At 68.0% G+C, this 46614-nt stretch carries 47 protein-coding genes, 1 tRNA gene and 1 pseudogene; 26 read left to right on the top strand and 23 right to left on the bottom strand.

From position 1 onward, the window contains the following. Positions 1–23 precede the first annotated feature (23 nt). From JWQ81_RS08730 to JWQ81_RS08740, 3 genes are all read right to left on the bottom strand, one after another. Positions 24–392: a septum formation initiator family protein gene (locus tag JWQ81_RS08730; protein ID WP_297539449.1), complete on the bottom strand. Its 369-nt coding sequence runs from the start codon at positions 390–392 to the stop codon at positions 24–26. A gap of 190 nt (positions 393–582) precedes the next feature. Continuing rightward, on the bottom strand, positions 583–1869 hold the full coding sequence (gene eno, locus JWQ81_RS08735; RefSeq protein ID WP_297539499.1) for a phosphopyruvate hydratase: 1287 nt from the start codon (positions 1867–1869) through the stop codon (positions 583–585). A gap of 151 nt (positions 1870–2020) precedes the next feature. Then, positions 2021–2491, bottom strand: a complete 471-nt coding sequence (locus JWQ81_RS08740) for a VOC family protein (RefSeq protein WP_297539451.1) — start codon at positions 2489–2491, stop codon at positions 2021–2023. A 71-nt stretch (positions 2492–2562) separates the two neighbouring features. On the opposite strand from JWQ81_RS08740, the gene JWQ81_RS08745 reads away from it, so the two are divergent. Continuing rightward, positions 2563–2964 (top strand): tetratricopeptide repeat protein, encoded by a 402-nt coding sequence (locus tag JWQ81_RS08745; protein ID WP_297539453.1) that lies wholly within the window; start codon positions 2563–2565, stop codon positions 2962–2964. 32 nt (positions 2965–2996) lie between these two features. After that, positions 2997–3209, top strand: coding sequence for a DUF2283 domain-containing protein (locus JWQ81_RS08750; RefSeq protein WP_297539455.1), 213 nt, complete (start codon positions 2997–2999; stop codon positions 3207–3209). Between the two features lie 738 nt (positions 3210–3947). Here the strand turns inward: JWQ81_RS08750 and JWQ81_RS08755 are convergent. Next, positions 3948–4787: a murein transglycosylase gene (locus tag JWQ81_RS08755; protein ID WP_366942273.1), complete on the bottom strand. Its 840-nt coding sequence runs from the start codon at positions 4785–4787 to the stop codon at positions 3948–3950. 246 nt (positions 4788–5033) lie between these two features. Between JWQ81_RS08755 and efeU the strand changes: the two genes are divergently transcribed. From efeU to efeB, 3 genes are read left to right on the top strand one after another with little or no spacing between them, the layout of a single operon-like run. Continuing rightward, entirely contained in the window at positions 5034–5879 is an 846-nt protein-coding gene (gene efeU, locus JWQ81_RS08760; RefSeq protein WP_297539457.1) for an iron uptake transporter permease EfeU, read from the top strand. A gap of 2 nt (positions 5880–5881) precedes the next feature. Continuing rightward, a complete protein-coding gene (gene efeO / locus JWQ81_RS08765) occupies positions 5882–7021 on the top strand; it encodes an iron uptake system protein EfeO (RefSeq protein WP_297539460.1) in 1140 nt (379 codons plus the stop codon). Further along, positions 7018–8280: an iron uptake transporter deferrochelatase/peroxidase subunit gene (gene efeB / locus JWQ81_RS08770; protein ID WP_297539461.1), complete on the top strand. Its 1263-nt coding sequence runs from the start codon at positions 7018–7020 to the stop codon at positions 8278–8280. Before efeO ends, efeB begins: the two co-directional genes overlap by 4 nt. Before the next feature lie 98 nt (positions 8281–8378). Here efeB and JWQ81_RS08775 read toward each other — a convergent pair whose 3' ends face one another. The 5 genes from JWQ81_RS08775 to JWQ81_RS08795 are packed head-to-tail and all read right to left on the bottom strand — an operon-like array spanning position 8379 to position 12538. After that, on the bottom strand, positions 8379–8954 hold the full coding sequence (locus JWQ81_RS08775) for a hypothetical protein (RefSeq protein ID WP_297539462.1): 576 nt from the start codon (positions 8952–8954) through the stop codon (positions 8379–8381). Beyond that, positions 8951–10345, bottom strand: coding sequence for a hypothetical protein (locus tag JWQ81_RS08780; RefSeq protein WP_297539463.1), 1395 nt, complete (start codon positions 10343–10345; stop codon positions 8951–8953). Before JWQ81_RS08780 ends, JWQ81_RS08775 begins: the two co-directional genes overlap by 4 nt. Continuing rightward, positions 10339–11142: an ABC transporter ATP-binding protein gene (locus tag JWQ81_RS08785; RefSeq protein WP_297539503.1), complete on the bottom strand. Its 804-nt coding sequence runs from the start codon at positions 11140–11142 to the stop codon at positions 10339–10341. The genes JWQ81_RS08780 and JWQ81_RS08785 overlap by 7 nt, the downstream gene beginning before the upstream one ends. A 26-nt stretch (positions 11143–11168) precedes the next feature. Beyond that, the gene (locus tag JWQ81_RS08790) at positions 11169–11981 is read right to left on the bottom strand and encodes a zf-HC2 domain-containing protein (protein WP_297539464.1); all 813 of its coding nucleotides are present in this window, start codon (positions 11979–11981) and stop codon (positions 11169–11171) included. Beyond that, positions 11978–12538: an RNA polymerase sigma factor gene (locus JWQ81_RS08795; protein WP_297539465.1), complete on the bottom strand. Its 561-nt coding sequence runs from the start codon at positions 12536–12538 to the stop codon at positions 11978–11980. The genes JWQ81_RS08790 and JWQ81_RS08795 overlap by 4 nt, the downstream gene beginning before the upstream one ends. A 107-nt stretch (positions 12539–12645) precedes the next feature. On the opposite strand from JWQ81_RS08795, the gene JWQ81_RS08800 reads away from it, so the two are divergent. Continuing rightward, positions 12646–13458, top strand: a complete 813-nt coding sequence (locus tag JWQ81_RS08800; RefSeq protein WP_297539466.1) for a methyltransferase domain-containing protein — start codon at positions 12646–12648, stop codon at positions 13456–13458. Here the strand turns inward: JWQ81_RS08800 and JWQ81_RS08805 are convergent. Continuing rightward, entirely contained in the window at positions 13455–14402 is a 948-nt protein-coding gene (locus tag JWQ81_RS08805) for a MazG family protein (protein WP_297539467.1), read from the bottom strand. The two genes, JWQ81_RS08800 and JWQ81_RS08805, sit on opposite strands and share 4 nt — an antisense overlap. Beyond that, positions 14399–15337, bottom strand: a complete 939-nt coding sequence (locus JWQ81_RS08810) for a hypothetical protein (protein ID WP_297539468.1) — start codon at positions 15335–15337, stop codon at positions 14399–14401. Before JWQ81_RS08810 ends, JWQ81_RS08805 begins: the two co-directional genes overlap by 4 nt. 218 nt (positions 15338–15555) lie before the next feature. Between JWQ81_RS08810 and JWQ81_RS08815 the strand changes: the two genes are divergently transcribed. Continuing rightward, positions 15556–15891: a hypothetical protein gene (locus tag JWQ81_RS08815; RefSeq protein ID WP_297539469.1), complete on the top strand. Its 336-nt coding sequence runs from the start codon at positions 15556–15558 to the stop codon at positions 15889–15891. Between the two features lie 13 nt (positions 15892–15904). On the opposite strand, the gene JWQ81_RS08820 is transcribed toward JWQ81_RS08815, so the two are convergent. Both JWQ81_RS08820 and JWQ81_RS08825 read right to left on the bottom strand, forming a co-directional pair. Then, the gene (locus JWQ81_RS08820) at positions 15905–16459 is read right to left on the bottom strand and encodes a DUF5753 domain-containing protein (protein WP_297539470.1); all 555 of its coding nucleotides are present in this window, start codon (positions 16457–16459) and stop codon (positions 15905–15907) included. A gap of 69 nt (positions 16460–16528) precedes the next feature. Further along, positions 16529–16684: pseudogene (locus tag JWQ81_RS08825) on the bottom strand (helix-turn-helix transcriptional regulator); the annotation flags it as partial. 184 nt (positions 16685–16868) lie between these two features. On the opposite strand from JWQ81_RS08825, the gene JWQ81_RS08830 reads away from it, so the two are divergent. From JWQ81_RS08830 to JWQ81_RS08845, 4 genes are read left to right on the top strand one after another with little or no spacing between them, the layout of a single operon-like run. Further along, complete coding sequence (locus JWQ81_RS08830; protein WP_297539471.1) at positions 16869–17186, top strand: type VII secretion target; 318 nt, start codon at positions 16869–16871, stop codon at positions 17184–17186. A 44-nt stretch (positions 17187–17230) separates the two neighbouring features. Then, entirely contained in the window at positions 17231–18424 is a 1194-nt protein-coding gene (locus tag JWQ81_RS08835; RefSeq protein WP_297539472.1) for a hypothetical protein, read from the top strand. 5 nt (positions 18425–18429) lie between these two features. Beyond that, positions 18430–19116, top strand: a complete 687-nt coding sequence (locus JWQ81_RS08840) for a hypothetical protein (RefSeq protein ID WP_297539473.1) — start codon at positions 18430–18432, stop codon at positions 19114–19116. Positions 19117–19118: 2 nt separating this feature from the next. Continuing rightward, on the top strand, positions 19119–19751 hold the full coding sequence (locus JWQ81_RS08845) for a hypothetical protein (RefSeq protein WP_297539474.1): 633 nt from the start codon (positions 19119–19121) through the stop codon (positions 19749–19751). 41 nt (positions 19752–19792) lie between these two features. On the opposite strand, the gene mfd is transcribed toward JWQ81_RS08845, so the two are convergent. Together mfd and JWQ81_RS08855 are read right to left on the bottom strand one after the other, a co-directional pair. Next, entirely contained in the window at positions 19793–23350 is a 3558-nt protein-coding gene (gene mfd / locus JWQ81_RS08850; RefSeq protein WP_297539505.1) for a transcription-repair coupling factor, read from the bottom strand. Positions 23351–23448: 98 nt separating this feature from the next. Next, positions 23449–24381, bottom strand: a complete 933-nt coding sequence (locus JWQ81_RS08855; protein WP_297539475.1) for an LLM class flavin-dependent oxidoreductase — start codon at positions 24379–24381, stop codon at positions 23449–23451. 74 nt (positions 24382–24455) lie between these two features. Between JWQ81_RS08855 and JWQ81_RS08860 the strand changes: the two genes are divergently transcribed. From JWQ81_RS08860 to JWQ81_RS08870, 3 genes are read left to right on the top strand one after another with little or no spacing between them, the layout of a single operon-like run. Next, positions 24456–25229 carry a helix-turn-helix transcriptional regulator gene (locus JWQ81_RS08860; protein WP_297539476.1) on the top strand — a complete coding sequence of 258 codons (774 nt, stop codon included), beginning with the start codon at positions 24456–24458 and terminating at the stop codon, positions 25227–25229. A 15-nt stretch (positions 25230–25244) separates the two neighbouring features. Then, complete coding sequence (locus JWQ81_RS08865; RefSeq protein ID WP_297539477.1) at positions 25245–25445, top strand: hypothetical protein; 201 nt, start codon at positions 25245–25247, stop codon at positions 25443–25445. 10 nt (positions 25446–25455) lie between these two features. Then, positions 25456–26019: a kinase gene (locus JWQ81_RS08870; RefSeq protein ID WP_297539507.1), complete on the top strand. Its 564-nt coding sequence runs from the start codon at positions 25456–25458 to the stop codon at positions 26017–26019. A gap of 150 nt (positions 26020–26169) precedes the next feature. Here JWQ81_RS08870 and JWQ81_RS08875 read toward each other — a convergent pair whose 3' ends face one another. Then, positions 26170–26892, bottom strand: coding sequence for an alpha/beta hydrolase (locus JWQ81_RS08875; protein WP_297539478.1), 723 nt, complete (start codon positions 26890–26892; stop codon positions 26170–26172). 133 nt (positions 26893–27025) lie between these two features. Here JWQ81_RS08875 and JWQ81_RS08880 point away from each other — a divergent pair, with 133 nt between their 5' ends. Next, the gene (locus JWQ81_RS08880) at positions 27026–27640 is read left to right on the top strand and encodes a TetR/AcrR family transcriptional regulator (protein ID WP_297539480.1); all 615 of its coding nucleotides are present in this window, start codon (positions 27026–27028) and stop codon (positions 27638–27640) included. Positions 27641–27667: 27 nt separating this feature from the next. Continuing rightward, a complete protein-coding gene (locus tag JWQ81_RS08885; RefSeq protein ID WP_297539482.1) occupies positions 27668–28903 on the top strand; it encodes a sorbosone dehydrogenase family protein in 1236 nt (411 codons plus the stop codon). Between the two features lie 398 nt (positions 28904–29301). Here JWQ81_RS08885 and JWQ81_RS08890 read toward each other — a convergent pair whose 3' ends face one another. Beyond that, on the bottom strand, positions 29302–29895 hold the full coding sequence (locus JWQ81_RS08890) for a TetR/AcrR family transcriptional regulator (protein ID WP_297539509.1): 594 nt from the start codon (positions 29893–29895) through the stop codon (positions 29302–29304). Positions 29896–30053: 158 nt separating this feature from the next. Continuing rightward, a complete protein-coding gene (locus JWQ81_RS08895) occupies positions 30054–31019 on the bottom strand; it encodes an acyl-CoA desaturase (protein WP_297539483.1) in 966 nt (321 codons plus the stop codon). A 207-nt stretch (positions 31020–31226) separates the two neighbouring features. On the opposite strand from JWQ81_RS08895, the gene JWQ81_RS08900 reads away from it, so the two are divergent. The 5 genes from JWQ81_RS08900 (at position 31227) to JWQ81_RS08920 (ending at position 36529) form a co-directional block, all read left to right on the top strand. Then, positions 31227–31298: transfer RNA gene (locus tag JWQ81_RS08900), tRNA-Gln, on the top strand. 83 nt (positions 31299–31381) lie between these two features. Next, positions 31382–33076, top strand: coding sequence for a diguanylate cyclase (locus JWQ81_RS08905; RefSeq protein ID WP_297539511.1), 1695 nt, complete (start codon positions 31382–31384; stop codon positions 33074–33076). Between the two features lie 46 nt (positions 33077–33122). Continuing rightward, positions 33123–34601, top strand: coding sequence for a bifunctional UDP-N-acetylglucosamine diphosphorylase/glucosamine-1-phosphate N-acetyltransferase GlmU (gene glmU, locus JWQ81_RS08910; RefSeq protein WP_297539484.1), 1479 nt, complete (start codon positions 33123–33125; stop codon positions 34599–34601). Beyond that, on the top strand, positions 34598–35578 hold the full coding sequence (locus JWQ81_RS08915; RefSeq protein WP_297539485.1) for a ribose-phosphate diphosphokinase: 981 nt from the start codon (positions 34598–34600) through the stop codon (positions 35576–35578). The genes glmU and JWQ81_RS08915 overlap by 4 nt, the downstream gene beginning before the upstream one ends. Positions 35579–35647: 69 nt before the next feature. Next, positions 35648–36529 carry a TIGR03621 family F420-dependent LLM class oxidoreductase gene (locus JWQ81_RS08920; RefSeq protein ID WP_297539486.1) on the top strand — a complete coding sequence of 294 codons (882 nt, stop codon included), beginning with the start codon at positions 35648–35650 and terminating at the stop codon, positions 36527–36529. An 82-nt stretch (positions 36530–36611) separates the two neighbouring features. Here the strand turns inward: JWQ81_RS08920 and JWQ81_RS08925 are convergent, their stop codons facing one another. Continuing rightward, on the bottom strand, positions 36612–37259 hold the full coding sequence (locus tag JWQ81_RS08925) for an NAD(P)-dependent oxidoreductase (RefSeq protein WP_297539487.1): 648 nt from the start codon (positions 37257–37259) through the stop codon (positions 36612–36614). Positions 37260–37360: 101 nt separating this feature from the next. Next, complete coding sequence (locus JWQ81_RS08930; protein ID WP_297539488.1) at positions 37361–38482, bottom strand: hypothetical protein; 1122 nt, start codon at positions 38480–38482, stop codon at positions 37361–37363. A gap of 336 nt (positions 38483–38818) precedes the next feature. Between JWQ81_RS08930 and JWQ81_RS08935 the strand changes: the two genes are divergently transcribed. The 5 genes from JWQ81_RS08935 (at position 38819) to JWQ81_RS08955 (ending at position 41393) form a co-directional block, all read left to right on the top strand. Next, on the top strand, positions 38819–39415 hold the full coding sequence (locus JWQ81_RS08935; RefSeq protein WP_297539489.1) for a 50S ribosomal protein L25/general stress protein Ctc: 597 nt from the start codon (positions 38819–38821) through the stop codon (positions 39413–39415). Positions 39416–39425: 10 nt separating this feature from the next. Further along, entirely contained in the window at positions 39426–40019 is a 594-nt protein-coding gene (gene pth, locus JWQ81_RS08940) for an aminoacyl-tRNA hydrolase (protein WP_297539490.1), read from the top strand. Between the two features lie 188 nt (positions 40020–40207). Further along, on the top strand, positions 40208–40567 hold the full coding sequence (locus JWQ81_RS08945) for a DivIVA domain-containing protein (RefSeq protein ID WP_297539491.1): 360 nt from the start codon (positions 40208–40210) through the stop codon (positions 40565–40567). Then, complete coding sequence (locus JWQ81_RS08950; RefSeq protein ID WP_297539492.1) at positions 40567–40899, top strand: DivIVA domain-containing protein; 333 nt, start codon at positions 40567–40569, stop codon at positions 40897–40899. Before JWQ81_RS08945 ends, JWQ81_RS08950 begins: the two co-directional genes overlap by 1 nt. 230 nt (positions 40900–41129) lie before the next feature. Continuing rightward, the gene (locus tag JWQ81_RS08955) at positions 41130–41393 is read left to right on the top strand and encodes a DivIVA domain-containing protein (protein ID WP_297539493.1); all 264 of its coding nucleotides are present in this window, start codon (positions 41130–41132) and stop codon (positions 41391–41393) included. Here JWQ81_RS08955 and JWQ81_RS08960 read toward each other — a convergent pair. The 3 genes from JWQ81_RS08960 to JWQ81_RS08970 form a co-directional block, all read right to left on the bottom strand. Next, positions 41383–43086 (bottom strand): fatty acyl-AMP ligase, encoded by a 1704-nt coding sequence (locus tag JWQ81_RS08960; RefSeq protein ID WP_297539494.1) that lies wholly within the window; start codon positions 43084–43086, stop codon positions 41383–41385. The genes JWQ81_RS08955 and JWQ81_RS08960 overlap by 11 nt on opposite strands. 72 nt (positions 43087–43158) lie before the next feature. Further along, complete coding sequence (locus tag JWQ81_RS08965; protein ID WP_297539495.1) at positions 43159–44937, bottom strand: ABC-F family ATP-binding cassette domain-containing protein; 1779 nt, start codon at positions 44935–44937, stop codon at positions 43159–43161. 80 nt (positions 44938–45017) lie between these two features. Continuing rightward, complete coding sequence (locus JWQ81_RS08970; protein WP_297539496.1) at positions 45018–45983, bottom strand: 4-(cytidine 5'-diphospho)-2-C-methyl-D-erythritol kinase; 966 nt, start codon at positions 45981–45983, stop codon at positions 45018–45020. Positions 45984–46614: the final 631 nt, after the last annotated feature.

Raw genomic sequence — 46614 nt, forward strand, 5'->3', positions numbered from 1 at the left:
GAGGTCATTCTCGCAAACCAGGCTCAGCCGCCCGAGCCGGACACCTGGTCCCACAGTCGCGAGTACCACGGACCGTCCGGTGCGGCCGGCTGATCGGGGACCGAGCCCTGGTCGGCTGCCTTGTCCTCGGGCAGCTGGACCATGTACGGCGTTTCGCCCGGCATCACGAACCGCAGCCGACGCCGGGCCTCGGCCTCGACCTGCGCCGGATCGGCCAGCTCGGCCTTGCGGGCCTGGAGCTGGGCGACCTCGGCCTGCAGCGCGGCGTGCCGTGCCTGCTCGGTCGTGACGTCGGATCGCTGGCTGAGGTACGTCCGCAGCGGGACGGCGATGGTGAACGCGAGGGCGCAGACGACGATGGCGACCACGGCGGCGCGTCGCGTGTTGGACATGCCGAGCACCCGCGCCGCACCCGAAGCGCGCTTCGCGCTCAGGCCGCGGCGAAGGCGAGTTTTGGTCTGCCCGACCGATTCGCGGCGCGAACGCTCCGGGCGGCGGGCCCGGACAGGTCCGGCGCCCTCCGCCCGGCCGCCTCGGCGGCTACGCGCTCTCCCGCGGTCAGCCATCGTCTTCTGGTGTCTCTCAGGCTTCCGGCGTGAACCGCGGGAAGGCCAGCTCGCCGGCGTAGCGAGCCGCGTCGGCGAGGGTCTCCTCAATGCGCAGCAGCTGGTTGTACTTGGCGATGCGCTCGCCGCGGGCCGGGGCACCGGTCTTGATCTGGCCGACGCCGGTGGCGACCGCGAGGTCGGCGATGAAGGTGTCCTCGGTCTCGCCGGAACGGTGGCTCATCATCGACTTGTAGCCGAACGACGTCGCCAGCGAAATCGCGTCGAGGGTCTCCGACAGCGTGCCGATCTGGTTGACCTTCACCAGCAGCGCGTTCGCCGCGCGGCGGGTGATGCCCTCTTCGAGGCGATCCGGGTTGGTGACGAACAGGTCGTCACCGACGAGCTGGACCTTTTCGCCAAGCTGGGCGGTGAGGTCGACCCAGCCGTCCCAGTCGTTCTCGTCCAGCGCGTCCTCAATGGAGACCATCGGGTAGTCGCGGACGAGCTCGGTGTAGTACGCGATGAGCTGCTCGGCGCTCTTCTTGCTGCTTTCGAAGGTGTACGCGCCGTCGGTGTAGAACTCCGACGCTGCGACGTCGAGCGCGAGCGCGATGTCGCGGCCCGGCACGTAACCGGCCTTCTCGATCGCTACGAGGATCAGGTCGAGCGCTTCGCGGTTGCTCGGCAGGCTGGGCGCGAAGCCGCCTTCGTCGCCGAGCCCGGTGGCGAGGCCGCGGCCCTTGAGCACCGACTTCAGCGAGTGGTAGACCTCGGTGCCCCAGCGCAGGGCCTCGCGGAAGGTTTCGGCGCCGATCGGCGCGATCATGAACTCCTGGATGTCGACGTCGGTGTCCGCGTGCGAACCACCGTTGAGGATGTTCAGCATCGGCACCGGGAGGACGTGCGCGTTCGGGCCGCCGAGGTAGCGGAACAGCTCCAGCTCGGAGGACTCGGCGGCAGCCTTGGCCACGGCGAGCGAGACACCCAGGATCGCGTTGGCGCCCAGGCGGCCCTTGTCCGGCGTGCCGTCGAGGTCGACCAGCTTCTGATCGACGATGCGCTGGTCGACAGCCTCGACCCCGATGAGGTCCGGGCCGATCTCGTCGAGCACCGCGGCGACGGCGCGCTCGACGCCCTTGCCGTTGTAGCGGGCCATGTCGCCGTCACGGAGTTCGACGGCCTCGTGCTCACCGGTCGACGCCCCCGACGGAACGGCGGCACGCGCCAGTGTCCCGTCGTCGAGTGCCACCTCCACTTCCACCGTCGGGTTGCCACGCGAGTCCAGAATCTCGCGTGCGCCTACCTGCTCGATGACCGCCACGTCCATGCTCCTCATGCTCATCGGGTGTGTCAGTGAAGTGGGGTTTTACCGCCTCGACGGCACCCAGACTAGCCGTCGACGCAGTTCACCCGTTGGAGGCACGCACGGACGCCGTGTTGATCCCTGAGCTACCGCGGAGTTACCGGCGGGTTCAGGCTTCCGGCCGAATCTCACGCCAGCCCGACGGCAGCTCGACGACGTCGGTGACCTGCTGCCAGAACGTCCAGCTGTTGCCGCCGACGTCCGGCACGGTGAACACCCGCGCGCCGTACGGCTGGTCCTGCGGCTGGGGAACGTCGGCGTCTTCACCGAGCGCGGCCACGACGCGGGCGTACTGCGCGTCCGCGTCGTCGACGTACACGATGTTCAGCTGCCCGACCGGACCGTCGACGCCCTTCGCTTCCCAGTACTCGGGACCGACGCCGGCCAGCTGGAACTCGCCGTCGCCGACGGTGACCGAGGCTTGGAACACCACCCCGGCCGAATCGACGTACCGGACCTTCTCGCTGAAGCCGAAGACCCGGATCAGCCAGTCCAGCGCCTCTGTCGCGTCGGCGTAGTACAGGTACGGCGCGATGCCCAGGTAACCGGCGCTCGGTGCCTCCGTCTGCTCGCTGCTCATGGCCGAACAGTGCACCATGGCCGAATCTTCGGTCGAGAAAGACCCCGAAAATGGGTAAAGTCGGGGGAACCATGATGGACGAAGAAGCCGCACCGGACGACTCCGGAGAAGCCCGGTTTCTGGCCTTTCGTCACGCTGAGGCGCTGGTGGAACGACGGCGCCCGCTGGACGCGTTGAAGGCTTTGGAGCCCCTGCTCGACGCCGAATCCGACAAACCGAGCGTGCAGCTGCTCGCCGGTCGCGCGTACTTCCATTCGGCCCAGCTCAGACGCGCGGAGCGGGCACTCACCAGGGTCCTCGAGCTCGATCCCACCGACCACTACGCGCGGTTCTTGCTGGGCCGGACGCTACAACGGGTCGGCCGGTTCACCGAGGCGCTCGCGCAGCTCCGGATGGCGTCGGCGATGCACCCCGTGCCCGCGTACCTGGAAGCCATCAGCGAACTCCGCGCCCGGATCGCGCTGAGCGACTAGCACACCAACACAGAGGAGGGCGACAAGACCAGATGACCTACCCGGCGGTGCGATGGGACAAAACGGTCAACGCGGCGACGATAGCGCTGAGCTCGACGGCCGGAGAAAGGTCCTCACTCACAGTGAAGGACAAGCAGGGGGACGTCGTCGCTATCCTGGACTTCTCCGCCGGCGGCGAGCTGCTCGAGATAGAACTTCTGGTTGCCGATGAGCAGTTGCCGAGACCCCTGCGCGACCAGGGTTGACCGGACGACCATCCGGCGAAGGACTGCGGTGCGTGCCCGGCGACAACCGGGCACGCACCGGAACCGTGCAACTATCGGACGAACGCGGTCACCACGGATCCGTTCTCGTTGGCCGCGACTCCTATCCGCTAGCCAAGGTACAACCAGGTATTCTTCGGCGGCCCTTGCCAACTGGCGCTACCGCAGTTGTAATGCACCACACTCTCCACCTCGACTTGCGCATATTTACCATAGTCAATTCTCCTGCCTTATCTCTTCGACCGGTGATCAGCGCTCTTTGGTCACGCACACGGCCGGCATGCACCACCGTCGTGCTGGACGTATCCTTCGACCGTGACGCTGCCGTCCCTGCAGGACACCGTCCAATGAGCGTGCGAGTAGGTCGTTGACGGGTTGAGCGTGTCACCGCGGGAACCGCTGACATGCAGTGGCACCGACGAGTGAGGCACGGATTCGGCCGCGTTCGCAACCCCACCCAACGCGGCGGCCGCGAAGACTGCGGCAGCGCTGGCATAAATAAACCCTCCGGCAGACTCATTTCCGCACGAAATCAATTACCCGGAAGCCGCAGAACTTGCGCTACGAATTTTCGGGGCAGGCATTGCGGTACACGCGGAGATCAGGTGTGGCGTTGTTACGTGTCGTGAAGGCCACCTTCACGGCGTAAGGCGTACTCAACTTGGCCTTCACAACGTCCCTGCCCTGCCGAAACTGCCCTCAGGAGCCCCAACAGTCACATCACGAGGCCGGACCGGCAGCGGCGTAGGTGTCGGCGGCGGTGAAAACGTCCTGGGCGTACTCGACGGTCGGGTGGTAGACGCGCAGTGCCTTCCACCAGCCACCCGGGGTCGCCAGGTCGTCGTTGCCACCGCAGAGATCACGGGCGGCGATGAACGCGGAGTCGTCGACGCTCTGCGGGTCCGGCTTGCCGGGGTCACCGCTCGCCCGCTCCGCCCAGTGCGACCACACCGACGGCAGCAGCTGCATCGGGCCGATCGCGTGGTCCCACGTCGAGTCGCCGTCGAGGTTGCCGCCGTCGGTGTCAGGGACGGCGTCCACACCCCCACCGCCGTTGAGCGCGGGTCCGACGACCGGTTTCACCAGGTCGCCGTTCGCGGCGACCTCGGCGCCGGCGAAGTGCCCGCGCTCCGCCTCGACCGTGCCGATCCCGGCGAGCGTGGTCCAGGACAGGTGGCAGCCCGGCTTCTGCGACCGCATCCACATCTCGGCGCGGCCGTAGCCGGCCAGCAACCGAGCGGGCACCTTCGTCGTGGCCGACACCTTCACTGCCCACGCGTCGAGTTCCGGCTGGTCAGACACCTTGGGCCGGTCCACAGGCGCGGCGATCGCCGGGCGCGGTGCCGCGACACCCGGCTGCGGCCTCGGGTCGCGAACGGCGACAGCGGGCGTCGGCGCCGGCTGCGCGGCGGGCGCGACCTGGTCTTCCGGATGGATACCGATGGTGAGGATCAGCACGAGCCCGGTGACGATGAGCGCCCCGGCGAAAGCGACCGGACCGACGAACCGGCGCGGCGGTTGTTCCGGCGATTCGACAACCGGACGGGTGGGATCGACCACCCGATCAGGTTACGTGGCTCGACAAACCCGAAACGGCCCCTGCTGCCGCCAAAATCACAAAATTTGTTATCGAGCCGTGCACAACCTACTGACCTGCGGTTACCCTAACCTAACTAGGGTGAAATGACTGTTATGACCGGTTAGTCCCGAGGATCGGGGCTAGCCCGGGCTGGACTTACAGGTGAGCCTTACCTAAAACCGTCACGACGGGGTTCACCGCACGTTCACCGGACAAGGAGGCAAACCGTGCTTTTCTCGAGTGCGCTCATCGGCCTGCGCGAGGGTCTGGAGGCCGCGCTCGTGGTGAGCATCCTCGTCGCCTTCCTGGTCAAGACCGACCGCAAGAAGTCCCTGCGCTTCGTGTGGCCCGGCGTCGGCGCGGCGGTCGTGCTGTCGGTCGCCTTCGGCGCAATCCTGACCTTCACCACCGCCCAGCTCGACTTCGAACACCAAGAGCTGCTCGGCGGCGGGCTGTCCGTCATCGCCGTGTTCTTCGTGACCGCGATGATCTTCTGGATGCGCAAGGCGTCGCGCAGTATCGCCGCCGAACTCCGCGGCAAGATGGACCACGCGCTCGACGTCGGCCCGTGGGCGGTGCTCCTCCTGTCGTTCCTCGCCGTCGGCCGCGAAGGCCTCGAGACGGCCGTCTTCTTCTACTCCGCCGTGCAGACAGCGCAGAGCGGCACCACACAGCCGTTGATCGGCTTCGCCATCGGGATCGCGCTCGCCATCGTGCTGGCGTACCTGCTCTACAAGGGCGCGGTGCGGTTCAACATCAGCAAGTTCTTCATGGTCACCGGGGTACTGCTGGTGTTCGTCGCGGCCGGCGTCCTCGGTTACGGCCTGCACGACCTGCAGGAGGGCGCGTTCCTGCCCGGCCTGAACACGCTCGCCTTCGACGCCTCGAACTGGCTGCCCGAGACCTCCTGGTACGGCGCGCTCCTCAAGGGGATCTTGAACTACTCGCAGCAGACGACCGTGGTGCAGGCCGTCGCCTGGGTCGCCTACGTCGTCATCGTGCTGCCCCTTTTCCTCAAGCCCAGCAAGCAATCCGCCCGGCGGGAACCCGCCGTGGCGAGCACGAAGGAGTGACCGTGTCGAAGATCCGCCGAACCCCGCTGGCCGTGATCGCCAGTGTGAGCGCGTTGGCCGCGCTCACCGCTTGCGGCAGCAAGGACGCACCCGCGGGTGCCGCCGGCGGCCCGATCACGGTCGAAGCCTCCGACGCGTCGTGTGCTGTCTCCACCGGCACGGCCGCGGCCGGCAAGGTGACCTTCGAGGTGACCAACAAGGGTTCCAAGGTCACCGAGTTCTACGTCTACGCCGAGGGCGACCGCATCATGGGCGAGGTCGAGAACATCGCGCCCGGCCTCAACCGCCGGCTGATCGTCGACCTCAACAACGCCGGCAAGTACCAGACGGCTTGCAAGCCCGGCATGACGGGCGACGGCATCCGCTCGGCGTTCACCATCACCGGTGGCGCGCCGGCCCTGACCGACGAAGGCACGTTGAAGGCGCAGGCCACGAAGAGCTACGCGGACTACGTCACGAACAACGCCACCGCGCTCGAAGAGCAGACCGGCAAGTTCGTCGACCTGGTCAAGGCCAAGGACGTCGCCGGCGCCAAGGCCCAGTACGCCGCCACCCGCGTCTACTACGAGCGCATCGAGCCGGTGGCCGAGAAGTTCGGCGACCTCGACCCGCTCGTCGACGCGCGTGAGGCCGATCTGAAGGCTGGCGACAAGTTCACCGGTTTCCACCGGCTCGAGAAGGACCTCTGGGTCAGCGGCCTGCAGCCGGACAGCGCGGCGATCGCCGACCAGTTGCTCACGAACACCAAGGACCTGGTCGCCAAGTCCAAGGCGATCCAGCTGACCGCGTTGGACCTGGCCAACGGCGCCAAGGGCCTGCTCGACGAGGTCGCCACGGGCAAGATCACCGGCGAGGAGGAGACCTTCTCGCACACCGACCTGTGGGACTTCCAGGCGAACGTCGACGGCTCGCAGGCCGCGATCAACTCGCTGCGGCCGATCCTGCAGCAGGGCGACCCGACCCTGCTGTCCACTTTGGACAAGGAATTCGCGAACGTGGACGCGCTGCTGACCAAGCAGGTCTCCGGGGCCGGCTTCAAGCTCTACACCGACCTTTCGCAGGACCAGATCAAGGAATTCGCCTCGGCGGTCGACGGCCTGAGCGAGCCGCTGAGCAAGGTCGCGGAGGTCGTCTCCAAATGAGTGACGCAGAGCGGACACCGGTTTCCCGCCGTCGGCTGTTCGGCATGGCGGGAGCCGGTGCCGCTCTCGTCGGCGTCGGAGCGGCCGCGGGCATCGGTATCGACAAGGTCAACGACGGCAGCCCGGCGCAAGCCGCGACCACCACGGTCGACTTCCACGGGGTGCACCAGGCCGGGATCGTGACGCCGACCCAGCAGAACCTGCACTTCGCCGCGTTGGACGTCACCACGACGGACAAGGGCAAGCTCGTCCAGCTGCTTCGCGCGTGGACGGACGCGGCCCGGCGGATGACGGCGGGCCAGGAGGTCGTGCCGGGTGGCGCGGTCGACGGCGCGCCCACCGCGCCGCCCGGGGACACGGGCGAGGCGCTGGACCTGCCGGGGTCGGCGCTGACGCTGACCATCGGGTTCGGGACGTCGTTGTTCGACGACCGGTTCGGGCTCAAGGCGAAGCGGCCGGCCCAGCTCGTCGACCTGCCGCTGTTCCCGAAGGACAAGCTCGACCCCGAGCGCAGCGGCGGGGACCTGTGCATCCAGGCCTGTGCGAACGATCCGCAGGTCGCCGTGCACGCGGTGCGCAACCTGGTCCGGCTGGGCTTCGGGGTCACCGAGGTGCGCTGGTCGCAGCTCGGGTTCGGCCGCAGCTCGTCGACGTCGAGGGCGCAACTGACGCCGCGCAACCTGTTCGGGTTCAAGGACGGTACGAACAACATCAAGGCCGAGGACACCGACATCCTGCGCGACCAGGTGTGGGCGACCGCGGCCGACGGCCAGCCGTGGATGGCGGGTGGCTCGTACCTCATCGCGCGGCGCATCCGGATGCACATCGAGACGTGGGACCGCGAGACGCTCGACGGCCAGCAGCAGATCATCGGCCGCACCAAGGGAAGCGGCGCGGCGCTCGGGCAGACGGCCGAGTTCGACCCGATCGATCTGCATGTCCACGGTCAGGGCGGCGACCCGATCATCCCGGTCGACTCGCACGTGCGCCTGGCGTCGGACGAGACGTTGAACGGCGCGAAGATCCTGCGTCGCGGCTACAACTTCGTCGACGGCTCCGACGGCGTCGGGCATCTCGAGGCGGGGCTGTTCTTCCTCGCGTTCAACCGGGACACGCGCAAGCAGTACATCCCGATGCAGAACGCGCTGTCGTCGTCGGACGCGATGATGGAGTACGTGCAGCACACCGGCTCCGCGCACTTCGCCGTCCCTCCGGGCGTCAGCGACACCGGCTACTGGGGCGACGGCTTGTTCACGTAGGCGACAGTGGGCGGCTCTAGACCGTGGGTGGCTCGTGAGTGTTCCGGCCGGTTAGAACCTGGTTAGAAGCGGCCGGAACACTCACGAGCCACGCTGGGTCAGGCCCTACCCCCGCCGCCGAACACGGCGTAAACCCCGGTGCCGAGGACGGCGAGGGTGGTGGCGGTGACGGTCGCGACGGTGGTGCCGGGCGGTTGCATGAGCCAGGTCAACACCCCGGGGTCCGACTGCGGCGAGACGAGCGCAGTCATCGCGTACCACGTGATCGGCAGTGCCCACGCGTACTGACCGCCGAACGCCGTCGCGCCGAGTGCGGCCAGCCCCGCGAAGCCGAAGCTGTCGCGGATGACGAACCCGTTGGGCGACAACGATCCCCCGAGCGTCTGCACCCCAAGCAACAGCACTCCGATGACGACGGCGACACCCAGCACGTGCAACACCCGCCGTGGCAGCCACGCGATCGCGGCTGTGCGTTCCAGCGCGAAGTCGGTCGCGCCGAGGCCGACCCCGGCGATCGCGGCTCCGGCGGCCAGCGCGAGCGAGGCGAACACCGGGCTGGGGCCGGACGTGTCCCAGAGCCGGCTCAACCCCCACACCGCCACCATCGCCGCCAGCACCAGGCCGAGTGCCATCGGGACCTGCCGCGACCGCGCGTACAGCGTCAGCCACCTCATCGGGCGGGCTCCCCGGTCAGTACGGACAACAGTTCCGCACTGCACGACATCGCCGCGGCACGCATCGCCACGATCCGGTCCCGCTGGACGCCCGCGGGCAGCGCGCTCAACGTCCGCCAGGCGGACGCGGCCAGCGGATCGATTTCCTCCGCCTCGTACGCATGGGGTGTCAACGGCTTGAGCTCGCCGGCGGCCCAAGCCCCGGCCACGGTCCGAGCCGCCTGCTCCCGGACGTTCGTGTACGAAGATTCGGTGCACGCCCTGGTCCCCGCGCCGGCGATGACGTAGAGCCGCAACCGTTCGGGGTCAGTGGTCACGTTGCCATCGCGCATGAGGTCGTAGTCGTCGAAGTCGATGGGTACCACGCCCGGCGGTACGGGCGCCTTGCCGTCGAAAATCTGCGGACTCGGCAATTCCTCCACGGACGTCGGCCCACCAGGCACCTTCGCCAGCTGCGCCAGCGCGGTCCTGGCCGGAACCACCAGTGCTCCCAACATGTTCTCGTGCACCTTCGTCACGCACACCCGCGGCCCGTGGTCGTCGCAGACCAGCGCGACAGCCGTCGGCTCGAGCACGAAGTTCTGCGTGGCCACCGCCGGGAACATCGGCACCGCGATCGCCGCACCGACCAGCACGGGAAGCACCGCAAGCAGCCTGGTGCGCGTGTTCTTCGACGCCACCAGGAGGAAACCTGTCACCGTCAGACCCACAAACCACACCACCTGCCCGAGATCCACCCACCCCGCGACCGAGCCGAACGCGTTCCTCGTCCCTTCGATAACCGGCCCCAGCAGCGCGACCCGGTTCGGCAGTATCGGCGTCCCGCCGACGGCTGTGTCCGTGGCGAACATGAAGACCGCTCCGAGCACGAGGCCCACCACGGCGACCGCAGGCGGCATCAGCACCGACGGCACCAACCGGCCGAGTCCCAACCCCAGCAACGCGCTGCCGACCATCGCCAGCAGCCCCACGAGGAACGTCGGCAGCCAACTGAAGGTGAACACTCCGCCGTTCCCGATCACTTGCACCGCGCCGATGACGAAGACCACGACATACGCGGCGACCATCGCCAACACGAGCGCGGCGGTCTGCGGCACGGCTCGCGAGATGGCCGGTCGAGGTGCCGAGCCCAGCAGTTCGGACACTTTCGACCGGCTGTCGCGCAGCCCCAGCAAAGTCCCGCCGCCCAGCACCAACGGCCACCCGTAGGCGAGCATGTTGCGCTGCCACGTGGCGAGGCCATTCCACTGCAGGTCCCACGCCCCGCTGCCATGTGACCACGGGCCGCTCTGCAGAAGCAGGAAACTCAAGGTGAGGGCGGTGAACAACCCGGCGGCCGCCAGTGCGGACGACCTGCGGAGTTCGATCGTGAGCGGTCGCAGGTTCACCACGAACCCCTCCCCGGAGCGTTGTGCGAAAGCACCGTCGAATAGCCGCGTTCCATGGCGCTGTCGCCGGCCGCGCTCGGATCACCGGCGGCGACGAGGTCGTCGGGCGTGCCCTGGAACAGGGTTTTCCCCTGGTCGATGAGCACGACGTCGGTGCACGCGGTGGCGACGTCCTCGACCAGGTGCGTCGACACGAGGACACACGTGTCCGCCCCGAACTGCTGCAGCAGCGCGCGGAACTGCATGCGTTGCGCCGGGTCCAGCCCCGCGGTCGGCTCGTCGAGCAGCAGGATCCGGGGGTCGTTGACGATCGCCTGCGCGATCCCCGCGCGCCGCACCATGCCGCCGGACAACGTCTTCAGCTTGTCGTCGGCACGATCGGCGAGCCCGACCCGTTCGATCGCCCGCTGCACAGCCCCCGGGATGTCCTTTTTGGACATCTCCTTGAGCCACGCCATGTACTCGACGAACTCACGGACGGTGAACCGTTTGTAGTAGCCGAACTCCTGCGGCAGATAACCCAGCTGACGGCGTACCTGGCGAAGATCGATGCGTCCCCCGACGGACTCACCGAGCAACTCCAGATCGCCATCAGCCGGCCGCAGAACCGTTGCCAGTGAACGGATCAACGTCGTTTTGCCGGCGCCGTTCGGCCCCAGCAGCCCGTGCACCCCGATGCCGAGATTCAGGTCCAGCCCGTCGACGGCCATCCGCCGCCCGGCCCGGACCTTCAGTCCCTTGGCCTGTATTTCCCAGGCGTAGGTCGTCGGTGCGACCTCCGCCGCGCCCACCGCGCGAATCATGACTACTCCCCTTGGTTGTGAGTTCACAGTTGGCTGCCGAGCCGGGCGTACGCGCGCGAGCGCACCACCACGACCACGGCCGCGGCCACCAGCACCGCTCCCCAGACGGGCAGCGCCCGCGGGTCCATGACGATCGAAAGCCTTTCCTCGGCGACACTCGGCGCGACGACGAACGCCACCCAGAGCACGGCCAGCACCCCGGCCGCGCGCCCGATCCCGATGACCCCGCCGAGCGCCAACGTCCCGGCTGTGTAGCCAAGGCATGGAAGCAGCCACAGCTCCGGAGACGTGTGTGACAACGTGCCGATCACCAGAAGCAGCGGGATCACGACCGCCAACACGGCCAACGTGCGCCGCAGCACCAGATACAGCCCTGCCCGAGGCGTGGCCACCACCAGTTCGAAGGCGGGATCCAGCCCTCGTGCCCAGGACGCGGCCACACCCAGCAGCGGCAACACCGGCGCGAGCAGCAACACCACCGACGACCCGCTGGAGAAGGCCCACGTAAGCGCCCAGGCGAGAGCGACGACCAGCGCCGACATCCCCAGCCAAGGCACCACAGACGGCGACGCCCACGTCGTCAACCACCGCGACAACCGGTGCTCCGCAGGCATCTGCCCACTGGCCTTCGCCGCCGGTTCGAGCTCGGACCAGACGCTGTCGAGCAGCAAGCCGACCGAGGGCGCACGCTCGTCGACGACCTCGGCGAGTCGCCCGCGGCACACCGCGCATGTCTCCAGATGCGACTCGATCGAGAAGAGTTCGTCACCCGGAATGCCCAGGTCTCCGAGGGCATACCGGCTGATCAGCTGCATGGACGCGTGCTCGCCGCTCATGACAAGGCCTCCCGCATCGCGATTCGTGCCCGCCTCGCGCGGGTCTTCACTGTTCCTTCGGGAACGCCGAGCAGCACTGCGGTTTCCCGGACCGACAGCCCGTCGAGCACCATGGCTTGCAGCACCTGACGCAACTCCGGGGCCAGCAGCCGCAACGCGTCGCCGACGTCGTCACCGACCGTCCCCGCGAGCACTTCGTCCTCCGCGCCAGGCGTGACGCCGTCGTGCAGCGCGACGACCGGGGTCTGCGCGTGATGGGCCCGCCGCCGGAACGCGTCGACGAGCCGCCGCGCGGCGATAGTCCACAACCAGCCGACCGCGCTTCCGCCGGTCGCGGCGCCGGCGAACGAACTCGCCGCCCGCCAAACCGCCAGGTACGTCTCCTGCATGACCTCGGCAACCACCTGCTCGTCACCGCAGCGCCGACGCAACCGCACGGCCATCCACGGTGAAGTCCGCCGGTAGAGCTCTTCGAAGGCCGCCCTGTCGCCCTTGGCGACACGGCGCAGTAGCTGCTCCTCGTCGGGCGAGGTCAGCGCTGCTCGATTGGCTTCCACACCCGGCAAGACGCCTGCACCGGGCAAACGGTTCTCACTCGGACGTGTGCTGCATCACAATTGTGGCTTCTGCAATCCTGGGCGGCCGGCGCTGCCAGAATCGCACCATGACCGCACCGCAACGAGCGTTTTCCCACGTCGACGAGAGCACGGACGACGTCCGAGCGAAGGTCGTCCAGTACCTGGACGTCGCCGCGAGCCATCCCGAGATCCAGCGTGTGCGCGCGAACGCCCTCGAACTGTTCGCCCCGGCTGACGGCGAGAAGCTGCTCGACGCTGGCTGCGGGCTGGGCGAAATCGCCCGCCAACTGGGCACGATCGTCGGCTCGGCGGGCTCGGTGACGGCCCTCGATTACTCCGCGGAGGCGCTGGCCGTCGCGAAGTCGAGGGACAAGGAAGGCCTGGTCAGCTACACGACCGGTGACATCGCCAAGCTTGACTTCCCCGATGACCACTTCGACGGTGTGCGAGCGGAGCGGGTGCTTCAGCACGTCGACGACCCGACAGCGGCGCTGCGCGAGCTGGCCAGGGTGACCCGGCCGGGCGGCCGCGTGTGCGTGATCGACACCGACTGGGCCTCGCTCGTCGACGACGGCCTCGACAAGGGGCAGGAGATCCTGCAGTTCATCATCGGGGCCGGAGTGTTCAAAAACCCCGCCATCGGCCGGACGATCCGCGCCCGGATGATCGAAGCCGGCCTCGACGCTGTGACGACGTTGCCGGTGACACTGCGGTTCACCTGCCCGGAAGACGCGGGCAAGGTCATCCCGATCTTCAGCGAGGAAGGTGCCACGGCGCTGCCGGGCATGGTGCCCGCGGAGCTCTCGGACGCGTTCTTCCCCTCGGTGCAACGAGCGACCGAACAGGGCGTTTTCCTGGTCGCCTTCACGATGTGGATCACTGTCGGACAGGTCCGCTAGTCGGTCGGCGTCGGCCAGAACTTCCGCCAGCCATCGGCTTCGAGCGTGGTCGGCTCGATCCCGGTCGCCCTCGCGGCGGCCTCGGCGGCGCGGACGTCGAGGGCGAACTGCTTCGCCACCGCGCGAAGCTCTCCTTCGGGGTCGACGCCGCCGCGACGCGCTGTCGCCGCGATGCGGAACAGCTTCGCGGCCGGTTCGGAGCCGTCCGGAAACAGATCGAGCGGGATGCCCGCGCGCCCGCTGCGCTGGCCGAGCTTGCCCGCCAGCGCGACAGCGGGCTGCCCGAGCGCGACGCCGTCAACGATCGACAAGCGGCGCTTCTCGGCCTGCTTGAGCTCTTCCCACTTCACTTCTTGGTGCTCGGCGGTGTGCACCTTGTCCGCGTCGGCGAAGACGTGCGGATGCCGGCCGACCAGCTTCGCGACCAGGTCGTTCGCGACCTCGTCGATGCCGAACGGGTCCTCGGCGTGCTCCGCGGCGACCCGCGAATGGAACAGGACCTGCAAGAGGACGTCACCGAGCTCCTCACGCAGGGCCGCGCGATCGCCGTCCTCGATGGCGTCGAGCAGCTCGTACGTCTCTTCGACGAGGTACTGGCGCAACGACTCGTGCGTCTGGACGGCGTCCCAAGGGCAGCCGCCGGGCGAGCGCAGCGTGTCCATCACCGCGGCGGCCGCGACCAACGCCGGGACTTCGGCCTCGACGACCGCTGCGCCCGCGGCAATCAGCGCGGCAGCGACGGGCTCGGCTCGCGACGTCGTCAGCAGGACGACGGAGCCGTCGAAGGCGCCGCCCACGTGCGGCAGCGGGTCGACACCGAACGCCGCGGCATCGACACCGACGCCCGCGTAGACGACGTCAGCAGCGCGAAGCGCGGGCAACGCCTCGGCAGGGAGAGACCCGGGATTCGACGCCGGCAGGAGCACCACCGTCGAGGAGGTCACGAGGCTGAGGATTGCGGCGCGATGATCTTTCCAACAGTCGCGTTCTCGGCCGCGCTGCCGACGCTCATGCTGAACGCGTTCCACTCGCCGTAACGCGGGTTGACCTTGATGCCGAGGGCGTCCGCGCTCGGGCGGAGCAGGAACCTGCCGTACAGCAGCCGCTGTTGCCGGGTCAGCGTGCTCGGGTCGGGGTCGGGCGCGCCGGTCGACAGGTTGACCTGCTTGACCAGGGTGACCAGGTACAACGCCGTGCCCGACTGGCTTTGCGCTGCGGGGACGACCTGGTAGATCACCGAACCGGGCTCCGCGTACCACTGGATCGAGCTGGACGTGGTGCTGCTGACCTGCGCGTTCAGCGAGACCGCCCCGGCCGGGGCGCCGGACTGCTGGATCAGCTGGCCGGACTTGCTCGGGTCGGCGGCGATGCGGTTCGCGAGGGCGAGCGCCTGGTTGGGGTCGGTCAGCTGGACGGTGTCGGCCACCAGGTTGACGCGGCCGATGCGCTTGAGCGCCAGCTCGGAGATCAGCAGGTTGTGGCGGGCGACGTCCTGCGGGTCGAAGGCCTTGTCGACCGAGGCGTCGATCGCGGCGCCCGGATCGTCGGTGCCCTGCTGCTGCGCGGGGCTGGGCAGGAACGCGGAAACGTTCTTTTCGTCGAACGGGAGCTGCTCGCGCGTGGCCGCGTCGTCGACCAAGCGGTACAGGACCTCCCGGCTCACGATGGCGCGGGTGAGGTCGTCCAGTTTGTGCTGCTGTGCCTGGGTTTTGGCGTAGGTGTCGGTTTGGACGAGCGTGTTCAGCCTCGCCTGCACGTCGTCGAGGGAAGCGGTGTTCCCGCCGACGATGGCGGCCGCCCCGACCTGGCTGGGCCCGCCGCAGCCGGCGAGCAGGACACAACCGGCTACAACCGCTACCAGCGCGCGAGGGCGCCTCATGATCCGCATCACAGCACGTACCCTCTCACAACCCACCGACAAGAACGCAACACCCTTGGCCGTGGTCGGCTGTGTTGGCCCTGTTGGCTCTGTGGACGGGGTGATTTCGGGCGTACGCTCGCGGAACGGACTACTGGCTGTCCATCGAAGTCCTCGATGGGGAACGCCCGGCGAGCGAGTGGCGACGGGCCCACGGCGACGACCTCACCGAGGCCGCCGTGACGAATGGTGCCAGGCAGTGGGGCTGGCACGAACATTCCTGGGGCGTGGTGATCGAGCTTGAGTTCGCCAGCGACGAACAGCGCGACAGGTTCCGCAACCTCCCGGCCGTCAGCGCGGCCCTCGACGCCGTACCGGACCGAGCGAACGGCCTGCTCGTGTACCCCGGGCGCGGCGGCGGCTCCGGCGCACGCGTGCCGAGGCGCCCCAGGCCGAAACCGAGGTCCGACGCCGGAGCCCGGCCGGACCCGGTCGAAGAGGAGACGCTCCGCCTCGCGCGGTCAGCGCCACCGCCCGAGAGCCTCACCTCCCACAGCCACCTGGCGAAGCTCTAAAGCTGCCCCAGCCTCACGGTGAAGGCCGCCCAGCTGCTGCTGGTTGTCCCTCGTCGAGAGCAATGTCCGCTAGGCGGTTCAAAATGCTTCGGTAAGCCACGATCTCTGGTGCTTTCTCAAGAAACAGGCCGGACGTCTCACTGTCCATATACACAACAGGCTTGAACTCCGCGAACTCCATCAGCTCGAACTGACCGGCGATGGCTGGATGCCCGCCAACGCCGGCAGGCACTACGCGAATCGTGATGTAGGTCCGCACAGACATGCGCAACAGGTGATGCAACTGCTCAGACATCACTACAGGCCCGCCAACTGGCAGGCGTAGCGCAAACTCGTGGAGAAAGAACGTGAACTGCACAGCGGGCTTCCTGCTGAGCAGGCTCTGCCTAGCGAGGCGCGCAGCGACACGATCCTCGATCTCGTCTTCAGGAACATTGCCAGTTTCCACAATCAAGGCTCGCGCATAATCATCCGTCTGCAGCAACCCCGGAAAAATCACCGGTTGGAAGTCGCCAATAGCGACGCCCTTGTCCTCGTGGTCGATCCGGGTGGCGAGCTGCTTCGGCAAGCGGTCACCGTACTGCTCTAACCACCCCCGAGTCTGCGCCGCCCGACACAATTCCAACAACCGCTTACGTTCCACCCCAGTGACCTTGCAGACCGCGAGAAAACTCGCGAGGTCCACCTCCGGCACATCACGTTTCCCGTTCAACAACCGGGAAATCCGACTGTCCGGCCAGCCGAGCTCATGCGCCAGCGCCTTGCCGTTGAGGTTCGCCCGCGGGCGACGAATTCTGCCTCTGACTCCGGCTCAACTCGCGGGAACCACAGGCACGCGCGGTGCGTCACTGATAAGGTCGCCGCGACTACCGCGGGGGCGACCATCAGGCCATTCGCTGAGCTCACGGCGGCTTCGACGGACGGCGTGGGGGATCTGAGGGCCATCGGCCGGAGCGGCCGCGCGAGAAGGGGATGTCGTGGCGGATTTCTTTCAGGTGGACCTGGAGGCTTTGCAGCAGTTCGTCACGTCGCTGCAGCAGTCCGGGGAGCACATGGAGTCGGCGCTGGACGCGATGAAGTCCGTCGACAGCGGACAGATCGGTACGCGGGGACTCAATGACGCTGCGGGAGATTTTCAGCATCGGTGGCGATACGGCCTGGGGCAGCTGAAAGACAAGATCACTGACACCACTGATGGTGTCGACAAGGCACACAAGGCGTACCAGGAAACCGAGGACGGCTTGGCCAAGGCGCTCGACCAGCTTGCCCAGGCGATCTCCGGAGGACAGTCGTGACCGACCAGGAGTACCCGAACCTCGGATTCAACCCGGTGCCCGGCATGCCGGACGCGGTGGAGTCGCTGCACGGGAAGGTGGCCTCAACCGTCGATTCCATGGGCGAAGCCAACTCGCTGATGGGCCGGCTGCGCAATGCCAACGACTCGGTATGGCAAGGCGATGCGGGCGATACGTTCCGGCAGCATTTCAACTCGCAGCTCGCCGACGAGCTCGACCACGCGCACCAGTCGCTGACGAAAGCGGTCGGCGTGATCGCCGGCTGGCATACCGATCTGCTGAACTTCAAGGACACGGCCGGCAAGCTCGAGCGAGAGGCCGAGGCGGCCCATCAGGCGCAACAGCAGGCGGAAGCCACGCTACAGCAGGCAAAGGCGAATCCCGACTTCAAGCTGGCCGGTCAAGTCTTCCAGGACCAAGCCACGTTGCAACAGGCACAGGCCAAACTGGACACGGCCGAGTCCGCGGTCCGCTCGGCGGCCGGCAAAGCCGAGGGTGCGGCTGACAGTCTCCAAGACGTCATCCGGCGCGCGAAGGAACTTGAGTCCCAGCATGAAGATGTGGCGAAGAAGGCCGCTGAGGCGTTGAAAGACGCTACAGCGCACCTTGCGCCGCACAAGCCGGGCATGTTCAGCCGGATGTGTCACGCCTTCACCAGCGCTCTCAAGTCCGTCGGGGACTGGGTAAAAGACCATCTCAAGGACATTCACGCCGTGCTGTCCACGATCTCGGCGATCGCCGGTCTGGTCGCACTGGTGACACCGCCGCCGGTGGACGCCATCGCGCTGGGGGTGTCCGTGGCCGCCGGAGCCGGGGCGTTGGTCACCGATCTCGCCGATCCGCAGTTCCGACACGGCATGGGCCAGTTACTCACCGGGCATGTCAACAAGGAGTCGCTCGGGGCGTTGATGACCGGGGTGGGCGATGTCGCCAGCGTGATTCCCGGGGCCGGTGTCGGGTTCAAGGCGCTTAAAGGGACAGAGACCGCCGTGGAGGGCGCCTCCGGGGCCGCGAGCATCTCCGAACTTGCCAAGTTGGCCGCACATCAGCCGGGTCTGCTGGTCAAGGGACTGGCCAAGGGAGTCGGAGGCAAGATCGGTGAGGCCGCGACCTTCGCCGACAAGCTACTGAGCAACGGGGTCGCCGACATCAAGGCCGTCGACCGACTCAACCTGCTCTGGCACGTCAAGGGCATCGGATCGAGTATCAAGAAAGACATTGGGCAGGCGACATCGTGACTTCCATGACCCGTGCTCTCGACGAGCCCGCCGACACCGATGACACCCCGATCTGGGTCGCCATTCCGCCCGGCTACTTCCCGCTGCCCGTGCAGGACGCGGAAGCCAGCATCGAGCGTGCCGAGGCCGTGCTGACCGATATCGCCGAACCTGGGCAGCGGCCTCTCATCGGAGCTGTTACCGGCGCGCTGTCGGCGCTGCTGTCCGAGCTCGGTTCGGCCGGCGGGCTGTTCTGCGGGATCGGCCGGCACACGTCCCCGGTGGACGGCTCGGTGGTCACCTCGTCGCTGGTGGTGTCCTTTCAGGCGTTCGAGGGAACACGTAACCCGCGGCTCGTCCTCAAGGACCTCGTCGAGGCAAAGGCCGAAGCCGGACAACACGCCCAGGTGGACCTCGTCGACGTGATGGACCGCCCGATGCTGTTCGTCGAACGCACCCGGCAGCTACCGACGCCGCACTTTCCAGGCGGGCCCGAAGTTCCCGAGGACGCGACCACTTCGGTCTTCCAGCTGGAAGCTCACGTGCCCTCGGACGATGGCGGCAAGCTCGCCACCATCGAGCTGTCGACACCGTTCGAAGGGCACGGACCACACTTCCGTGGCATGGTCGTGCAGATGGCGGGTTCCGTGTCCTTCGAACCGCCGGCGGTTTCCCCTGGCGATAACGGAAAGATCGGGCAGGTGCTGGACTAATCATGACGATCAATGTCACCATCCGTCCCGGCGCGGCACTGACCGACGCCGAGACCTACCGGTTCGTCGAGGAGCACATCCTCAACGCCGAATACGACTTCGTGCTACGGCACTCCTACATCCCGGATCGGGCCTACAACAAGGAAGGCATCGTCAACATCCTGGCCAACTATCCGTGGCAGGAGTACGGCTACAAGTACGGCCGCTGGCATCGCGTTCTGGTGGTCGAGGAACTCGGCGGGCTGATACCCTGGCGCTCTTGGGAGCATGAGCGCAATTCGCCGCTGATGCTCACTGATCCGCGCACCGGCCGGGAGATCGCCGAGTTCCAAGGCATGGTCATGAAGGCCGAACAACCGTCGGGCACACTGCTCTTCGCCGGTGACCCCGCCTTCGCCGGAGTCATCCGCACGACCCGCGACGGCCAACACACCATCTCCATCGTCGGCAACACCCGCCTCGGCCACCCCGGATATGATCTGGAAATCGCCAAAAAAGCGCGAGACCTCACTCAGATCATGGTGCCCGGCCACCCGCCCGCGGTCCGTTTCCTCAACCCGCCCCAGGACTACGTCAAGCACCTCGGACCCTGGCTCGCCGACCACCCCGACAAGCCGCGCAAGTCCCGCTCGTGAGTGTTTAGGCCGGTTCTAAACGGCCTAAACACTCACGAGTCCTAGACCGCGGCGGGGGTTTTCGTGAGTTGGATGAGGAACTTCGCGCACCAGTCGAGGAGTTCCTCATCGCGTAGGGCGGGCGCGCCCATGCGGCCACCGGCCGGGCCTTCGGTGGGCTTCGGCAGCGACACCGTGTGCGTGACGGCCTTGTAGGCGGCCTTGGGATACAAGCGTTTCAGCCGGACCAGCTGCGAGTCCGCGAGGTCCATCGGCGCGAACCGGATGGTGTTGCCCTGGCTCGACACCTCCGTGACCCCCGCCGCACGGCACGCGTGCCGGAACGTCGCCACCGCCAGCAGACGCGTGACCGGAGCCGGCGGCTGGCCGTAGCGGTCGATCAGTTCGTCGCGGACGGCGTCGAGCGCCTCCGGACCGGTGGCCGCCGCGATCTTGCGGTACGCCTCCAGCCGCAGCCGCTCGCCGGGGATGTAGTCGTGCGGGAGATGTGCGTCCACCGGCAGGTCGACGCGGACGTCGGCCATGTCCTCTTCCTCCGCAGGCTCCGCGCCCGCGTGCCTGCGGAACACGTCGACAGCTTCACCGACGAGCCGGATGTAGAGGTCGAAGCCGACACCGGCGATGTGCCCGGACTGCTCCGCGCCGAGGATGTTCCCGGCGCCGCGGATCTCGAGGTCCTTCATCGCGACGGCCATCCCCGCGCCGAGTTCGGTGTTCTGCGCGATCGTGGCCAGCCTGTCGTGCGCGGTCTCGGTGAGCGGCGCCTCGGGCGGGTACAGGAAGTACGAGTACCCGCGCTCACGTCCGCGTCCGACACGCCCGCGAAGCTGGTGCAGCTGCGCCAAACCGAGCAGGTCACCCCGCTCGACGATCAGCGTATTCGCGTTGGAGATGTCCAGCCCGGTCTCGATGATCGTCGTGCAGACCAGCACGTCGTACTCGTTTTCCCAGAAACCCTGGATGATCTTCTCGAGCTTCTCCTCGTTCATCTGCCCGTGCGCAGTGACGACGCGCGCTTCGGGCACCATCTCGCGAAGCCGCTTCGCTGCCTTCTCGATCGACGAAACGCGGTTGTGCACATAGAAAACCTGGCCGTCACGGAGCAGCTCACGCCGGATCGCCGCGCCGACCTGCTTCTCGTCGTACGCGCCGACGTAGGTCAGGATCGGGTGCCTGTCCTCCGGCGGGGTCAGGATCGTGGACATTTCCCGGATCCCGGCCAGCGACATCTCCAGCGTTCGCGGAATCGGTGTCGCCGACATCGTCAGCACGTCGACGTGCACCCGCAGCGCCTTGATGTGCTCCTTGTGCTCGACGCCGAACCGCTGCTCCTCGTCGACGATCACCAGCCCGAGGTCCTTGTACCGGATCCCGGTCTGCAGCAGGCGATGCGTGCCGATGACGATGTCGACCTCGCCCGCGGCCAACCCCTCCAGCACACCGTCCACTTCGGACTTCGCGGTGAACCTGGACAGCCCCTTGATGGTCACCGGGAACGCCTGCATCCGCTCGGCGAACGTGCTCAGATGCTGTTGCGCCAGCAGCGTCGTCGGCACCAGGACAGCGACCTGCTTACCGTCCTGCACGGCCTTGAACGCGGCACGGACGGCGATTTCCGTCTTGCCGTAGCCGACGTCGCCGCAGATCACGCGGTCCATCGGGACGCCGCGTTCCATGTCCGCCTTGACCTCGTCGATGGCGGCCAGCTGATCGTTGGTCTCGACGAACGGGAACGCGTCCTCGAGCTCGCCCTGCCACGGCGTGTCCGGGCCGAACGGATGACCCGGCGCGGCCTGGCGCGCGGCGTAGAGCTGCACCAGCTCCGCGGCGATCTCCTTGACCGCCTTCTTCGCCTTGGCCTTGGTGTTCTTCCAGTCCGAGCCGCCCAGTTTGTTCAGCACGGGCAACTCGCCGCCGACATACCGGGAGATCTCGTCGAGTTGGTCCGTCGGGACGAAGAGCCTGTCCCCCGGGTGGCCGCGCTTGGACGAGCCGTACTCCAGCAGCAGGTACTCGCGCGTCGCGCCGCCGATCGTGCGCTGCACCATCTCGACGAACCGGCCGATGCCGTGCTGCTCATGGACGACGTAGTCGCCGTTGCGCAGGGCAAGCGGATCAACGGCGTTGCGACGCCGCGAAGGCATCTTCGCGTTCAAATCGCGCGTGGACTTGCCCGCGTCCGCGCCCCGGCCGGTCAGGTCCGACTCGCTGAGCACGACCAAGGCGCGTTCGGGCGCGACGAACCCGTCGGACAGCCCACCGCAGGTCACGGTGACCAGACCGGCGGCCGGAACCGAAGTCAGCCCGTCCACCGCGAGCGTCGCGGGCACATCGGCGGCGGACAACTGCTCGACCGCGCGCGACGCGGTGCCGTGACCAGCCACGATCAGCACACCGGTGCCGCCGGACGCCGTATGCGCGCGCAGATCGGTCATCGCGCGTTCCAGCTCACCGCGGTAGCCGGGAGCGGCGTCGAACGCGACCTGGTAGACATCGGGGTCTTCGCTGGTCAGCTGGGTCAGCGTCCACCACGGGCGCTTCGTCGCGCCGGCGTGCTCAGCGACCTCCGCCAGACCCCGGTAGGCCGACGCGCCGAGGTCGATCGGCGCCTGTCCGCCGCCGGCCGCGGCGGTCCAGGAAGCTTCCAGGAACTCCTGCCCGGTGCGGACCAGGTCATGTGCGCGGGCCCGGACCTTCTCGGGGTCGGCGAGCAGGACATGGGTGCCCTCGGGCATGGCGTCGGTGAGCAGATCCAGCTCACCCTCGCAGAGCACCGGGATGAGCGCTTCCATTCCCTCGCAAGGGATTCCGTCCGCGAGCTTGGTCAGCATCTCGGCGAGTTGAGCGTCTGCCGCGTAGGTTTCCGCCAGCTCGGCGGCCTTCGCCTTGACCTGCGACGTGAGGAGCAGCTCGCGGCACGGCGGCGCGCTCACGGACTGGATCTCACCGGGCAAGGAGCGCTGGTCGGACACCGCGAACGCACGGATCTCGCTGACCTCGTCGCCCCAGAACTCGACCCGAACCGGATGCTGGGCGGTGGGGCCGAACAGGTCCAGGATGCCGCCGCGGACGGCGAACTCGCCGCGCTTCTCCACCATGTCGACCCTGGCGTACGCCAGCTCGACGAGCCGCTCGAGGACTCCCTCGAACTCCGACTCCTCGCCGACCTTCAGCTCGATCGGGGCTAGCGAGCCGAGGCCGGGCGCCATCGGCTGGATCAGGCTCCGGACCGTCGAGACGACGACCCGCAGGCCGCCGTTGTCCGGTCCGTCCAGCCGGTGCAACACCTCCAGCCGCCGGCCGACGGTGTCCGCGCGCGGGGACAGACGCTCGTGCGGCAGCGTCTCCCAGGAGGGGAAATCCGCCACGGCGTCGGCGCCGAGCAACCCCGAGAGCGCTGCCGTCAGCTCGTCGGCCTCACGGCCGGTGGCCGTCACGACCAGGACAGGTTTGTTCGCGCCCTGCTCGGCGGCCAGCGCGGCCGCGACCAGTTGGCGTGACGCCACCGGCCCCTGCAACTCGAGCAGCGGCGCACCCGCGCGCTCGATGACTCCGCGGAGCGCGGGATCGGGCAGCACGAGGTCAAGGAGTCCGGACAGCGGAGCGACGGTCACCGAAGAATTCCCCTAACAAAAACGGGCAGACCCCTGCCCGGGATGAATCGGCAGGAGCTCATGCCAGTAAGGGTACGTCCCCACTACGACAGTTTGCCGCGAATATCGGTGATCATGCCCGCGACCTGGGAAACTTGCTCGCGGAAGGCGCTCGGGGCGAGGGCCGCGGGCCGGATCAGGACGTGGCGCGCGCCGCCGTAGCGGGCCAGTTGCGCGGCGACCTGCGACGCCGAACCCGTCATCAGGACCTGGATCTTCTCGATGTACTCGACCGGGGCGCCGTAGTTGGCCAAGCAGTATTGCTCCAGCCCACGACGTCCGCGTTCGGCGTCTTCGGCGATGAGCACCGTCGCGAACAGGGCCGGCGTCACGGCGTCCGCATCCGGCGCGGCCGCGCGCACGGCGGCGAGCCCGCTCGCGAAGTCCTCGGGGTTCGGCGGGTACGGGAGCCAGCCGTCGTACGACCTGCCCGCTCGTTCCAACACTTTCGGGGTGAACCCGGCGAGCCAGATCGGTGGGCCGCCGTGACGGTGCGGGTAGGGGAGCTCCGGCAGGCTGTCGTAGTGCAGCACCTTGCCGTGAAACGACTTTCCACCGGACCACAGGTGCCGCCAGAGCGCGACGATATCGTCAAGCCGCGCATTGCGGCCCTCGAGCGGCACGCCGACGAGGTCGAATTCAGGATCGCTTCGGCCGGGAAACCCCGATCCGACGGCCAGGGTGAGACGTCCGCCGGACAGCAGGTCGATGCTCGAGATCGTGTTGGCCGCGAGGATCGGATCGCGCAACGGCGCGAGCAGGGCAGCCGTGCCGAGGATGACCTGTTCTGTTGCCGTCGCGAGGGCGCTGAGCAGGGTCAACGGGTCGAGCGATGCCCGCATGAGCGTGTCGCCCACCCACACCGATTCGTAACCGAGCCGCTCGGCCTCGACGGCGGTTTCGACGACGTCGCGAGCAGTGCCGCCGGCGTCCAGGTGCGCGCGGGACATCGGGAGCAGTAAGCCGAATTTCGTCATGCGCCTAGGGTCTGCGCACCCGCGATCACACGCAATTCCCTGCGGGGAATGCCGGCAGCGACCAGGATGCGTGCGTGGACGACAACAGTTTCGGCGGTGCGTTGCGCGCGTGGCGCACCCGGCGGCGGCTCAGTCAGCTGGAACTCGCTTTGCGCGCGGGGACCACACAGCGGCACGTGAGTTTCATGGAGAGCGGACGGTCCGTGCCAGGTCGCGGCATGGTGGTGCGCGTCGCCGAGTCGATGAGTCTGCCGCTACGCGAGCGAAACGGGCTTCTGCTGGCTGCCGGCTATGCAGCGAGCTACCCCGAGACCGCGTTGGACGACGTGCGGCTTCGACCCGTCCTCGACGGCTTGCAGCGTCTGCTTGACGGACATCGGCCATACCCGGCTGTCGTCGTCGATCGCTACGGCGTCTTGGTCGCGAGCAACGACGGCTTCGCGATCCTCACCGAGGGCGCAGCGGCGGAGCTGCTCAAACCGCCGGTCAACGTCCTGCGGCTCGCGCTCCATCCGCACGGTATGGCGCCGCGCGTCCGCAACCTCGACGCCTGGGCCAGGCACATCCTCGAGCGGCTGCACGAGGAAACCGCCCGGAACCCGGACGCCCGGCTCGATTCCTTGCGTTCCGAGCTCGAGGGCTACCTCCCGGAGCTGACGACGTCGACGGAGACCGAGCACCTGGGTTTCGCGGTGCCGCTGCGGCTTTCGTCGTCGGTGGGCGAGCTACGGCTCATCACCGCGATCACCACCTTCGCCACCGCCGTGGACGTGACCATCACCGAGCTCAAACTCGAGACCTTCCTTCCTGCGGACGACCTCACTGCCGACACCCTCGGGCGGCTGTGACCCGGTGAGGACCAGGTGCGCGAGGGCTCGCACGCCTGCGCGAATCCGCTCGGCCGGGAAATCGGCCACGAGGGCCTTGCGATGTTCCGCGGCGAGCGTGGCGAGGAAGGGATAGTCACGTACTGCTCGAACCTGGCCTGCCGGAACAGCGCGAACGTCGCGGCGAAGCTGGAAGAACTGGGCTACGAGGGTGGAGGCACGAACACGCGACACTAAGCTGGATCCGATGGCACACACAGGATCCAGCACGACGAAGCTAATCGTGCTCAGGGGGAATTCGGGTTCCGGCAAGAGTTCCGCGGCGATGGCGGTGCGGAAACGACTGGGGAGAACCGCGGCACTGATCGAGCAGGACTACTTCCGCCGTATCGTACTCAAGGAGGCGGATGTCCCGGATGGCGCGAACATCGGCCTGATCTCCACAACTGCCCGCTACGCGCTGGACCATGGTTACGACGTGATCCTGGAAGGCATTCTGAGCGCGAGACGGTATGCCGAGATGCTTGGGGCCTTGCGGGACGACCATCTGGGCGAGTCGGTCTTCTACTACTTCGAGGTCTCGCTCGAAGAGACCCTTCGCCGCCACCAAACCAGGTCAAAGGCGTCAGAGTTCAGTGCCGAGGACATGCGCGGTTGGTACCGGCCGCGCGACCTCCTGCCTGTTGTCCTCGAACGGCGGGTGGCCGAGGAATCGACGCTGACCGAGACCGTAAGCCGGATCCTCAATGAGGTCTACCCCGGCCTCTCCACCGAATCACGCGGCTCGGCCGACGGCACGATTCGCCGATGAGCGAGCTGACACACGACTGGGCGAACCTGGGTGACGGTGCACCGTCACCCAGCACCCCGACGGCTCGGTATCGGTGGCGGGCAACGGGCTCGTCTGGGTCGTTCAGGTAACTGATCACTCAGGTGACTGATCGCTCGGCGGGTGCGTGCCTCAGCCGAGCTTGAGCAGCAACTCGGAGAGTTCGGCCGGCATGGTGATCATGCAGTCGTGGCCGGTCGGCAGTTCCCACACCTGCGACGGCGAACCGTTCGGCTGGATGGCGGGGACGGGTCGCCTGACGAAGCCCTCCGGTTTGACAGTGCAGTGGATGTGGGTCCGTTCGATCGCGTTCACGGCCGGGTTGTCCAGCCGGGCCGGTTGCTGGAGACACAGCAGCGGCTGATCCGACAGCATCGTGCGCAGCCAAGCGACATCCGCCGGGTCGGTGACGCCGAACAGGCCGTAGGGCGGCGGCAGCTCGGGCCCCGGCGGGATCCGCCAGCCCGTGCCGGCCTTCGCGGCGCGGTCGATCATCGTCTGGGTCACGGGCATCACATCGACCGCCGTCTCGCCGTCCACCGGGACCATCGCGTCGAGGTAGACCAGCTGCGCGATCCGATCCGGGATCCGGTTTGCCACGGACGAAATGACCAGCCCGGCGTAACTGTGGCCGACGAGGACCACGTCGGTGAAGTCTTCCTCGAGGATCAGCCCGACGACGTCATCGACGTGCGTGTCCAGTCCCACCTCGGGGCTGAGCAGATGCGCCTTGTCGCCGTAGCCGGTCAGCGTCGGCGTGACTACCCGATGCCCGGCCGACGTGAGCAGCGGAACCACCCGCTCCCAGGACTGTCCGCTATGCCACGCACCGTGCACCAACAGGTATGTCGACATGGTTCGCTCTCCATCCGCGTGGTCGCATCGAGGTGCGATTGCATGGTTTACTAGCCAAACGGGACATTGTCCCATTTGACGTTACGGGACATTGTCCCGGTTAGCAAGATCGGCAGCGAAGGGATGGAGTGCGGTGAACGACAGCGACCCGGACGCAGCGCGCGCGGTCCGGCCGAAGCGGGCGGACGCACGACGAAACGAGGAGGCGCTGCTCGATGCCGCCGCCGCGGTCTTCGTCGCCTCCGGCGTCGAAGCGCCGATACGCGACATCGCCACCAAGGCCGGCGTCGGGACGGCGACGATCTACCGGCACTTCCCGACGCGAGCGGACCTGATCGTCGCCGTCTACCGGCATCAGGTCGAGACCCTGGCCGAGGCCGGTCCGGCCCTACTGGAGACCAGCGCGACGCCGCACGCCGCGCTGACCCGATGGATCGACAGTTTCGTCGACTTCCTGGTCACCAAACAAGGACTCGCCGCCGTGCTGCAGTCCGACGACCCCTGTTTCGATCCGCTGCATTCCTACTTCGTCGAACGGCTCGTGCCCGTGTGCACGCGGTTGCTCGACGCCGCGGCCGGTTCCGGCGAGATCCTCCCCGACCAGGATCCCTACGAACTCATGCGAGGCATCGGAGGTCTCTGCGCCGGCAACAACAGCAAGCACAGCTACGACGCGCGTCGGCTGGTCGGGCTCCTCATCGCCGGGCTGCGCAGCGGGCCGGACGCGAAAGCAGCAGCACTGGCTTGAGTCCGTCGATCCGGTCATGCTGGGCGGATGCGAGTCAGAAAAGCCGGAATCGCCGTTTTCCTCACCTTCGCGGGGTTGGCGACAGCCTGCTCGGGCGCCGCGAGCACCCCTGCGTCGTCCGCGCTCAGGACGACAACCGGCCCCGCGCCGACGGCGGCGCCTGCCACGGCGGTCGGGACCGGTGGCACGAAGCTGAAAGTGGAGCAGATCGCGGCCGGGCTGGAGCACGGCTGGGACGTGGGGTTCCTGCCCGACGGCGAACTCCTCGTGACACAACGGCCCGGGCGGCTCGCGCTCATAGCAAGCAGTACGCCGGATGCGGCGGTGACGGCTGTGAACGCGGACTTCTCCGACGTCCTCGTTGCGGGTGAGGGCGGGCTGATGGGGCTCGTCGTGCACCCCGACTTCGCGACGTCACGGCAGTTCACCACCTGCCAGACCCACCAGGAGGACAACAAGGCGGTCGATATCCGGCTGGTGACGTGGTCACTGTCCGCCGATGGCAGGAGCGCGGCCAAGGTCCGCAACCTGCTGACCGGGCTGCCGGTCAATCCCAGCGGACGGCACTCCGGCTGCCGGCCGACGATCGCGGCGGACGGAGCCCTGCTCGTCGGGACGGGCGACACCGCGACGGCGTCGGTCTCGCAGGACCGGCACCAGCTCGGCGGCAAAGTGCTACGCATCGACCTCAACACCGGGAAACCGTTGCCCGACAACCCGTTCATCACTTCGACCGACCCGAACGAACAGCGGATCTACACCTATGGCCACCGCAACGTCCAAGGCGTGGCGATCCGGCCCGGCACCGGCCAGGTGTTCACCGCCGAGCACGGACCGACCTTCGACGACGAGGTCAACCTGTTGCGTCCCGGGGGAAACTACGGCTGGGATCCGTCGAAGGGCGGCACCGAGACGACCTACGACGAGAGCGTCTCCATGACCGACACGGACCGCTTCCCCAACGCCGTGCGCGCGCAGTGGACGACCGGGAAGATCACCGAAGCGATCAGTGGAGCCGCGTTCCTGACCGGCAAGCAGTGGGGCGTGCTCGACGGCGCGCTGGTCGTCGCCGCGCTGAAGGGCCAGAAGGTCCTGATGTTCAAACTCGACACCGCCGGGGCGGTGACCCAGGTGTTCCTGCCACCGGAGTTCAACGACAAGTACGGCAGGCTGCGCGCTGTCCGCACCGGCCCGGACGGCGCACTCTATGTCACGACTTCCGACGGCACCAACGACAAACTCCTCCGCGTCACGCCGGCCTAAAGCGGGGCACTTTTGTACTTTCGTGGTTCTGCTGCTCTATCGGTGGGTCCGCGATGGTCTCGGGTGTCGATTGACCTGGGCCGGTTGCGTTGTCCAGCGGTAAGGACCGGGGCGAGTGGGTACTCCCTTGCTGATCCGAGGGTCGGTCGTGTCGTGTCGGTACGCGGTGCAAGGCGTTGTCGGTAACCGAGTGTGGGACTCGCCGATTTGAACGTGGGACTCGCGGGCGGCCGACCCCGCCCACGAACCTCGAGAACCTCACCAGTCACACCGACACCACCCCGACACCACAACCAGCCGCCGAGCGGTGGCCTTGAGGCAACACCGTCACAACTCGACGGCGAGTTGCGACGGGCCGTGCCACCCACCGATACGACAGGAGAGCCACAAAAGTGCCGTCAGCGCAGGCGGAGTTTCGGTTTGTGTTCGAGGTTCGACAGGCCGTTCCACGCCAGGTTCACCAAATGCGCGGCGACCTCTTCGCGCTTCGGCTTGCGGGCGTCGAGCCACCACTGCCCGGTCAACGCGACCATGCCGACGAGCGCCTGTGCGTAGAGCGCGGCGAGTTTGTCGTCGTAGCCGCGAGCGGTGAACTGCTGCGCGAGAATGTGCTCGACCTGGCTCGCGATGTCGTTCAACACGGTGGAAAACGTGCCGGTCGAACTCGCCACCGGCGAATCGCGGACCAGGATCCGGAAGCCGTCGTGCGAGTCCTCGACGTAGCTCAGCAACGCGATCGCGGCCTGCTCCAGCATCACGCGCGGGTGCCCACCGTGCAAAGTGGACACCATGCGGTCGAGCAACTGCTGGGTCTCGCGGTCGACGACGACGGCGTAGATGCCCTCTTTGCCGCCGAAGTGTTCGTAGACGACCGGCTTCGACACCCCGGCGCGGTGCGCGATCTCCTCGATCGACGCGCCGTCGAACCCCTTTTCGGCGAACAGCTCCCGAGCGACGGTCAAAAGCTGTTGCCGTCGCTCGGTTCCGGTCATCCGCACGCGGGCCACCGACCCGGCAGGTCGCGCTCCGGTGGCCACTTCGCGTTTTGCCCGCCGTCTCGCTGCTGCCATATACAGACAGTAGCCGGACGCGAAGCGTCTCCGGTGAGGGTGGAGGCGGGAGACGGGTGGGCAGTAGCCGGAGCGGGAATCTATTTGCTGTCCGTGGCCAACCGGGCCAGGCGTTGCGGAGTGGGCCAGCGGACGCTGTGCACCCAGCCGAACTTCTCGAAAATCCAGATCAGCCGCGCGGAAATGTCGATCTGACCGCGCTGGACGCCGTGCCGCGCGGACGTCGGGTCCGCGTGGTGCAGGTTGTGCCACGACTCGCCGAAGGAGAAGATCGCCAGCGGCCAGAAGTTCGCCGACTTGTCGCGGGCGGCGAACGGGCGCTCGCCGATCATGTGGCAGATCGAGTTGACCGACCAGGTGACGTGGTGCAGCACGCAGATGCGCACCAGCCCGGCCCAGAAGAACGCGGTCAGCGCGCCCCAGAACGACCAGGTCACCAGGCCGCCGACCAGCGCGGGCAGCGCCAGGCTCAGCAGCGTCCACAGCCAGAACAGGTCGTCGACCTTCTTGATCGCGCTGTCCTTGACCAAGTCGGGCGCGAACCGCTCGGCGTTGCTCTGGTCGCGCTCGAACAGCCAGCCCAGGTGGGCGTGCCAGAAACCCTTGACAATCGCCGCCGGGCTCGTGCCGAACGCCCACGGCGAGTGCGGGTCGCCGTCGCGGTCGGAGAACGCGTGGTGCCGCCGGTGGTCGGCGACCCAGGTGATCACCGGTCCCTGCACGGCCATGCTGCCGGCGATCGCCATGGTGACGTGCAGCCACCGCTTCGCCTTGAACGAGCCATGCGTGAAGTAGCGGTGGTACGCGACGGTGATGCCGAGCCCGCTGATGCCGTAGAAGACGACGAAGATGGCGACGTCGACCCAGGTCAGGCCCCAGCCCCAGGCGAACGGGACGGCGGCTAGCAGGGCCGCGAGCGGGGCGATGACCCCGAAGTACACCGAGAGCTGGATCGGAAAGCCGCGCCTGCCGCTGATGATGGGCTTCGGCCCCTTCGCGGCGGGTTGGTCACCTGGCGACTGGGAGCGGTCAAGGGTTGCCGTCATGCACGTCACTTCTTCCTGCGGGGAACCCGATCTAAGGGTCGCCTTACCTACGATGCCGTAAGTTACGGTACCGGAGGAATTCCGAGTTGTGGAGGCCCAAAAGTGGGGCCTGGCTCACCAGGTATTCGAACCGGGCGGCCCCGCGGATGCCTGCTCACCCCACCCGCGCGGGATCCGTGCGGATATCGCTATCCTGACCGGGATCGATCCGCCGTAGTGTAATCGGCAGCACTTCAGATTTTGATTCTGACAGTTCAGGTTCGAACCCTGGCGGCGGAGCTTCGAGGAAACGCGGGGGGTGTGTGCCGCTGCAAGACGAAGAGGTCGACTCGGTAACCAGCAAGCGGCCGACCCTGGTCGAAATGTCCGACGCGTGGCTGCTCGGACGCGCCCGCGAGCTGGTCGCGGCGGTGCAACGCCTCGAACACAGCGAGCAGCTCGAGATCGTCGAAGACCTCGACACCCTGCTCGACGAGACCCAGCGTCGCGGCGAGCCGATCCTCGTCGCGCAGCTGTTGCGCGCCTCCTCGCTCGCGCGGCTGGTCACCCGCGGCCTGGCCGCGGAGGCCGAACCCCGCCTGGACGAGATGCTCGCGCACACCCGGCGGCACGGCCTCGCGCTGCTGCGGGCGGACGCCCATGCTCTGCGCGGCCGCCGACTCGTACTGGCCGAGCAGGAGGACGCGGCGCTCACCGAGATCGCCCGCGCGCTGGCCATCCTCGACGACTCCGCCGTCCCGGACGTCCAGATCGGCAGGCGGACCTGGGACCAGATGCAGTTCGCGGCGCTGGTCGACTGCTGGGTGGTGCTGAACCAGCTCGGCGTGTACGAGGCCGCCGAAGAGGTCATCGGCCGCGCGCACCAGGCGACCAAGGACACCGCCAGCCCGCACGACATCACCCTGCAGCTGCTCAACCGGGTCAAGATGATGCTCGGCTGGGGCCTTCGGCTCGAGCGGATCGAGAACTACGAAGCCGCCGCGGGGAAGTTCCGGACGGCCGCCTCGATGGCGATAGCCGCCGAGGGCCCGTTCAAGGAATCGCTGTTCCCGAGGCTGGCCGACGTCCCGGCGGTCGACCAGGTCGGGGTGCTGGCCGCGGCGCTGGCACTGGCTGTTCCCGACGGCGTGCACATCGAGCGCCTGCAGAAACTGCACATCCAGCACGGGTACCCCCACGAGCAGGAGATCGTCGCGATCGCGCTGGCGCGCTGCCTGGACAAGGCCGGCCGCCGCGAAGACGCGCTCGAGACGTTGAAGGTCACCAGGTCCCAGCTCTACGGCGACATTTCGGCCCCGTCCATGCGGCTCAACCTCGCCCGTGAACTCGCCCGGCTGGACAACCGGCCGGATGTCGAAACCGGGATCACCCAGTCACTGGTCGACTACGCCACGATCCTCGAGACCGAGATGTGGTCGCTGCGCGAGTCGCAGATCGCCACGTTGAACGCCCGGCGTGAGCACGAGCGGCTCTCGGCCGAGCACGGCGCGATCACCCAGCAGGCCCTGCAGGACCCGCTCACCGGCCTGCCGAACCGCCGTGCGCTGGACGAGCGCCTGCGCACGCTGGCGTCCTCGGCGGACGCGCAGCCCCTCGCCGTCGCGCTGGTGGACCTCGACGGCTTCAAGTACGTCAACGACAAGCACTCTCATGCCGAGGGCGACGACGTGCTGCGCGTCGTGGCGAGCACGCTGCGTGACGCCCTGCGCGGGGACGACATCGTCGCCCGGTACGGCGGTGACGAGTTCATCGCGCTGCTGCCCGGCGCGCCGGTGTCGGCGGCCGCTCAGGCGCTGGGCCGCGCGGTGAACCGGGTGGCGTCGCTGCCACAGCACCTTTCGCACGGCGTCACGCTGTCCGTCGGGCTCGTGTCGCTACGCCCGCAGGAGCGGGCCGAGCAGGTCCTCTCGCGCGCGGATGCGGCCATGTACCAGGCGAAACGTGGTGGCGGCAACCAGGTGGCCACAGCCAACTCGATGGCCGAAAACACCCCCGCCGGACGGACGGTCGAAGCCGCTCAGGACGACCCGACGTGGAGCGCCGGAGCGCCCACGTAGGATCAAATCCCGGTAGAGCACCGTTGGTGAATTCGTTGGGAGCGCCGTGACCGGCCCGCTGAGCACCTTGATTCTCGCCGCGGGTGAGGGCACCCGCATGCGTTCGTCCACCCCGAAAGTGTTACACCCGATAGCGGGCCGACCCCTGGTCGAACACGCGGTCCGAGCCGCCGCCGGCCTCGGACCGGACCACCTCGTGGTCGTCGTGGGACACGGCCGGGACGCCGTCCGCGACCACCTGGACACCGTCGCGAAGGCCCTCGGCCGCCAGGTCACCACCGCGGTCCAGGAGGAGCAGCACGGCACCGGCCACGCGGCTTCGTGCGCGCTGTCGACGCTGCCGTCGTCCCTGACCGGGACCGTGCTGGTGAGCTACGGCGACGTGCCGTTGCTGGACACCGAGACCCTCGCCGCGCTGCTCGCCGAGCACACCGGCGCGCAGAACGCGGTCACCGTGCTCACCGCCGTCGTCGAGGACCCCACCGGCTACGGCCGCATCGTGCGTGACGAGGCAGGCGCGGTCGCCTCGATCGTCGAGCACAAGGACGCGACCGAGGCCCAGGCCGCGATCGGCGAGATCAACTCCGGCGTATACGCCTTCGACGCGGCCGTCCTCATCGACGGACTGGCCCGGCTGTCCACCGACAACGCCCAAGGTGAGTTGTATCTCACCGACGTGCTCGGCATCGCCCGCGGTGACGGCAAGCGCGTCGGCGCGCTGGTCGTCGACGACCCGTGGCTGACCGAGGGTGTCAACGACCGCGTGCAGCTGTCCGTCCTGGGTGCGGAGCTCAACCGGCGCATCGTGCGCGGCTGGCAGCGGGCCGGCGTCACCGTCGTCGACCCGGCGAGCACCTGGATCGACGCGGGGGTGACGTTGGCGCGCGACGTCGTGATCTCGCCCGGTGTGCAGCTCCACGGCGAGACAGTCGTCGGCGAAGCCGCGCAGCTCGGCCCGGACACCACGCTGACCGACGTCCGTGTCGGCGCCGGCGCCAAGGTCATCCGCACGCACGGCTCGGACTCCGTGCTCGGCGACGGTGTCAGCGTCGGCCCGTTCGCCTACCTCCGCCCCGGCACCAAGCTGGGCGACAAGGGCAAGATCGGCACGTTCGTCGAGACCAAGAACGCCGACATCGGCGCCGGCTCGAAGGTCCCTCATCTGACCTACGTCGGCGACGCGACCATCGGTGAGCAATCCAACATCGGTGCCGCCAGCGTCTTCGTGAACTACGACGGGGTCACGAAGCGCCACACCACCATCGGCTCCCACGTGCGGACCGGATCGGACAACATGTTCATCGCCCCGGTAGTCGTCGGAGACGGCGCCTACAGTGGGGCTGGCACCGTGATCAGGCAGGATGTGCCACCAGGCGCGCTCGCGGTGTCAGCCGGGCCGCAGCGCAACATCGAAGGCTGGGTGGCCAAGCGCAGGCCTGGCACACCGGCGGCGGAAGCGGCAGCAGCAGCCGCTTCGGCCGAGAAGCAGAACACCGAGCAAACCGACGGGAAGTCGAAAGCATGAGTCCGAAGTCCGGCATCCCGAAGAAGAACCTGATGCTCTTCTCCGGCCGCGCGCACCGTGAACTCGCCGAACAGGTGGCCGCTCACCTGGACGTGACGATCACCCCGCAGACCGCGCACGACTTCGCCAACGGCGAGATCTTCGTCCGGTTCGAGGAGTCGGTGCGCGGCACCGACGCCTTCGTGATCCAGAGCCACACCAACCCGATCAACGAGTGGGTGATGGAGCAGCTGATCATGGTCGACGCGCTCAAGCGCGCGAGTGCCAAGCGGATCACCGTGGTCATGCCGTTCTACCCGTACGGCCGCCAGGACAAGAAGCACAAGGGCCGCGAGCCGATCTCGGCGCGCCTGATCGCCGACCTGTTCAAGACCGCAGGCGCGGACCGGATCATGACCGTCGACCTGCACACCGCGCAGATCATGGGCTTCTTCGACGGCCCGGTCGACCACCTGCTCGCGCAGAACGTGCTCGCCGACCACATCAAGAAGACCTACCCCACCGACGACATCACCGTCGTCTCGCCGGACTCCGGCCGCGTCCGGCTGGCGGAGAAGTGGGCCCAGCAGCTCGGCGACAAGCCGATCGCGTTCATCCACAAAACGCGCGACCCCGACAAGCCCAACCAGGCTGTCGCGAACCGCGTCGTCGGCCGGGTCCGCGGGCGGCTGTGCGTGCTGATCGACGACATGATCGACACCGGCGGCACCATCGTGAAAGCCACCGAAGCGCTGCTCAACGAGGGCGCGTCCGACGTCGTGATCGCGTCGACGCACGGCATCCTGTCCAACCCGGCGACCGAGCGCCTGTCGAACTGCAAGGCGCGCGAAGTGGTCGTCACCAACACGCTGCCGATCCCGCCGGAGAAGCGGTTCCCCACGCTGACCGTGCTCTCCATCGCCCCGCTGCTCGCGGACGCGATCGAGCAGGTCTTCGAGGACGGCTCCGTCACGAGCCTCTTCGACGGCGACGCCTGACGGGTGCCAGCGCTTTCGCTGCGCGCGAAAACAGCAGCGGAAAGCGTTGGCGCGTCCCAGGTTCGGCGCATGGGGAAGTTCAAGTTCGGTGTCAGCTTGCGGTTCGTCAAGGGCCGCGAAGAGTGGATCACGAAGTGCCGCCGGGCCGAGGAGCTCGGGTACGACGTGATCTCCGTGCCCGACCATCTGGGCGCCCGTCCGTCGCCGTTCCCGTGTGTCGCGGTCGCGGCGGCGGTCACCGAGCGGCCGCGGGTCGGGACTCTCGTGTCGAACGTGCCGTTCTACAACCTGGCCCTGCTGTCGCGCGATGTCGTCAGCACGGTCCAGCTCACCGGTGAACGCCTGGAGCTCGGGCTCGGCGCCGGGCACATGAAGGCCGAGTTCGACGACGCCGGCCTGCCGTGGACGAAGGCGTCCGAGCGCGTCGCGTACCTCGCCAAGGGCATCGGCGAGCTGCGGCGACGACTCGACGACGAGGGAGTCGCGCAGCCGCCGCTACTGCTGGGTGGCAACAGCGACGGTGTCCTCCGGCTCGCCGCCGAGCACGCCGACATCGTCGGTTTCGCCGGCCTCCGGCAGGCACCGGGCCGTCCCCCGGGCACCTTCCGTCTCGAAACCGACGCCGCCGCGGCGATGGACGAACGGGTGGCGTTCTTCACCGGAGAGGCCGGTGAGCGGGCGAAGGACATCGAGTTCAACATGCTCGTGCAGCGAGTCACCATCACCGACGACCGTCGGGCCGCGGCGGCCGCTTGGCTAACGGAGGACGCCGACCACGGCAGCTCCGTCGACCTCCTCCTCGACGCCCCGCAGCTGCTGATGGGCACGGTCGAGGAGATCGCCGCACAGCTCGTCGCCAGGCGCGAGCGGTACGGCTTCTCCTACATCACGGTCTTCGAACCCGAGTTGGAGAAGTTCGCCCCGGTCGTCAAGGTGCTCAGCGGGCTTTGAAGACCCCTCGGGGCCACCCTTGTGGCGTTCAACGCCACAAGGGTGGCCTTGAGGGAACGCCGCAACGGCAGCTGAACGCCCGTCAGTAAGCGACGGTGAAGCGCTGACGGCGGTGGGTCGGCGTCTCGATCTCGTCGACGAACGCGATCGCGAAGTCGTCCCCGCCGATCTGCGAGTTCCCGTGCTCGTCGGTGACCAGGATGTCCCCGCCGATCCGGTACCGGCCCGTGCGCTCGCCCGGCGCCCACGAGCCGAACGACGCGGCCGGGCTGACGTAGAACCAGTCGACGCTCTCCGGCAGCTCGCGGAACGCCTCGAGAACCCTGGCGTGGTTGCCTGCTTCCGGCTTCGCGGCCTCGGGGAAGTCCGGAGTGTCGATCAATCGCGGGCCGCCCTCGGCCGTGTTCAGGCTGCCGGCGCCACCGACGACGCCGATCCGCGTGCCGTTCTCCTGAGCTGCCTTCGCGATCGAGGGGACCGCGTCGAGGAGCCGCTTGCCGTCGAGCGGACGGCCGGGGATCGCGCTGACCACGACGTCGGCGCCCTTGACGACCTCGGTCAGGAAGCTTTCGTCGTGCAACGAGCCCGCGCGGACGGTCACGCCGTCCAGCTCGGGCACGGCTTCGACGTTCCGTGCCACCGCGACGACCTCGTGCCCGCGCCGCGCCGCCTCGGCCAGGATCCTTCCGCCGGCGTAACCGGTCGCGCCGAACAAAACCACTTTTGCCATCTGCCCACTCCTGAAAGATCGACTGGCGAACTTCCCCGAGGGTAGGGACGGATCTTCGGCTACTTCAACGTAGGGAACGCACCTGGCGGTGACCGACCAGGTCAGCCGCCCAGCGCCGAGAACTCCGCCGCCAGCTTCTGCCGCACGCCGGCCGCGTCGAACGAGACGAGGACCTGGCCGACCGCGGTGGGCAAGGAGGTCACGCGGTACTGGGCGGTCCGGTTGGGGATCTTGAACTTCGCCGTACAGGTCATCGGCGTCGTGGTGTTCGGCGCGACGGACGCCTCGGCCGTGCAGGTCTGGGAGCCGAGGGAGTCCGCGTTGAGCGTCGACGTCATCACCAGGTGGACCGAGGACCCCTGCGCATCGCCGCCGACCAGCGAGTTCTCCACCTGCACGCTGGTCGTGCAGGAGCCGTTCGAGCCGTTGCAGTCGAGCTTGTTGTCCGAGAGGGTGACTGTGACTTGCGCAACAGAGTCGAACGGGTGGCCCAGCGCGGCGACCGCGCCGTCGAGATCGGTGTGGAAGCTCTTGAGCGCGTCACCGGTCAGCGCTTCGGGCCGCAGTTCGTCGCCGAAGATCTTGCCGGTCGACGCGTCGAGCAGCGAAGGGGTAAAGCTGGCAACGCGGTACGGCATCACGGCAGTGACCTGCAACACGGTGGCTCCGGTGCCGATCCGGAAGACCTCGGTGCCGTCCGCCAGCTTGGCGCGCACGGGCTCGCCGAGCTGGCCCGCGTTGTCGAACACCATCCGCAGCTTGCTGCTGACCTGCGCCGGAGCGAGTACCGCGGACGGGTCCAGGGTCAGGTCCGAGGGGTCGGCGTGTGCCCAGCCCGTGGCGAACTCGTCGCCCGCTCCCCCGATCGCGCCGTGCGCCGTCCAGTACGCCGCCGGCGCGTTCAGGTACAGCTGCCCGGCGACTTCCACCAGCTGGACGATCTGACCGTCGACCGGGAGCGCGCCCCGCACGGTGCCGTTCTTGGTGACCCGCAGGGTCAGGTCCGAAGGTTTGCCCGACGCGTCCTTCGCGGTGCTGTGATAGCCGACCGCCGGGAGCGCCGCCATCGCCGACAACGCGCCGTCAACGGCTGCCGCCTGGGCGGCCCGGACCTCGGCTTTCTGCTGGTCAGCGGGGGAAAGACCGGCTGATCCGGAGACCGCGACGTGGCAGCCACCGAGCAGCGTCGCCGTTACCGCGACCACTGCCACCGCAGTGGCCATCCGTGCACGCATCCCCACGCTCCAGTCCCGTACGTCCACCTAATCGCTGGCGACAGTGTGCCGCGACCGGATTTTTCCGGTCAGCCGCCTCGCCTCCCGGCACCCGCTTCGCAACGCCGTTCAGTGCTCGGTCTACACTCTGTAGGTTTCCTCGGCGAGGTGGGTTTCATCTGCACAACAGATGCCCAACGTGATCGACGCGGCGGCTTGAGTAGCCACACGCCTGAGCACGTTTGTGGAATTCGCCGCCGAGGACCGAGAACCGCACACTGATCCCCACCGCAGCAGCATGTTCGTTCATCACAGCATGTTCTCAATCGCAAGGAGTGCAAGACCGTGTCCGAGGTACGTCTGTCCGTCGAACCACGCACCGAGTTCGGCAAGGGCGCCGCGCGTCGCACCCGTCGCGCCGGCAAGATCCCCGCGGTCCTCTACGGTCACGGCACCGACCCGCGCCACCTGTCGCTGCCTGCCCTCGAGTTCGCCCGCGTCGTCCGCGTGAACGGCTCCAACGCCGTCCTCACGCTCGACATCGACAACTCCGTCGAGCTGGCCCTGACCAAGACCATCGTGGTCCACCCGCTGCGCAACTACATCGAGCATGTCGACCTCCTGGTCGTCAAGCAGGGCGAGAAGATCACCGTCGACGTCCCCGTCGTCGTCACCGGCGAGCCGCTGTCGGGCAGCCTGGTCACCGTCAACCTGGACACCGTCCAGGTCGAGGTCGAGGCCCTGCATATCCCCGAGCAGTTCGAGGTCTCCATCGCGGGTGCCGGCCCGGGCACCATGGTGACCGCTTCGGCGATCGAGCTCCCGGAAGGCGCGATCCTCGTGACCGACCCGGACCTGCTCGTCGTGGCCGTCAACGAAGCACAGACCGAGGCCGCGGCGGACGACGACCCCGCCCCCGCCGCCGAGGCCTCTGCCGAGTAGTAAGAACGCTATGGCGGAAGACCTTCCCGGGGCCGGCGAGCAGATTCTGCTCGCCGGTCTCGGCAATCCCGGACCCGAGTATTCGGGCAACCGGCACAACGTCGGGTTCATGGTGCTCGACGAGCTCGCGGCCAGGGTCGGCGGCAAGTTCAAGGCCCATAAGAGCGGCGCCGAGGTCCTCGAGGGCCGCCTGTCCGGCCAACGCGTGATCCTCGCCAAGCCGCGGTCGTTCATGAACCTCTCCGGCGGCCCGGTCGTCGGCGCGTCGAGGTTCTACAAGGTCCCCGCGGACGGCGTCGTCGTCGTACACGATGAGCTGGACCTGCCGTTCGGCGCGCTGAAGCTGAAGCTCGGCGGCGGCGACAACGGCCATAACGGCCTGCGCTCGATCACCAAGTCGCTGGGCACGAAGGACTACTACCGGGTGCGTTTCGGCGTCGGCCGCCCACCCGGTCGTCAGGACCCGGCGGACTACGTCCTGAAGGACTTTTCGACGGTCGAGCGCAAGGAGCTGGCCCTCGAAGTGGACCGCTGCGCCGACGCCGTCGAGGCCCTGATCAGCACCGGGCTCGTCACCGCGCAGAACACTTTTCACGCCGGCTGACAATCCGCCGACCAGGTCACCGCTATGAAAGCGGTCACATCTGCGCTGCGTTACAGGACTCACCCGAAGGCGTCGGATATCCGTCCTGATCGAGTCGACGATCGGGCAAGGGTCTTCACGGGAGCTCCTGAACCAGTTAGGACGGAGAGCGGGAGTTCGCTGTCCGAGCTGAATTTGGAGAAAGTTTCATGTCGTTCACCACCGAGGACATCGCGAATGTCGAATTCGGCACCTCGCCCATCGGCAAGCGTGGTTATGCCAAGGCCGAGGTCGACGAGTTCGTCCGCCGCATCGCGAAAACCTTCGTCGACGAGGACGACTTGACCGCCGCCGAGGTCCACCACGTCATGTTCGCGAAGCCGCTGATCGGCAAGCGCGGCTACGACGAGCGCGAAGTCGACGAGTTCCTCGATGCCGTCGAAAACGAGCTGGTCAACCGCACCGGCACCCGGTCGTACCCGGTACCGGGCGCCCGCGAGCAGAGCCAGGCGACCGAGGAACGGGCGCAGCCGCTGACGATGCCCGTCGAGCACTTCCAGGACCGGTAATGGCCGTCTCGTCGGTGGAGGTACGCACGATCCAGTTCGATCGGGCGCCGATCGGCACGCGTGGGTACTACGAGCCCGACGTCGACGCCTTCCTGACCCGCGTAGCCGACACCCTCGACGGCCAAGACGACGTCACCGCCGAAGAGGTCCACGACGTCGCCTTCGGGAAGGCTCCGCTGTCGAAGCGGGGCTACGACCACTCGGCGGTCGACGCGTTCCTCCGCCTGATCGAGATGACGCTGGCCAGCCACTACCGCACCGGCATCTACCTCGCGCCGGCGTTGGAGCACACCCACGCCCGCAAGCCCCTCTGGCGCCGCACCCGCGTCTAGAACGGCACTTTTGCACAAGAGTGCCCGTCCTGGTCCGCGAGTCCCACACTCACCGGCGGCGAGTCCCACGCTGATGGAGCCGAATCCCACATCCGGTGCCGCCACCAGGCTCCACCGCCACCGCAACTCGCCGTCGAGTTGCGGTCTCTTAGAAACTAAGAGACCGCAACTGTACAAAAGTGCCCTTGCTGTGGCGCGCGGCAGGAGCCAGGGTCGATTAACGTGCGGGTATGGACGAAGTGACCTCGGCCGATGTGAACAAGGCGGCTTTCACCCGCGGTTCAGCCGGCAGCAGGGACTACGACGAGCAGCCTGTCGACGAGTTCCTCGACAGGCTTGCCGCCACCCTCGACGGCAACGACGACGTGACCGCCGCCGAGGTCCGAGCCGCCGACTTCCCCCGGGCGGCGGGCAAGCGCGGGTACGCGCCGGACCAGGTCCATGCCTTCCTGGACAAGGTCGCGGCGACGCTGGAAGCCCGCGCTACCCCTTAGCGTTCCCGGCGGCGTTGTTGGCGATCTTGTCCGCGTACTGGATCGCCGTCGCCGCGCGCTTGACCTTGCCGGACGGCGTCTTCGGCAGGCTCCCGGCAGGCAGGACCACAACGGCGTACGGACGCATGTCGACGGCGTCGCGGACCCGCGCGGCGACCTCCTTGACCAGCGTCCGCTCGATGTCGGCGTCACCGGCGAGCTTCGACTCCAGCACCACGGCGAACCGCTCGCGGCGGCTGCCGGCGTCGATGCGGACGGCGACGGCGTTGCCCGGCCGGACGCCTTCGACCGAAGTCGCCGCGCGCTCGATGTCGGTCGGGTAGATGTTGCGCCCGCCCATGATGATGACGTCCTTGGCGCGGCCGCAGATGACGATCATGCCGTCGTTGACCAAGTACCCGAGGTCACCGGTGGAAAGCCAGCCCTCGGCGTCCTGCGTGTCGACAGGGCCGTCCATGGTCAGGTAGCCCGGCGTCACGGCATCGCCGCGCAACCGGATCTGCCCGACCTGGCGCTCGCCGAGCACGGTGCCCTCGTCGTCGACGATCTGCGCTTCCAGCCTGTCCAGCGGGGGCCCGAGGATCGCGAACGACCGCACGTCGTCGGTGCCGCGCCGCGGGTCGCCCTCGGGGACCGGAACGGCCTTGTTGCCGGCTTCCAGCGCCTCGGTCTCGACGACGTCGAGCCACAGGCCGGTGAACAGCGGCGAGAACGACACCGCCAGCGTCGCCTCAGCCATCCCGTACGCGGCCAGGACGCACTCCGGCGGCATCTTGAACCGGGCTCCGGCCGAGGTGAACGACTCGACGGCTGCCTCGTCGACAGGCTCGGCGCCGTTCAGCGCGAGCCGCAGCGTGGAGAGGTCGTACGCGTCGTCATCGTCGACACGCGCCAAGCGACGGCCGACGATCGCGTAGGCGAAGTTCGGCGCCGCCGTGACCGTGCCGCGGTAGCGGCTGATCAGCTCGGGCCAGATCAACGGCCCGGTGAGGAACTCGACCGGGGTGATCTTCACCAGCTCGACCGCGAACGTCATCGGCACCGTCAGGAAACCGACCATGCCCATGTCGTGGAAGGTCGGCAGCCACGACACCATCACGTCGTTGTCGTAGTCGAACTCGGCGCGGTCGGCCATCGCCTTGATGTTGGAGTGCAGGTTGCCGTAGGTGATCTTCACGGCCTTGGGGTCGGCCGTGGATCCGCTGGTCAGCTGCAGGAGCGCCAGCTCGTCCTCGGGTGAGTCGACAATCTCGGCCAGCGGCTCGGCGTCGAGCAGGTCACCGATCAGGTGAAATCCGATGCCCTTCTCGGCGAGCACCGGCCCGAGCGCGTCGAACGGCTCACCGAGCAACACAAGCTCGGAGCCGATCATCTGGAGCACCCGCAGGGTGTCCGCGGCCCACTCGGCGAGGTCGGTGCGCTGGGTCGGCTGGTGCAGCATGGTGACGCTGCCACCGGACAGCCAGACGGCCTGCACGGTCGGCGCGATCAACGCCGGCGCGCCCGCGAGCACGGCGACCGCGCTGCCCGGCTTCAGCCCTTTCGAGACCAATCCCCCGGCGACGCGCTTCGCCTGCTCATGCACCTCGAACCAGGTCCGGCGAGCCGGTTCCTTCGGTTCCCCGGTAACCATTCCACGCTGATGACCCCGGCCTGTCGCCGAAGCGACAAGCGTGTCCACAAACCGACTCATAACGTCACACTAGCCCGCCCGTCTCCCGCCACCGCCCTCAACCGTGACGCCGCGCGCCGCTGTCCTTTTTCCCTACTCAGCGAGTTCTGACGTCTCCAGCCAGCGCGCCTCGACATCGTCCTTCTCCGCTGCGACGGTCTTCAGCTCGGCGTTGAGCGTCATCAACTTCGCCGGGTCGGTGGCCGCCGCCGCGAGTGCGTCGTGGAGCTTCTTTTCCTTGTCGTCCAGCGCCTTCAACCGCCGCTCCAGCTTCGACAGCTCCTTGCTCGCCGCCCGGCGCTCCGCGGCGCTCACCTTCGCGGCCGAGCTGGTGCCCGTGTCGCCGGCGGCCTGGCCGCCGCGCTGGTTACCCAGCTGGTGCCCCTGCCGTCGGGCGAGGTACTCCTCGATCCCCCCGGGCAGGTGGGTGATCTTGCCGTCGCCGAACAGCGCGTACACCGAGTCGCAGACCCGCTCGACCAGGTACCGGTCGTGCGAGACGACCACCATCGTGCCCGGCCACGAGTCGAGGAGGTCCTCGAGCTGCTGCAGAGTGTCGATGTCCAGGTCGTTCGTCGGTTCGTCGAGCAGCAGCACGTTGGGCTCGGCCATCAGCAGCCGCACCAGCTGCAGCCGGCGGCGCTCGCCACCGGACAGGTCCTCGACCGGCGTCCACTGCCTGGCCGCCGGGAAGCCCAGCTTCTCGGCCAGCTGCGACGCGGACAGCTCCTGCTTGCCCAGCTGGACGCGGCCGGCGATCTCCTCGACGGCCTCCAGTACCCGAAGCTTGCCGGGCAGGTCCTCAAGCTCCTGGGTGAGGTGCGCGAGCTGGACCGTCAGGCCCTGGATCCGCTTGCCCGAGACCATCGAGGTCTCGCCGCCCAACGCCTTGAGCAGCGTCGTCTTGCCGGAGCCGTTCACCCCGACCAGGCCGAGGCGATCACCGGGGCCGACCCGCCAGGTGACGTCGTCCAGCAGCGGCTTGTCGCCCGCGACCAGCGTGATGTCCTCGAGCTCCAGCACGGTCTTGCCCAGCCTGCGGCGGGCGAACGACATGAGCTCGACGGAGTCACGCGGCGGCGGCACGTCCGAGATCAGCGCCTCGGCGGCCTCGATCCGGTAGCGCGGCTTCGACGTCCGGGCCTTCGCGCCGCGCTGCAACCACGCGAGTTCCTTGCGGGCCAGGTTCTGCCGCTTCTCCTCGACGGTCGCGGAGAGCCGCGATCGCTCAGCCCTGGCGTAGACCCAGTCCGCGTAACCGCCTTCGTACTGCTCGACCTGACCGCCGACGACCTCCCAGGTGCGTCCGCACACGGTGTCGAGGAACCAGCGATCGTGCGTGACGACGACGAGCGCGGTGTTGCGGGCGAGCAGGTGGTCGGCCAGCCAGCGCACCCCCTCGATGTCCAGATGGTTGGTCGGCTCGTCGAGCACGACCAGGTCCAGATCGCCGACGAGCGCCGCGGCCAAGGCGATACGACGTCGCTCTCCACCGGAAAGGTTGGTGGTGGGCGAATCCAGCCCCAGCTCGACCAGCCCCAAACCCTCCACAATGGACCGGACGCGCGCGTCGGCGGCCCACTCGTGCTCGGCGTCGAACCCCGACAGCGCGGCCTCGCGGACCGTGCTGCCCTTGGGAAGTTCCGTGCGCTGCGTGACGACGGCCATGCGCAACCCGCCGACCATGCTCACGCGGCCGGAATCCGGCTCGGCGATTCCGGACAGGACTTCGAGCAGCGTCGTCTTGCCGCCACCGTTGAGGCCGACGACGCCGATGCGCTCGCCTTCCCCAACACCGAGCGATACGCGGTCAAGGAGTGGCTTCACCCCGTAGGACTTGCTCACCGATTCCAAGTTCACCAGATTGACCATCGGTCAGCAGAGCCCTTCCACTACACGGAACCGTTGCGCGAGAACGATTGTCTCGTCGTCGACGGGAAAACTGGGGTACGTCACGCGTGCACTCGCGGCGGCGTCGGCCGCGGTGCGTCATCGCCACCGACGAGGCGCGCGCCCGGCACCGGACCATGCGCGACCCGGACCGTCCGGCAGACGCCCGCGCCGGACAGCTCCGCGGCGACTTCGAGCGCGGACTGGGCGTCGGTACACAGGAACGCGCAAGTCGGACCCGAGCCGGAGACGATCCCGGCGAGCGCGCCCGCGTTGACTCCGGCACGCAACGTGCGTCGAAGTCCGGGGCGCAGGGACACGGAAGCGGCCTGCAGGTCGTTGCCGAGCAACAGCGCCAGCTGACGCGGGTCGCCGGAAGCGAGCGCCTCGACGACCGGCGTGTGCGAGCCGACACTCGGCGGATTGCCGTCCTCGCGAAGTCTGTCGAGTTCGGCGAACACCTTCGGCGTGGACAGGCCGCGCTGGTCGAACGCCAGCACCCAGTGGAACTGGTGGCGCGACAGCACCGGCACGAGTTGCTCGCCTCGCCCGGTGCCGAGCGCCGTGCCGCCATAGAGGGCGAACGGGACGTCGCTGCCGATCGTCGCGGCGATGCCGGCCAGTTCGTCCCGCCCGATCTCCAGCTTCCACAGCGAAGTGAGGCCGACGAGCGTGGCGGCCGCGTCGGCGCTGCCACCGGCCATCCCGCCCGCCACCGGGATGCCTTTGCGCAGCACCACACGCACCTTGGGATCGTCCGCGGGCCTGCCGACGTGCGCGGCCAGCGCCTGCACCGCGCGCCAGGCGAGGTTGTTCGGGCCGGTGGGCACCGAGTTCTCGCCCTCGCCGTACACCTCGACACCGGGATCGTCAGTCGCGGCGACGGTGACCTCGTCGGTCAGCGACAGCGCGTGGAAAACCGTGATGAGCTCGTGGAAGCCGTCTTCACGGAGGTCGCCGACGGACAGGTGGAGGTTGATCTTCGACGGCACCCGGACGGTGACTGGTGGCGGGACGACGGCAAGCACCAGCCCAGCCTACGTTGCCCGACCTGAAGAGCTTTCATGAGGAGAAACCAGTTCGAGCGCGACCCGCAGGTTCGACTGCGGTGGGCACGGCGGACCCCTCGGGGCCACCCTTGTGGCGTCCCTTGGGGCGTTGAACGCCAATGCCTGGAACTTGAGGTGTCGGGGGTGGTCGGTTCTGTCCAGAGCAGCAAGGACCGGGGCGAGTAGGTGCTAGTAGCGGAGTTGAGGGCCAGTCACGTCGTGCAGTGGTGCTGGTGATGGCGATGTGACTGCTGGGGCTCCTGACGGCACTTTCGGCAGGCAGAAAGGTTGTGAAGGCCTAGTTGAGTACGCCTTACGCCGTGAAGGTGACCTTCACGACACGTCACAACGCCACAGCGACCACACCAGCCACACCACAGTCACAACGACACGACGCGACAGGCCCTCAGACCCCTTGCACGTGCACCAACTCGCCCCCAGTCCTTGCTGCAGTAAAACCGAACCCACCACCTCAACCGACCAACCACCCGACACCCCTAAGGGCTCGCCTGTAAATTAACCGTGGATATGTTGAGTAGGGTGGCATGCTGATGACATGAGCATGACCGAGGAGTTCAGGACCGCGCTGGCGGCGAAGTTCGCTGAGATC

The organism is Amycolatopsis sp., from assembly GCF_025464955.1.
GTDB lineage: Bacteria > Actinomycetota > Actinomycetes > Mycobacteriales > Pseudonocardiaceae > Amycolatopsis.

Bases quoted from the DNA above. Each gene is read 5' to 3' on its own strand.
- JWQ81_RS08730 (WP_297539449.1), bottom strand. From the start codon at position 392: ATGTCCAACACGCGACGCGCCGCCGTGGTCGCCATCGTCGTCTGCGCC.
- JWQ81_RS08740 (WP_297539451.1), bottom strand. From the start codon at position 2,491: ATGAGCAGCGAGCAGACGGAGGCACCGAGCGCCGGTTACCTGGGCATC.
- JWQ81_RS08745 (WP_297539453.1), top strand. From the start codon at position 2,563: ATGATGGACGAAGAAGCCGCACCGGACGACTCCGGAGAAGCCCGGTTT.
- JWQ81_RS08750 (WP_297539455.1), top strand. From the start codon at position 2,997: ATGACCTACCCGGCGGTGCGATGGGACAAAACGGTCAACGCGGCGACG.
- efeB (WP_297539461.1), top strand. From the start codon at position 7,018: ATGAGTGACGCAGAGCGGACACCGGTTTCCCGCCGTCGGCTGTTCGGC.
- JWQ81_RS08775 (WP_297539462.1), bottom strand. From the start codon at position 8,954: ATGAGGTGGCTGACGCTGTACGCGCGGTCGCGGCAGGTCCCGATGGCA.
- JWQ81_RS08790 (WP_297539464.1), bottom strand. From the start codon at position 11,981: ATGAGCGGCGAGCACGCGTCCATGCAGCTGATCAGCCGGTATGCCCTC.
- JWQ81_RS08800 (WP_297539466.1), top strand. From the start codon at position 12,646: ATGACCGCACCGCAACGAGCGTTTTCCCACGTCGACGAGAGCACGGAC.
- JWQ81_RS08810 (WP_297539468.1), bottom strand. From the start codon at position 15,337: ATGAGGCGCCCTCGCGCGCTGGTAGCGGTTGTAGCCGGTTGTGTCCTG.
- JWQ81_RS08835 (WP_297539472.1), top strand. From the start codon at position 17,231: ATGCCGGACGCGGTGGAGTCGCTGCACGGGAAGGTGGCCTCAACCGTC.
- JWQ81_RS08840 (WP_297539473.1), top strand. From the start codon at position 18,430: ATGACCCGTGCTCTCGACGAGCCCGCCGACACCGATGACACCCCGATC.
- JWQ81_RS08845 (WP_297539474.1), top strand. From the start codon at position 19,119: ATGACGATCAATGTCACCATCCGTCCCGGCGCGGCACTGACCGACGCC.
- JWQ81_RS08855 (WP_297539475.1), bottom strand. From the start codon at position 24,381: ATGACGAAATTCGGCTTACTGCTCCCGATGTCCCGCGCGCACCTGGAC.
- JWQ81_RS08870 (WP_297539507.1), top strand. From the start codon at position 25,456: ATGGCACACACAGGATCCAGCACGACGAAGCTAATCGTGCTCAGGGGG.
- JWQ81_RS08875 (WP_297539478.1), bottom strand. From the start codon at position 26,892: ATGTCGACATACCTGTTGGTGCACGGTGCGTGGCATAGCGGACAGTCC.
- JWQ81_RS08885 (WP_297539482.1), top strand. From the start codon at position 27,668: ATGCGAGTCAGAAAAGCCGGAATCGCCGTTTTCCTCACCTTCGCGGGG.
- JWQ81_RS08890 (WP_297539509.1), bottom strand. From the start codon at position 29,895: ATGACCGGAACCGAGCGACGGCAACAGCTTTTGACCGTCGCTCGGGAG.
- JWQ81_RS08895 (WP_297539483.1), bottom strand. From the start codon at position 31,019: ATGACGGCAACCCTTGACCGCTCCCAGTCGCCAGGTGACCAACCCGCC.
- JWQ81_RS08905 (WP_297539511.1), top strand. From the start codon at position 31,382: ATGTCCGACGCGTGGCTGCTCGGACGCGCCCGCGAGCTGGTCGCGGCG.
- JWQ81_RS08915 (WP_297539485.1), top strand. From the start codon at position 34,598: ATGAGTCCGAAGTCCGGCATCCCGAAGAAGAACCTGATGCTCTTCTCC.
- JWQ81_RS08920 (WP_297539486.1), top strand. From the start codon at position 35,648: ATGGGGAAGTTCAAGTTCGGTGTCAGCTTGCGGTTCGTCAAGGGCCGC.
- JWQ81_RS08925 (WP_297539487.1), bottom strand. From the start codon at position 37,259: ATGGCAAAAGTGGTTTTGTTCGGCGCGACCGGTTACGCCGGCGGAAGG.
- JWQ81_RS08930 (WP_297539488.1), bottom strand. From the start codon at position 38,482: ATGGCCACTGCGGTGGCAGTGGTCGCGGTAACGGCGACGCTGCTCGGT.
- pth (WP_297539490.1), top strand. From the start codon at position 39,426: ATGGCGGAAGACCTTCCCGGGGCCGGCGAGCAGATTCTGCTCGCCGGT.
- JWQ81_RS08945 (WP_297539491.1), top strand. From the start codon at position 40,208: ATGTCGTTCACCACCGAGGACATCGCGAATGTCGAATTCGGCACCTCG.
- JWQ81_RS08950 (WP_297539492.1), top strand. From the start codon at position 40,567: ATGGCCGTCTCGTCGGTGGAGGTACGCACGATCCAGTTCGATCGGGCG.
- JWQ81_RS08955 (WP_297539493.1), top strand. From the start codon at position 41,130: ATGGACGAAGTGACCTCGGCCGATGTGAACAAGGCGGCTTTCACCCGC.
- JWQ81_RS08960 (WP_297539494.1), bottom strand. From the start codon at position 43,086: ATGAGTCGGTTTGTGGACACGCTTGTCGCTTCGGCGACAGGCCGGGGT.
- JWQ81_RS08965 (WP_297539495.1), bottom strand. From the start codon at position 44,937: ATGGTCAATCTGGTGAACTTGGAATCGGTGAGCAAGTCCTACGGGGTG.